The organism is Streptomyces sp. NPDC094147 (assembly GCF_044764265.1).
Taxonomy (GTDB): domain Bacteria; phylum Actinomycetota; class Actinomycetes; order Streptomycetales; family Streptomycetaceae; genus Streptomyces.
Genome location: NZ_JBIWHT010000029.1, coordinates 1 through 57,671, shown reverse-complemented (window position 1 = coordinate 57,671; position 57,671 = coordinate 1). Strand labels below are relative to the sequence as shown.

Annotated in this window: 48 protein-coding genes and 4 pseudogenes (1 of these 52 running past the window's edge); 36 read left to right on the top strand and 16 right to left on the bottom strand. The window is 68.9% G+C overall.

All coding sequences use genetic code 11. The features are described from left to right. The 7 genes from ACIQ8J_RS29790 to ACIQ8J_RS29760 all read left to right on the top strand — a co-directional run. On the top strand, nt 1-1,226 hold the 3' portion of the coding sequence (locus tag ACIQ8J_RS29790) for an NAD(P)/FAD-dependent oxidoreductase (RefSeq protein ID WP_403276843.1). It extends 220 nt beyond the left edge of the window; 1,226 of the gene's 1,446 nt are visible here — the last part of the coding sequence; the start codon falls outside the window, past its left edge; it ends in the stop codon at nt 1,224-1,226. Continuing rightward, nucleotides 1,223-2,392 carry a hypothetical protein gene (locus tag ACIQ8J_RS29785; RefSeq protein ID WP_403276841.1) on the top strand — a complete coding sequence of 390 codons (1,170 nt, stop codon included), beginning with the start codon at nt 1,223-1,225 and terminating at the stop codon, nt 2,390-2,392. Before ACIQ8J_RS29790 ends, ACIQ8J_RS29785 begins: the two co-directional genes overlap by 4 nt. Continuing rightward, nucleotides 2,389-3,129 (top strand): DUF6182 family protein, encoded by a 741-nt coding sequence (locus ACIQ8J_RS29780; protein ID WP_403276840.1) that lies wholly within the window; start codon nt 2,389-2,391, stop codon nt 3,127-3,129. Before ACIQ8J_RS29785 ends, ACIQ8J_RS29780 begins: the two co-directional genes overlap by 4 nt. Then, nucleotides 3,122-3,760 (top strand): LysR substrate-binding domain-containing protein, encoded by a 639-nt coding sequence (locus ACIQ8J_RS29775; RefSeq protein ID WP_403276839.1) that lies wholly within the window; start codon nt 3,122-3,124, stop codon nt 3,758-3,760. Before ACIQ8J_RS29780 ends, ACIQ8J_RS29775 begins: the two co-directional genes overlap by 8 nt. After that, nucleotides 3,757-4,518, top strand: a complete 762-nt coding sequence (locus tag ACIQ8J_RS29770; RefSeq protein WP_403276838.1) for an alpha/beta fold hydrolase — start codon at nt 3,757-3,759, stop codon at nt 4,516-4,518. Before ACIQ8J_RS29775 ends, ACIQ8J_RS29770 begins: the two co-directional genes overlap by 4 nt. Continuing rightward, nucleotides 4,512-5,387, top strand: coding sequence for a class I SAM-dependent methyltransferase (locus ACIQ8J_RS29765; RefSeq protein ID WP_403276836.1), 876 nt, complete (start codon nt 4,512-4,514; stop codon nt 5,385-5,387). Before ACIQ8J_RS29770 ends, ACIQ8J_RS29765 begins: the two co-directional genes overlap by 7 nt. A gap of 652 nt (nt 5,388-6,039) precedes the next feature. After that, nucleotides 6,040-6,429, top strand: coding sequence for a VOC family protein (locus tag ACIQ8J_RS29760; RefSeq protein ID WP_403276885.1), 390 nt, complete (start codon nt 6,040-6,042; stop codon nt 6,427-6,429). Here ACIQ8J_RS29760 and ACIQ8J_RS29755 read toward each other — a convergent pair. Beyond that, nucleotides 6,426-7,922 carry a trypsin-like serine protease gene (locus ACIQ8J_RS29755; protein WP_403276835.1) on the bottom strand — a complete coding sequence of 499 codons (1,497 nt, stop codon included), beginning with the start codon at nt 7,920-7,922 and terminating at the stop codon, nt 6,426-6,428. The genes ACIQ8J_RS29760 and ACIQ8J_RS29755 overlap by 4 nt on opposite strands. Nucleotides 7,923-8,165: 243 nt before the next feature. After that, nucleotides 8,166-8,684, bottom strand: a complete 519-nt coding sequence (locus ACIQ8J_RS29750; RefSeq protein ID WP_403276833.1) for a hypothetical protein — start codon at nt 8,682-8,684, stop codon at nt 8,166-8,168. Between the two features lie 271 nt (nt 8,685-8,955). On the opposite strand from ACIQ8J_RS29750, the gene ACIQ8J_RS29745 reads away from it, so the two are divergent. Then, a complete protein-coding gene (locus ACIQ8J_RS29745; protein ID WP_403276830.1) occupies nt 8,956-12,537 on the top strand; it encodes a hypothetical protein in 3,582 nt (1,193 codons plus the stop codon). A 1,199-nt stretch (nt 12,538-13,736) separates the two neighbouring features. Here ACIQ8J_RS29745 and ACIQ8J_RS29740 read toward each other — a convergent pair. Further along, nucleotides 13,737-14,018: a hypothetical protein gene (locus tag ACIQ8J_RS29740; protein ID WP_403276828.1), complete on the bottom strand. Its 282-nt coding sequence runs from the start codon at nt 14,016-14,018 to the stop codon at nt 13,737-13,739. A 343-nt stretch (nt 14,019-14,361) separates the two neighbouring features. Here ACIQ8J_RS29740 and ACIQ8J_RS29735 point away from each other — a divergent pair. Continuing rightward, nucleotides 14,362-14,736: pseudogene (locus ACIQ8J_RS29735) on the top strand (TROVE domain-containing protein); the annotation flags it as partial. A gap of 82 nt (nt 14,737-14,818) precedes the next feature. Beyond that, nucleotides 14,819-15,415 (top strand): DUF3592 domain-containing protein, encoded by a 597-nt coding sequence (locus ACIQ8J_RS29730; RefSeq protein WP_403276827.1) that lies wholly within the window; start codon nt 14,819-14,821, stop codon nt 15,413-15,415. A 731-nt stretch (nt 15,416-16,146) separates the two neighbouring features. On the opposite strand, the gene ACIQ8J_RS29725 is transcribed toward ACIQ8J_RS29730, so the two are convergent. The 3 genes from ACIQ8J_RS29725 to ACIQ8J_RS29715 all read right to left on the bottom strand — a co-directional run bounded on the left by ACIQ8J_RS29725 (nt 16,147) and on the right by ACIQ8J_RS29715 (nt 18,353). Next, the gene (locus ACIQ8J_RS29725; protein WP_403276825.1) at nt 16,147-16,404 is read right to left on the bottom strand and encodes a hypothetical protein; all 258 of its coding nucleotides are present in this window, start codon (nt 16,402-16,404) and stop codon (nt 16,147-16,149) included. 592 nt (nt 16,405-16,996) lie between these two features. Then, the gene (locus ACIQ8J_RS29720; protein ID WP_403276823.1) at nt 16,997-17,086 is read right to left on the bottom strand and encodes a helicase; all 90 of its coding nucleotides are present in this window, start codon (nt 17,084-17,086) and stop codon (nt 16,997-16,999) included. Nucleotides 17,087-17,516: 430 nt separating this feature from the next. Continuing rightward, nucleotides 17,517-18,353 carry a helicase associated domain-containing protein gene (locus ACIQ8J_RS29715; protein ID WP_403607998.1) on the bottom strand — a complete coding sequence of 279 codons (837 nt, stop codon included), beginning with the start codon at nt 18,351-18,353 and terminating at the stop codon, nt 17,517-17,519. 55 nt (nt 18,354-18,408) lie between these two features. Between ACIQ8J_RS29715 and ACIQ8J_RS29710 the strand changes: the two are divergent. After that, nucleotides 18,409-18,717 (top strand): annotated as a pseudogene (locus ACIQ8J_RS29710) (SDR family oxidoreductase); the annotation flags it as partial. Between the two features lie 251 nt (nt 18,718-18,968). Here the strand turns inward: ACIQ8J_RS29710 and ACIQ8J_RS29705 are convergent. Beyond that, nucleotides 18,969-19,094, bottom strand: coding sequence for a hypothetical protein (locus ACIQ8J_RS29705; RefSeq protein ID WP_403607996.1), 126 nt, complete (start codon nt 19,092-19,094; stop codon nt 18,969-18,971). 118 nt (nt 19,095-19,212) lie between these two features. On the opposite strand from ACIQ8J_RS29705, the pseudogene ACIQ8J_RS29700 reads away from it, so the two are divergent. Beyond that, nucleotides 19,213-19,308: pseudogene (locus ACIQ8J_RS29700) on the top strand (IS5/IS1182 family transposase); the annotation flags it as partial. Here the strand turns inward: ACIQ8J_RS29700 and ACIQ8J_RS29695 are convergent. After that, nucleotides 19,274-20,075 (bottom strand): annotated as a pseudogene (locus ACIQ8J_RS29695) (Helicase associated domain protein); the annotation flags it as partial. The pseudogenes ACIQ8J_RS29700 and ACIQ8J_RS29695 overlap by 35 nt on opposite strands. Nucleotides 20,076-20,136: 61 nt before the next feature. Between ACIQ8J_RS29695 and ACIQ8J_RS29690 the strand changes: the two are divergent. Then, the gene (locus tag ACIQ8J_RS29690) at nt 20,137-20,328 is read left to right on the top strand and encodes a hypothetical protein (protein WP_403278128.1); all 192 of its coding nucleotides are present in this window, start codon (nt 20,137-20,139) and stop codon (nt 20,326-20,328) included. Nucleotides 20,329-20,509: 181 nt separating this feature from the next. Here the strand turns inward: ACIQ8J_RS29690 and ACIQ8J_RS29685 are convergent, their stop codons facing one another. Beyond that, complete coding sequence (locus ACIQ8J_RS29685; protein WP_403278129.1) at nt 20,510-22,348, bottom strand: serine/threonine protein kinase; 1,839 nt, start codon at nt 22,346-22,348, stop codon at nt 20,510-20,512. 199 nt (nt 22,349-22,547) lie between these two features. Between ACIQ8J_RS29685 and ACIQ8J_RS29680 the strand changes: the two genes are divergently transcribed. Continuing rightward, nucleotides 22,548-25,427, top strand: coding sequence for a BTAD domain-containing putative transcriptional regulator (locus tag ACIQ8J_RS29680; protein WP_403278130.1), 2,880 nt, complete (start codon nt 22,548-22,550; stop codon nt 25,425-25,427). A gap of 364 nt (nt 25,428-25,791) precedes the next feature. Here ACIQ8J_RS29680 and ACIQ8J_RS29675 read toward each other — a convergent pair whose 3' ends face one another. Both ACIQ8J_RS29675 and ACIQ8J_RS29670 read right to left on the bottom strand, forming a co-directional pair. After that, nucleotides 25,792-26,154, bottom strand: a complete 363-nt coding sequence (locus ACIQ8J_RS29675; protein WP_403278131.1) for a hypothetical protein — start codon at nt 26,152-26,154, stop codon at nt 25,792-25,794. A gap of 412 nt (nt 26,155-26,566) precedes the next feature. Beyond that, the gene (locus tag ACIQ8J_RS29670) at nt 26,567-26,698 is read right to left on the bottom strand and encodes a hypothetical protein (RefSeq protein WP_403278133.1); all 132 of its coding nucleotides are present in this window, start codon (nt 26,696-26,698) and stop codon (nt 26,567-26,569) included. A gap of 117 nt (nt 26,699-26,815) precedes the next feature. Here ACIQ8J_RS29670 and ACIQ8J_RS29665 point away from each other — a divergent pair, with 117 nt between their 5' ends. From ACIQ8J_RS29665 to ACIQ8J_RS29570, 20 genes are all read left to right on the top strand, one after another. After that, nucleotides 26,816-26,959: a hypothetical protein gene (locus tag ACIQ8J_RS29665; protein WP_403278134.1), complete on the top strand. Its 144-nt coding sequence runs from the start codon at nt 26,816-26,818 to the stop codon at nt 26,957-26,959. Nucleotides 26,960-27,744: 785 nt separating this feature from the next. Then, complete coding sequence (locus tag ACIQ8J_RS29660) at nt 27,745-28,305, top strand: RICIN domain-containing protein (RefSeq protein WP_403278136.1); 561 nt, start codon at nt 27,745-27,747, stop codon at nt 28,303-28,305. 178 nt (nt 28,306-28,483) lie between these two features. After that, complete coding sequence (locus ACIQ8J_RS29655) at nt 28,484-29,968, top strand: hypothetical protein (protein ID WP_403278137.1); 1,485 nt, start codon at nt 28,484-28,486, stop codon at nt 29,966-29,968. A gap of 1,324 nt (nt 29,969-31,292) precedes the next feature. After that, nucleotides 31,293-31,943 carry a helix-turn-helix domain-containing protein gene (locus ACIQ8J_RS29650; protein WP_403276771.1) on the top strand — a complete coding sequence of 217 codons (651 nt, stop codon included), beginning with the start codon at nt 31,293-31,295 and terminating at the stop codon, nt 31,941-31,943. Between the two features lie 414 nt (nt 31,944-32,357). After that, the gene (locus ACIQ8J_RS29645; protein WP_403276820.1) at nt 32,358-33,971 is read left to right on the top strand and encodes a Mu transposase C-terminal domain-containing protein; all 1,614 of its coding nucleotides are present in this window, start codon (nt 32,358-32,360) and stop codon (nt 33,969-33,971) included. Between the two features lie 3 nt (nt 33,972-33,974). Next, nucleotides 33,975-34,613 (top strand): ATP-binding protein, encoded by a 639-nt coding sequence (locus tag ACIQ8J_RS29640; RefSeq protein WP_403276768.1) that lies wholly within the window; start codon nt 33,975-33,977, stop codon nt 34,611-34,613. Beyond that, nucleotides 34,613-35,842, top strand: coding sequence for a hypothetical protein (locus ACIQ8J_RS29635; RefSeq protein ID WP_403607994.1), 1,230 nt, complete (start codon nt 34,613-34,615; stop codon nt 35,840-35,842). Before ACIQ8J_RS29640 ends, ACIQ8J_RS29635 begins: the two co-directional genes overlap by 1 nt. Nucleotides 35,843-36,453: 611 nt before the next feature. Then, complete coding sequence (locus ACIQ8J_RS29630; RefSeq protein ID WP_403276763.1) at nt 36,454-36,846, top strand: hypothetical protein; 393 nt, start codon at nt 36,454-36,456, stop codon at nt 36,844-36,846. A 32-nt stretch (nt 36,847-36,878) separates the two neighbouring features. Next, nucleotides 36,879-37,679: a nucleotidyltransferase domain-containing protein gene (locus ACIQ8J_RS29625; RefSeq protein ID WP_403607992.1), complete on the top strand. Its 801-nt coding sequence runs from the start codon at nt 36,879-36,881 to the stop codon at nt 37,677-37,679. A 235-nt stretch (nt 37,680-37,914) separates the two neighbouring features. After that, complete coding sequence (locus ACIQ8J_RS29620) at nt 37,915-39,501, top strand: Mu transposase C-terminal domain-containing protein (protein WP_403276759.1); 1,587 nt, start codon at nt 37,915-37,917, stop codon at nt 39,499-39,501. 3 nt (nt 39,502-39,504) lie between these two features. Beyond that, nucleotides 39,505-40,287 (top strand): AAA family ATPase, encoded by a 783-nt coding sequence (locus ACIQ8J_RS29615; RefSeq protein WP_403276757.1) that lies wholly within the window; start codon nt 39,505-39,507, stop codon nt 40,285-40,287. 1 nt (nt 40,288) lies between these two features. After that, nucleotides 40,289-41,515 (top strand): hypothetical protein, encoded by a 1,227-nt coding sequence (locus tag ACIQ8J_RS29610; RefSeq protein WP_403276755.1) that lies wholly within the window; start codon nt 40,289-40,291, stop codon nt 41,513-41,515. Nucleotides 41,516-41,979: 464 nt separating this feature from the next. After that, nucleotides 41,980-43,575 carry a Mu transposase C-terminal domain-containing protein gene (locus ACIQ8J_RS29605; protein ID WP_403276753.1) on the top strand — a complete coding sequence of 532 codons (1,596 nt, stop codon included), beginning with the start codon at nt 41,980-41,982 and terminating at the stop codon, nt 43,573-43,575. Continuing rightward, nucleotides 43,568-44,344 carry an AAA family ATPase gene (locus ACIQ8J_RS29600; RefSeq protein ID WP_403276751.1) on the top strand — a complete coding sequence of 259 codons (777 nt, stop codon included), beginning with the start codon at nt 43,568-43,570 and terminating at the stop codon, nt 44,342-44,344. The genes ACIQ8J_RS29605 and ACIQ8J_RS29600 overlap by 8 nt, the downstream gene beginning before the upstream one ends. Beyond that, nucleotides 44,338-45,141, top strand: coding sequence for an AAA family ATPase (locus ACIQ8J_RS29595; RefSeq protein ID WP_403276749.1), 804 nt, complete (start codon nt 44,338-44,340; stop codon nt 45,139-45,141). Before ACIQ8J_RS29600 ends, ACIQ8J_RS29595 begins: the two co-directional genes overlap by 7 nt. A 62-nt stretch (nt 45,142-45,203) precedes the next feature. Continuing rightward, nucleotides 45,204-46,319 carry a hypothetical protein gene (locus tag ACIQ8J_RS29590; RefSeq protein WP_403276747.1) on the top strand — a complete coding sequence of 372 codons (1,116 nt, stop codon included), beginning with the start codon at nt 45,204-45,206 and terminating at the stop codon, nt 46,317-46,319. Between the two features lie 2 nt (nt 46,320-46,321). After that, nucleotides 46,322-47,032 (top strand): hypothetical protein, encoded by a 711-nt coding sequence (locus ACIQ8J_RS29585; RefSeq protein WP_403276745.1) that lies wholly within the window; start codon nt 46,322-46,324, stop codon nt 47,030-47,032. 332 nt (nt 47,033-47,364) lie between these two features. Beyond that, entirely contained in the window at nt 47,365-47,766 is a 402-nt protein-coding gene (locus ACIQ8J_RS29580) for a hypothetical protein (protein ID WP_403276743.1), read from the top strand. A gap of 289 nt (nt 47,767-48,055) precedes the next feature. Next, a complete protein-coding gene (locus ACIQ8J_RS29575) occupies nt 48,056-48,991 on the top strand; it encodes a DUF6192 family protein (protein WP_403276741.1) in 936 nt (311 codons plus the stop codon). Next, the gene (locus tag ACIQ8J_RS29570; protein WP_403276739.1) at nt 48,988-49,431 is read left to right on the top strand and encodes a hypothetical protein; all 444 of its coding nucleotides are present in this window, start codon (nt 48,988-48,990) and stop codon (nt 49,429-49,431) included. Before ACIQ8J_RS29575 ends, ACIQ8J_RS29570 begins: the two co-directional genes overlap by 4 nt. 120 nt (nt 49,432-49,551) lie before the next feature. Here the strand turns inward: ACIQ8J_RS29570 and ACIQ8J_RS29565 are convergent, their stop codons facing one another. From ACIQ8J_RS29565 to ACIQ8J_RS29555, 3 genes are all read right to left on the bottom strand, one after another. Beyond that, entirely contained in the window at nt 49,552-49,707 is a 156-nt protein-coding gene (locus ACIQ8J_RS29565) for a hypothetical protein (protein ID WP_403276737.1), read from the bottom strand. Nucleotides 49,708-49,846: 139 nt separating this feature from the next. Further along, a complete protein-coding gene (locus ACIQ8J_RS29560; protein ID WP_403276734.1) occupies nt 49,847-50,941 on the bottom strand; it encodes a hypothetical protein in 1,095 nt (364 codons plus the stop codon). 68 nt (nt 50,942-51,009) lie between these two features. After that, entirely contained in the window at nt 51,010-51,273 is a 264-nt protein-coding gene (locus ACIQ8J_RS29555) for a hypothetical protein (RefSeq protein ID WP_403276732.1), read from the bottom strand. A 698-nt stretch (nt 51,274-51,971) separates the two neighbouring features. Here ACIQ8J_RS29555 and ACIQ8J_RS29550 point away from each other — a divergent pair. Further along, the gene (locus ACIQ8J_RS29550; RefSeq protein ID WP_403276731.1) at nt 51,972-52,928 is read left to right on the top strand and encodes a helicase associated domain-containing protein; all 957 of its coding nucleotides are present in this window, start codon (nt 51,972-51,974) and stop codon (nt 52,926-52,928) included. A gap of 64 nt (nt 52,929-52,992) precedes the next feature. On the opposite strand, the gene ACIQ8J_RS29545 is transcribed toward ACIQ8J_RS29550, so the two are convergent. Together ACIQ8J_RS29545 and ACIQ8J_RS29540 are read right to left on the bottom strand one after the other, a co-directional pair. Continuing rightward, nucleotides 52,993-55,686, bottom strand: a complete 2,694-nt coding sequence (locus ACIQ8J_RS29545) for a Helicase associated domain protein (RefSeq protein ID WP_403276730.1) — start codon at nt 55,684-55,686, stop codon at nt 52,993-52,995. Next, nucleotides 55,683-56,693: a hypothetical protein gene (locus tag ACIQ8J_RS29540; RefSeq protein ID WP_403276729.1), complete on the bottom strand. Its 1,011-nt coding sequence runs from the start codon at nt 56,691-56,693 to the stop codon at nt 55,683-55,685. The genes ACIQ8J_RS29545 and ACIQ8J_RS29540 overlap by 4 nt, the downstream gene beginning before the upstream one ends. A gap of 260 nt (nt 56,694-56,953) precedes the next feature. Here ACIQ8J_RS29540 and ACIQ8J_RS29535 point away from each other — a divergent pair, with 260 nt between their 5' ends. Continuing rightward, entirely contained in the window at nt 56,954-57,385 is a 432-nt protein-coding gene (locus tag ACIQ8J_RS29535; protein WP_403276728.1) for a hypothetical protein, read from the top strand. The last annotated feature ends 286 nt before the right edge of the window (nt 57,386-57,671 follow it).

The following is a 57,671-nucleotide window of genomic DNA, read 5'->3' as shown; positions in this document are numbered from 1 at the left end:
CACCCGGGCTCCTGGCCGCGGCCCGCGCGGCGGGTGCGCCGGTCCTGGACATGACCGCAGCGCTGCCGGCGGACGCCACCGACAGCGCCCGGGAGCCGGCCGACGACGAGCTCGTCGCCCTGGGCTGCCGCCGAGCCACCCTGGAACTCCTGCTCCACCGCCACCTCCGCGCGCTGCCCGGCGTGACCATCCGGCACGACACCGTCGTCGCGGGCCTCGAACTCGACCCCGACCGACGCCGGGTGCGCGCCGCCGTCACGCACACCGGCGACCGGATCCGCGCCGACCTCGTCATCGACGCCACCGGACGCCGGGCCCTGTCCCGGACCTGGCTGGACGACGCCGGCATCCCCCGCACCCCCGACCGCACCAGCCCCTCGGGACTCGTAAGTCACACCCGTCACTACCGCCTGAAGGCGCGTGAGCTGCCCACGCCGCTCAACCGCGGTAACAGCGTGGGCGGCATCTGGGACCACTACGCGGGCGTGCTGCACCCCGGCGATCACAACACGTTCGCCATCGCCCTGGGCACGCTCCCCGGCGACCGGGCGCTGTCCGCGCTGTGCACCCCGGCCGGCTTCACCGCGGCCGCTGCCGCGACGCCGGGGCTCGCCCCCTGGCTGGCACCGGAGGCCAGCGAGCCGATCACGCCGGTCCACGTGATCACCAGCCCGCCCAACGCCCTGTACGGCACGGCGAGCCCCCGACAGGAGCACCCCGTCGCCGGTCTCTTCCCCGTCGGCGACGCGGCCTGCGTCACCAACCCGCTGTTCGGCCGGGGCATGTCCCTCGCCCTCGAACACGCCTTCCGGCTCGCCGACGTCCTGGCCGAAAACCCCGCCGTCGACCTGACCCAGCGCCATGCCGTGGCCCGTGCGACCCAAGGGCTCCTCCTTCCCTGGTACGAGCAGTCCGTGGCCAGCGACCGGATCCTCATGGCCCGCTGGCGGGCCGCCCGCGACGGAAGGCCGCAGCCGCCGCGCACACCGTCCGACGCGGCCTCGCCCACCGTCGAGCAGATCGCGGCGGCGGCCCAGGGCGACGGAGCCGTATGGCGAGCCCTCACCCGCATGCTCATGACCCTGACCACCCCCGCCGAACTCCTCGACGACGACAAGCTCCGCGCCCGCGTCCACCAGGCCCCCGCCCCGTGCGGGTCGCCCCGGCCACCGGGCCGCGACGCGTTCGTACGCGGCGTCACGGCAGCGAAGGAGAAGCACGCATGACCGCCCCCACCCTGGAGGCCCCCAGCCGGCTCACGCGACCGGCGGTCACCGGCACCGCCCGTCCCCGCGTCCTGCTCGCACCGATCACGGTGACCCCGTCCAAACCCCTGACCCCCAGCCATCTGAAGGGGCTGCTGTGGACCGATGCGATGTACCGCGCCACCCGCCCCCTGGCCGAAGTCACCTACCGCTACAGCCACACCACCTACCACCCCACCGAACAGACCCTGGGATTTTGGGAGTTCCTCGACCGCACTCGAGGCGACACCGACTACGGAGACCTGTCCGAGGACCACATCGGCGAGCTCTACGCCACCTTCCGCACGGCGGCCGAGCGTCCCCCGGCCCAGGCGCTGCGGCCCTACGCCGACGCGGTCGAGACCGGCTGGGTGCACCCGGCCGGCACTCGCATCCTGGAGCTGTGGTCCGAGCACTACGCGCGCCTCGGCCTGCACGAACCGGGCCTGCGCAGCCACCAGCCGCCAGGACTGGGCCTCGAAGAGATGATCGGCAGGCTCACCAGCCTGACCATGTGCCTGGACCAACGGGAGGTCGGCGGCCCCGTCTACCTGGACCTCACCCGGTACGGCATGCCGCTCAGACAACTGGTGACCGCGGACGGCCGCCCCAACTACCTGGCCTGCGCACTGCGCGAACTCATGCATCTCGCACCGGACTTCGACGAGATCGTCCTCCTGTACGACACCGAGCTCGACCCCGACTACCAGCAGCTCGCCCGGGTCCTGGGCGCACTCGGCCCCCTCGTGCGCCGCGTCACCGTGGGCCGCGTGCCGATCGACGGCCGCATCCGTTCGGCACGCCATGGCACCCGGCCCGACCTCGGCGCCGGTGCCCTCCTGGACGCCGCCCTCACCGGCCACGACGCACCCGCCGTACGCCTGGGTATGAGGCTGTACTTCATCGCCGCCCTCGGCCCGGGCCACCAGCAGTCCTTCCGCCCCGACCTGCTGCGCCAGTGCTTCACCCGCGCCGAGCGGCTGCTCGCCGCAGCACCCCGCGGGCCGTCCCCGGACGAGCTGGCGCACCAGCTGGCACGTCACCGCAAGAACCATCTGTACGTCGACCCGTACCGGCTGACAACGAGCCTGCTCGGCAAACGCCGTGCCGCACCCGCCCGCGACCTCCTGACGGCGGTCTCCCCATGACACCGACCGAGCAACGCCTGCACGACGAGGCGGCCCGACGCCTGCGCACGGCCCGCCCCGACCTCGCCACCCGGCACGACCTCGCCACGCTCGACGGCCTGATGGCCGCGCAGTCCGACATCGCGGGCCAGGACCCGATGGACGGCACGCTGGCCGTCGTGATCCTCAAGCGGTTCGACCTCGCCGCATGGGTCCGCGCCACCTGTGAATACGCCCTGAGCCTCGGCGCCGACCGGGCACGCGCCTGGCGGGCGTCCTTCACCCGGACCGTCTTCCTGGCGGGCAACCCGGCCCACCTGACCGGCCGCTTCTGCTTCGCCCACGTCGCCGAAGACCTCTCGGCCGCATGGACCGAACCCGGCCCGGCCGCGGAAACGGCGGCCCTGCGCAGGCTGCTGAAGCTCTTCGACGGCCCCGCCCGCATCCCGGCACACGCGGACATGCCCATCGAGATCCCCGGCGCCCCCTCGTCACCCCGCGCGCACATGCACCGCGACCTGTACCTCGCCACCGCCCAGTGCAGCGTCTCGGACGCTCTCGTGCACCTCAACCACGTACTGGCCGAGGCCGTGCTGGACGGCCTGATCGGTCCCGGTTGCGTCCTCACTCTGCGCCAGGTGCCCCGCCTCCTCGGGGTGCCCGCACCCCTGGAGAGCGTGCGCGTCGTCACCGAACACCGGCCCACCACACGGCTGAAAGCAGCCGCCGCCCTGACCGAGGAGGTCACCGGTGCCTGACACGACCCTGCCCCGCACACCCGCCGGTACGATCCGCGTCGGCTATCACGGCTCCACCGAGGTGACGTCCCACATCGTCGCCATGGCCGGCCACGACACCACCACCACACTCCTGCGCCAGTACGACATCGCCGACCCCTTCCGGGAACTGCGCGCCGGTGAATTCGACCTGATCGTCGTCAAGTTCGGTCTCGACGAACCGGACCTTGCCACCAGTAAGCCCCTTGCCCACGATGCCCGCGCCGCGGTCATGAGCGCCTCCCATCCACTGGCCCACCGTGAATCCGTCTCCATCGAGGAACTCGCCGACCACGACGCCTTCGACCGGCCCGGTGAGATGCCCGCCTACGTCTGGGACGAGGTCGTGCCCGCGCACACTCCCGCGGGCCGTCCCATCCACCGCCGCCACCGGGTGACCACCGTCCCCGACATGATGCGCCTGGTGGCCGGCGGCGACGCCGTCCACATCTCGCTCATCTCCCTGGCCGACATCGCACCCCCCGGTATCCGCGTGGTGCCTATCCACGACCTGCCGACGGCCCCGGTCTCCCTGGCCTGGCTCCACACCGCCGAACAGCCCGCCGTGGTAGGGAACTTCATCAGCACGGCCGAAGCGGCGGCCGCCCCATGACCCGCGGCACGAAAGTCCCCTTCGTGCTCCTGCACGCCCTGTCCCTGAACTCAGCGATGTGGCAAGAACAGGAGCACGCCCTGACCGACTCCGGCCACCCGGTCATCCCCTTCGACCAACGCGGCTTCGGCGGCACACCACTCGGCCGGGCGCACCCCTCGCTCGACGTCGTCGCCGACGACCTCGCCGAGGCCCTCACCGCCCGCGGCACGGACCGCGCCATCCTCGTCGGATCGTCCATGGGCGCGTACGTCGCCATGGCCTTCGTACGCCGTCATCCGGACCGCACCGCAGGCCTGGCACTGCTGTCCGCGCGCGTCACCGCCGACGCCCCCCAGGCCCGCGCACAGCGCCTGAGGTTCGCCGAGCTCGTCCAGGACGACGCCGTGCGCGAGACGGTCCTGAAACAGACCACACCACAGCTCGTGGGCGCGACGACCCGGAACAAGCACCCCCAGGTCCTGGCCCGGGTGCTGGCCGACGCGCACCGGTCCGACCCCGCAGCCCTGGCCTGGGCGCAGCAGGCGATCGCGGACCGCCCCGACTCCACAGCGACTCTGCGCAGCCTCGACGCACCCGCCGTGGTGATCGCCGGAGACGAGGACGAACTGGTCACCGCGGCGGAGTCCCGTCACACGGCGGACACCCTGCCCGACGGGCAACTGATCACCATCGAAGGCGCCGGCCATCTGCAACCGCTGGAAGCACCGCAAGCGGTCACCGACGCCCTGCGCGCACTGGGAGCCCACGCATGCTGACCGAAGCCCGCCAGACCTGGGGCCACGCCTCCTCCACGGGCCAGGGATTCACCCACCACACCATCGTCGACGCCCACTTCAAAGCATGCGAGACGCCCTACCATGACCTGCTCGACCAGGCGGGCATCCGGCCCGGCGCACACGTCCTGGACGCGGGCTGCGGGCCCGGCGACTTCCTGCCCCACATCGCCGCAGGCATCGGCCCCCACGGCAGGATCACCGCCGTCGACCTGGCACCGGACAACGCGGCCCTGGCCGCCCGGCGCGCCCGCGCCTGGCGACTGCCCTGCCCCGTGGACGTCCACCAGGCAGACCTGCGCGACCTGCCGCACCCGGACGACAGCTTCGACGTCGCCTGGTGCGCCAACACCACCCAGTATCTGAACGATGACGAACTCGCCGCCGTACTGGCCGAATTGACCCGAGTAGTACGTCCCGGAGGCATCGTCGCGGTCAAGGACCTGGACGCACACCTGATCACTGCACGTCCCGGCGACCCCTACCTGTTCACCGACTTCTTCCGCACCGCGGCCCAGACCCCCGGCTACGCACGCCAACTCCTGCGCTCCGGCGACCTGTACCGCCATCTCAGGCGGGCCGGGCTGACCCGGGTGCGGCAGCAGACCGTCCTCATCGAACACCACGCCCCACTGAGCCCCGCCGTACGCGACTTCTACACGAAGGCCTGCGCAGACCTCGCCACCCAGGCCCTCGGCCTAGGCCTGAGCACCGGCTGGCACCACTACCTCAACCCCGACTCCCCGGGGCACCCGCTCGACGACCCCGACGGATACATCAGGGAAGGCAACGTCCTGGCGGTGGGCACAGTGCCGCCGCCCCTCAACACCCACGAAAACAAACCCGCTTGAGGCCTGATGATCTTCGGGTTTTTGTCGGTGGTGGTTCGGCATGGTGATGTCAGTGTGGTGGTTACGTACCGTCATACGAACTGTCCACCGGTTCGGGCAGCAGCAGAGCGTGTGGCAATGGCCGAGGTACTGCTCGGCCAGGTCGTACCAGGTGGTGCCGTCCGCTCCGACCTTCACCCGCGTCCTGCCCGCTGACGGGGCGGGGACGGCGGAGGCTGGGACCACGGGAGCGGCGTCCTTCTCCGCCACGGCCGGCCTCGGGACGCCAGCCGATGCCGGGGCCTGTGGGCTGTGCGTGGCGGTTGCGGCCACGGCCGGGGTGGCGGCGCTCGCTGCGGCGGCAGGCGAGGCGAGCAGGAGGCTGCCGAGTAGGAACGTGGCCAGGCGCTGTCCGGTGGCCATGCCGGGTCGGCGCGGCGTCGTACGTCGGGCGATCACGGCGCCGGCCTCCGCGAGGACCGGAATGGTCAGCCACAGCCAGGCAATCCACGCAGCCACGGTGAGGGTGATCATCAGACCGCTGCCGTCGTCCGGCCGTCCCAGCGCTCCCTGAATGCTGTGCCAGGTGGGCTGTTGGGCGGGCAGCTGGCCGACCATGAGCAGCAGGGTGGGAATCGCGGCCACCAAGGCAACCAGAACCGTCAGCGCGAACATGGCGCGCAGCACGGACAGTGTCCATGCCTCGCGGGACCTCGCCGCCGCGGAACGCTTCTACGTGGACGGCCTCGGGCTCGAAGTCCTGTGGCGCACCACCGAGCGCATCCCGGGCGAGCACGGCCTCCTCACGGTCGGCCCGCCCGGCGGGTCCTGGCACTTCGAGTTGACGCACGACCCCGAGCGTCCGCTGGAACCCACCCCGACCGTGGACGACCTGTTCGTGGTCTACCTGGGGACCCCGGTGGACGAGGCCCTGATCACCCGACTGGTCGCCGCCGGCGGCACCCGGGTCCCCGCGCACAACCCGTACCGGGACGAGCACGGCGCGACGATCACCGACCCGGACGGCTACCGCCTCGTCCTGTGCGCCCGTACCTGGGGCTAGGGGGTGCTGGGCCAGGCGTTCTTGCCGGTGGCGATGGAGCCCTTGCCGTTGCCCTTGTAGAAGTTGAAGCGTTGCTGGTTGTTCCAGAGGCCGCCCATGTCGGTGTTGCCGTCGCCGTCGAAGTCGCCGGTCAGGACGACGGGCATGTCCTTCCAGCCGTTGTCCGGCCACATGGGAACGCCGTTCTCGAGGCCGCCCTGGGCGTTGCCGTAGCGGACGAGAGCGCCGGTGTCGGTGAGTGCGACGACGTCGTCGCGGCCGTCGTTGTTGAAGTCGCCGGCCACGATCTTCTGCGCGTACTGCCAGGTGTTGTCGCGCCACATGTTGCGCTTCTGGCCGGTGAGTTTGCCGTCGGTGCCGGTGGAGTAGGCGTACAGGGCGCCCTTGGGGCCGCTCGCCCATACGGCGAGCAGGCCGTCGCGGCCGGAGGCGTCTGGCTTGAAGCGGGTGAGCTGGAGCATGTTGTTCCAGTTGGTGTTCTCGTCCAGCCACATGGGTTTGTTGGCGTTGAGGTTGCCGTTGGCCGTGCCGGTGTACAGGCGCAGGGAGCCGTTGGCCCAGACGGTGGCGATGTCGGTGATGCCGTCGCCGTCGAAGTCTCCGGCGATCATCTTGACGACGGACTTGCCCCAGGTGCCGTCGGCGTTCCACAGCGGGCGGCCGTATTCGAAGGTGCCGTCCTTGCGGCCATAGAAGGCGTGCAGGTTGCCGTCCTTGAGGGTGGCGGCGATGTCGGTGATGCCGTCGCCGTTGAAGTCACCGGACGTCATCACGGAGGTGACGTCCGGGACGATGGCCGCCAGGCGGGTCTGCTGCACCCAGCCGTTGATGTCGTCGACGCGGGCGTCCACCGCACCGGTGCGCGTCTCGGCCGGGTCGGTGCCCAGACATCCGCCCTGCCAGGACAGGCTGTTGACCGCGACGAGTTCGGGAGTGCCGTTGTTGTCACGCAACGCTGGCCCGCCAGCATCACCCTGGCAGATCACCGCGTCGGATGATCCGTTCAGGTCGACTGACTTGCCACCGACCCAGCCGACGGTGAAGGCGGAGGAATGCAGCTTGCTGGGCACCCACTGCGTCTTGGTCCGACCGAACCCAGCCACGATCAGCCTGTCCGACGCCACGGGGGCGGTAGAGGCGACCTTGACCGGGACGACACCCGTGACGGGCTGGGCGAGTTTGACCAGGACGATGTCGCGGTCGGGGTGCGGAACGAGTTGGACCGCGCTGGTCACGGACCCGGTGCTGGTGTCGAGGTCGGTGCGGCCGACCGTGACGGTGGTCTGCACGGCGGGCTTGCCGGTCTGCGCGGGTTTGCCGTCCACCGCGAAGCAGGTGGCGGCGGTGATGACCCACTGGGCGTCGACCAGGGCGCCGGAGCAGGCCTGCTTGTCCCCGATGTTCAGCTTCGCGGTGAACGCGTAATGGCCGGCGTCGGCTTCACTGCCGGTGAGGGCGGAGGCGGGAGAGGTGGTCAGGAGCCCAGCTCCCACCGCAGCGGAAAGGAAGGCAGTTGTCCACGCGGTGCGTGAACTCTTCGCAGACATGATGTCCTCGGGTGTCTCGACGTAGGGGAAAAGCAGCAGCACAGGGACAGGGGGCGGGCAGCAACTGGCGATGAAACCGGCTGCGGTTCGCACCACGGACGGCTGCCTGGATGCAGGGACTTCAGCAGACCGGGCGCATGCGTGGCAGTCCCGATCGGAGGCTTGAGAGGCCGTCGCGGCTGGGCTGGGTCAGCTGGTGACGCGGAGTTCGACGAGGATGGACTTCCTCTTGGTGTCGCCCGATTCGCCGATGGCCTTGAACGGGCCCTGGGGGGCATCGATGACGGTCTCTTTGCCGTCGGTTGTGATCTTGGCTTGCACGGGCTGCGCGTTGGGCCAGATCCCGAAGGAGTCGGGCAGCTCCAGGGTGAGGTAGCCCTGCTTGCCGCTGACCGAGAAGCAGTACTGCTCCTGGCCGGTGCGGGTTTCGACCATGATGTCCTGATTGATCTTGCAATCGGTCAGCATGATGTGACCATCGCCGCGCTTCAGGGCGATCTTCTGGTCCTGGAGGATTTTCGCGGCCCCCGGGTACGTGAAGTCCTCGACGGCCGACGGCATCTCGGCCGGGGCGGCGGCGCGTATCGCCGCAGGTGCCGCCGCCTGCGGGGCGGCCTGCGCCACCGTGAGGGCGGCGACCCCGGCTGAGGCTGCGACCGCACCGATCAGGCTGACGAACAGTGCCCTGCGAGCACGGGATATTTTCACGGCTTCCTTTCAAAAAGGGAGGAACGGGTGCAGATCCCACCCGAAATATCCACGTCAGTAAAGCACATGTAAGATCATGCTCAATTCATCCCCAAGAACCCCACGTGGCTTGGGTTGTTGTGGCAGTCGAGCGTCACGGAAACGCTCGTACCATCTCGGTTTCAGACCTATCATTTCGCCTTCATTCCATCAAAACGGACAAGCTGGTGGGGGCTGGAACTCGAAGGTCCGCCGCAGCTGACAGGTGTCCGACTAGGAGGGAATACACGGCATGAAACGGGGACTGCGCTCTGCACGAGCACCCCAGCCCACAGGAAGAGGGGTAGGCCGCGGGCGGGGGGCCGGGCTGCGCTGGGCATGCGCCGCGCTACTTCCCGCCACGCTGATCACCGGACTTCTGGGCGCCACGCCTGCCAGCGCCGATGCGGATGACGACCTGTACCGGCCGTCAGACCGGGCGTTCGCCGTCGAGCTGTGGAAGACCGGTGGTCCGGGCGTTAAGGAGGCGGCCGAACAGGCGCTGCTGGGCAACGACGAGGACGTCAAGGCGTTCCTCGCCGGCAAGGACCGAATCCAGAACCTGGATGACCGCGTTGATGTTGCCCGCATCTACAACGTGGGCGGGCCCGCGGTGCGCGATGCCGCGCAGCAGGCGCTCAAGGGAACCACCGATGAGCTGCATACTTTCCTGAGGGATGGCTGGCAGGCACCGCTTCGCCAGGACCAGCGGGTCGAGGCTGCGACGATCATCAACTTCGGTGGCAATGGCGTCAAGGACGCCGGCACCGCAGCCCTGAAGGGCACGCCCGAGGACGTCAAGAACTTCCTTGAGGTCGGTCAGTACAAGGCACGTGAGACGGACGACCGGGTCCTGGTCGCGCAGATCATCAACGACGGCGGCCCGAACGTGAAGGCCGCCGGCCAGCTCGCGCTCAAGGGCACCCCGGCTGACATCGCCGAGTTCGTCGAGGTCGGCCAGTTCGTGGCCCGCAACCGAGACCAGGAACATGCCACCATCGCGCAGCTCAACGAGCAGGCGACTAAGGCTGGTCAGCAGGCCGAGGAGGCGACCAAGAAGGCCGAGGACGCCTCCGCCAAGGCGGTCAAGGCCTCGAACCTGGCCAAGGAGGCGGCGCAGACCGCAGCCAAGGAGACCGAAGCAGCCAAGAACGACTCCAAGACGGCCGCAGTCAAGGCCCTGCAGGCCGCCGCCGCCGCTCGGGCCGCCGCCGAGGCCGCCCAGGAGGCGATCGGTTCGGCCAACGCCGCCCAGCGTGCCGCCCGGGTCGCCGCTCTGGCCGCCGCGCAGACTGCCAGCGCCGCGAACGCCGCCGCCGACGCGGCGACGAAGGCCTACAACTCCGCCATAGCGGCCAGCCAGGACGCCAGCAAGGCCGCCGAGGCCCGGGACGCCGCGAAGAACGCCCGGACCGCCGCCGCCCTCGTGCGCACCTCAACCCTTATCGCACAGCGCGCCGGCGACGCCTCCCGCGCCTCTCAGAAGGCAGCGGCTGCAGCGAAGAGCGCGGGAGACAACGCCCTCGACGCCGCCGACGCCGCCGAGGCGGCTAACCGCGCCGCGGATGCGGCCGGTGTGCACTCCGGCGAGGCCCAGGCCGCCGCCGATGAGGCACGCCGTCATGCCCGTGAGGCCAACCGGGCCGCCAACGCCGCGGCCGCACTGGCGGGCAAGGCCGCCGACGCCGCCTACGAGGCCCGCGACGCGGCCAACCGGGCCGCGGACCACGCGGACAAGGCAGCGGCAGCCGCCGAGGAGGCGGCGAAGCATGCGGGCGAGGCCACCGGCGCAGCCGCCGAGGCCACCAAGCAGGCCAACGCGGCCAAGGAGGCCGCCGACCAGGCCACTGCGGCCGTTGCCACCGCCAAGAAGGTCTATGCGGTCGCCCGGGACAGCGAGGCGGAAGACCTCACCACGCGCACCAACGCCGCCATTGAACGCGCCAAGTCACACAAGGCGCAGGCCGACCAGTTCACCTCGACCACGGCGGCCGCCGTGGTCGATGCACGAGGGCTGGACGACACCGCCGCCTCCCTTGCCACCGAGGCCGCCAAACCGAACCCTGATGTGAAAACACTCGCGCCCAAGGGCCGTGACCTGGCCCTGCGGGCAATGAAGTCCCGCGGATCCTGGGAGCAGGAAACCGCCGCACAGGCGCTGTCCGGCACCGACCAAGACGTCCTCGACTACCTGCTCACCGGCTGGAAGAAGGGCACACAGGACGAAGTCCGCCAGCGGGTCGTGGACCTGTCCGCCCAGAGCCCGTTCGAATCGGTACGCACCGCGGCCCAGAACGCGCTTAAGGGAACCAACCAGCAGATCAGCGACTTCTACACCGCTGGCCAGTACACCGTCGGCCGGGTCGACTACCGCGTCCGCGTCGCCCAGATCTACAACGACGGCGGGCCGGGTGTGAAGGAAGCTGCCACCGCCTCCCTCAAGAGCACCGACACCAAGGCTCTGGTCGCCTTCATAAACAACGGCCAGTACAAGGCACGCAACATCGACGAAAGGGTCCTCGCCGCCAGCCTGGTCAACGATGGTGGACCGGAAGTCAAGGCCGCCGCCACTATTGCCCTCGCGGGCTCAGCCGACCAGCTCCATGCGTTCATTCAGGTCGGTCAGTACATGGCGGACCGCAAGGACCAGCTCGCTAGCACCCACATCGCCCAGGTCGAGCGTCTGATCAACGAGGCCGATGGAATCGCGGCCGAGGCCCAGAAGAACCGCTGGCTGGCTGCCAAGGCCGCCGCGCAGGCCAACCACGCCGCCAAGGAAGCCCAAGACGCCGCCAAGGAAGCTCAGGACAGCGCTGGTAGGGCCCAGGGCTACTCCGCTGCGGCGGACAAGTCAGCCTCCCAGGCCGAAAAGTCAGCCAGTCAGGCAACGAAGTCCGCGACCACCGCACGCAACGCCGCGGACCGTGCCGACCAGGCCGCCGACGACGCCGCCGAATCGGCAGCCCAGGCTGAATTCTCTGCCCAGTACGCCCGCGACTCGGCCGCCCAAGCAGCCTTGTATTCCAAGGACGCTGAAAACTCCAAGCTGGCCGCCGGAAAGAGCGCCCAGGAGGCCAAGGAGTTTGCTTCCCAGGCATGGGATGAGTATGTGAAAAAGCGCGAGGCTGAGGAGGCCGAGCTCAGGCGCGAGGCTGAAGAGTGGCGTAAAGAGCAGCAAGAACAGAAACCGAAGAAGCCTTGCTATGTGCCCATCAATCGGGACAGTCTCCCGATCTGCGCATACAACCCGGCCAACATCGAACTGAAGACGTGGGAGCCTGACCAGAGGCTGACGGAGTTCGTCTGGGCCGTTACAGGTCTGAATGACGTAAAGGACTGCATCAAGGACCCCACTCTCGCCCAGTGCTCGATAGCGCTCATGATGGTGCTTCCGCTACCAGGAAGCAAAGCCAAGGGGCTTGCTGAGGGAGTCGAAGTCCTTGCCGAGGGCACACGAATCGGCAAAGCGGCAAAGGCTGGGACAGAAACGGTATGGGACGGGATTAAGGCGACGCAGCCTGTCTATAATGGATCGAAACTTCCCAAGTCGTTTACCCTAACGGCAGGTGAAACCGAAGTCTGGGTCCACGGTAATGCGACGAAGCATATGGCTGAGTATCTTGAGCATTTGGCTCAGGGCGGCGCAACGCGAACTCAGGTTGACCTAGCCACTCAGGTACAGCTCAAGAGTCTGCAATCCGCAGTGCATGGGGCAGGGGTAGGCGGCCTCCCCTTTGATAAGCTGATCCTAGTTGGCAACTGGGAGCTAAAATTCGGGGCGCCGAGAAGTCCGGGGCAGCTTCCTGCCCTTGTCCACGCCCTATATAAGGGATAATGGGAGGCAGGCAATGTCGATCGCCGTAGTCGGTGCAGAGGACTGCATGGGGGCGGTCTTGGAAAGGGATGAATGGATCCCCATGAACGTCACTTGGGAACCTCGGTCAGATAGGAGGCCACTCTATCTCAGAATCTCTGGGGTTAACGGTGGAGAGATCGAGCTGAAGATCGATCCACTCAATGGGATGCTGGTTGAGCTAATCGTCATCATCCCCCCTCCGCAGATCGCGGCGACCCATTCAGCTCCTTCTATCCGTGAAGTGCAAGGTCAGTCCCCAGTTATCGACCGCTCCCTTTGGGGGTGGCTGGAAACCCCAGACGGCGCGGGACCTCGCAAATCCATCGTGGAGACCGTCGAGAATCTGGGATTCCTCCAAGAACCCGATCGAATCGGAGTAGTATTTTCCGACCAAACTCCTACTCGATATGTGTCCTGCGACGGTGTAGTAGCTGGAATTTCGAGCAGTGATACTCTGGTGGCGGTCACGGCCTGTCTTCACCCCCGCGATAGCTCAGTTACGCAATAAAGAGTAATTCGCTGTCGCGAGACCTCGCTTTATTCTGAAGGCCCGTCGGTTTACCTGGCGGGCCTTTCGGTTTATAACAACGGTGCCGAGTGTGCCGGCGCTAGGCGGGGGAGGTTCGGGCTTCTGCCCACTTACCAAGCCCGCTGCGGCAGGGGCTGCGGTACGCGCTGCGCAAGGGGCTGTCATGGAGGCTGCATTACTGCCCGTAGTGCCCCAACGTCGTTACAGGTGAGGCCCCTTGGTAAGCGGTGGCGGGCATGCCGACTTCCCTCCGTGCGCGCTGCCTGGCCCTGATGCCTGGGGTGGTGGGGGTTGTGGTGGGGGCGGGGGTGGTGCGTGTCGGCCCGCGTCTTTTTCACCGCAACGCACCAGGACCGCCTCCTGGAGGTCGTCGACCACGCGCTCCAACTCGCCGGGAGCGGAGCAGTGAGCGCCATCGTCAACCCCTGCTCGCATCCGCTGAGACCACGGACGCGCGGCAACGTCGACACAGGCACTGACGCCGCCGTCCGGTCCCCGCGGCCGGATGGCTGCGAGGACCGGACCTGTGGACCTCACGGGGGTTGAGGCGGCTGGTTCAACGAGTCCAGGGCCGATCCGTTCCGGGAGGCGCCCGGCTGCTGCGGTACGCCCCTGCGGGGCTGTGCGGGGCGGGCGAGGTGGGATCCTTTTACGCCTCGTAGTGGTGCGCGGGTGCTCCCTGCCATGTGATCTCCGGGGAGTCGCCGTCGACCATGGCTTCGGCATCCGTCTCATCGATACCGGCCTGGCGCAGGAACTCGATCAGGTCGCGGTCTTTACCGACCGTCGAATCGACCAGATGGACTGTGAGCTGGGCGGATGCGTCGCGTGGACGTCCGTGACGCGCGTCCAGACGAACCTGCTCCGGTGCCACCGAAGCTAACCCCGCCCGCGCGGAGCGAAGCAGATTCGGGGACACCGGCTCGGCCATCGAGGCGATCCTCAGCTACTGATCCAATTCCCGAGGTAGCCCTGGCGACAGGTGATGATCCATCAGGTATGCCGGTGGTGTGCGATACGCGACTGGGGGCGGGCTGACCGCTGAGCAGCGGAAGAAACGGGAGTCGGTGCCTTTGCAGGCCGCTGCCCGGTTCGCCGAGGGGGCCATGCAAGCCGATGTGGTGCGGGAGTTCAGGGTCATGAGCAAGACGGCGAGCGTGTGGCACCGGGCATGGCGGGAGGGTGGGAAGCAGGCGCTGGTCTCCGAGGGGTCGGTGACGCCGTGCCGGCTGAGTGCGGAGCAAGTGATCCGGCTGGGAGGGGAGTTGGAGTGTCAGTTCGGCACGGACAGCCGGCCGGTGCCGTTCGCTGCCGGCGAGTCGGTGCTCCGGGTCCTGGAGCGGTTCGGTGATCTCGGGGGGACGCAGACGGCGGAGGCGGTGCGGCGCCACTGCGACGGCCGCGACCGCGTGGTGATCGTGACGGACGAGCAGCCTGCGTACTCCCGTTACGGCGACGTGACCGTGCTCGTACCGGATGGGGTCCCGGTCTACACCTGGAATCTGGCCGGCTACCGCACGGGCCGCGGCCCGTTGGGAGCGGCCGGCCGGCACACCTTCGGCGGGCTGAGCGATGCGGCGTTCCGCGCCGTGCCGCTGCTGGAGTGGGGGCGCAGCGTGGCCTGGCTGTGGGAGCGGCAGGGAGTTTGACGTCACATCGGCTGGTCCGGACCATTCTTGATCCTGTTGAATGGCGAAAAACGTCGAAAAACGCACGTTCAACAGGTGATGCATGCTCGAGTACTTGTTTCCGGCCATACCCGTACTGATGGCGCTGGGCGGCATCGGGGGGATCTTATGGGCCGTGGTCCGGCAGCGTCGGCTCAACTCCGCCTGGCGCAGCGGGATCGCGGTCCAGGGCCGCTGTCTGCGGACCTACATGACGACGGTCACCCGTACCAGGAACGGGATGCCGATGTCCGCGTCGAGCTATCTGACGCACGTCTACGAATTCACGACGCCCGAAGGGCAGACGATGCGCTTCGAGGAGCGCGGGCCGGCCACGATCTTCCAGGGCGAGGCGGTGACCATCCGCTATCCGCGGAACCGGCCGGACCGGGCAACTGCCCTGCCGCCGGGTGATCGCAGGGCCCGTGCGGTGATGTGGGCGAAGGTCGGCTTCGGCTCCTTCTTCACGGTCCTTTCCCTGACGGTCGCCGTGATCTTCCATGCCGTCGCGTCCGGCGTCTCGGACGTTGAGGACAAGGTGACGCACGACAGGGAGAGGCCCGCTCCGACGGCGCCCTCGTTCCCCACGTTGCCGGACGGCTGGCCCTCCGGCATGCCCCGGCCGACGGGTTTCCCGGAGCTGCCGAAGGACATGCCGTAGGGTCTGCCCGGCCGAGTCGTGAGACCGCGCGGTTCGGGGTTCCCCACCGGTGACACACATGCAGGTGCGGGCTCTTGCAATCGCCGCATCCCGCGTTCTCCCGAAGGCGCAAGTCACTCAAGTAAAGGCCAGTGAGCCCGCCGATACGCAAGCTGGTGTCCGCCAGCCATGTCACCACCATCGCGTCCCGTGCGGTGTTCACCGCATCCAGCAGACCACTCCGATAGCCGTCAGGAAGCATCTTCGGGTGGCGGCGACGCGAACTCTTCCGTGGCGACAGGGGGTTAGCCGGCGCAGACAACATGACGTGCCCCAACATGCTCCGATGACGATCAGCCTGCGTCGGCAACCGGCTGACTTCCAACGCCTCCCGGAGTTCGTCGTTGACTCCCCGCCGCGAGCATTGATGCAGGTAAAAGCCCTTCAGGCAGGCGGCCAGACAGGAAAGAGCCGACGCGCGATAAGGGCGCTTCGGAGGCATCCGCCAGGGTTGCCCGAACGGCATGTGCACCCTCGCACCCATGGCGCCCATGTACCGGTGCACGTCCAGCAACTTGACCGTCTCGGTCCTCAGCCCCTCCCGGACGCGCCAGCGTAGGTGGTCGACCAGGTAGTAGGAGTAGGTCTTCTGCGTGCCGCTGCCCTCGTACATGCGCAGGTAGCTGTCGGACTCCGCATCCACCGACCCATCCGGCCAGACGATCGTGTACGACCGCCCACCGCCAGCTGCCTCAACGACTGAACTCGAAGGTCTCCCAGCACCATTCCGCTTCGCATGAGCCTCCTCGCCCGTTATGCACCACGCGACGGAGAGAACGGTAAATGAGAACGTAACGGGCCTGTAGATCGCCCCAACGTGTGAGTCGAAAGCCCACAGGGTGATCGGTAAAGCGGTCGGAACGCGCGAGACCGATGTCCTGGCCGTGGACGGAGACGTGGCGGCCGCCGGTTTCCCGGGGCCGCTGCGCGATGATCGTCGCTTCGGTCATGCTCCCAGCGTGATCCGGGCGCCGACCGTCCGCATGCCGAGCCCACTGCGCTCGGTACCGCTCTCACGTGGCTGGCCTGCAGAGTCGGGAACTCCCAGACTCCGGTACTTACAGATTCCGGGGGTGGGGTGGGGACCCTGGCCGGGCGGGTCGGGGTCCCCCGGTGGCGGGGCAGGGCCTGGGGGGCGGTTCCTGCTCGCGTCGCCCGGCTCAACTGGCCGGTCGGACACCACGACACGGTCCCTGCGCCTGTCCTACCCGCACGGTGGAACCCGGGCCGTCCGGATCCGTTGCCCCGTTCATTCCGGCCGGGGTTCGGTGGTCCCGGATGGCCCTGCGCAACCGGGTCAGGGGCGTGGAGGGGGTGGTGGCGTGGTAAGGCAGGTGGTGCGCCTGCGGCGTGGTGACAGGCAGAGCCGCGGGCGTCCACCGCGCTGTGCCGCCCGGTATGCCGGCCGGGTGGCACAGTGAATTCTGTCCGGCCGATGCTCTAACGCGCAGGGTCCCGGGGCTGTGTCGTCAGACCCCCGGGACCCTGCGTGCGTTTCTCCGCCAGGTCAACGACTCTCCGCAGCCCCAGTCACCCGGCTTGCTACGTCCAGTCGATGCCGAGCTCGGCGAGCAGTGCGCGCTGCTCCCCGCTGAACCGGTCGCGGCGGCTCTTCTGGTGGGTGCCCCGCACCCCGGGCTGTACGTGGTGGTCGTGGCTGTCGGTGGTGATCTGTTCGGTGTGGATGCGGGATGGCGGTTGGGGCGTGGATGGGCCCGGGGGGTTCTCGCGACCGCGTGAGTGCGACTGCGATCGGGTTGGGTCGCCGTTCCCTCCGGGCCCGCCCCGATGCTGCCCGGCGTATCCCGGCCACGCGGGCTGGGGCGGGGGTTCACCCCGCCGGGTGAGGCCTCATGCCGGGCGGGCCGGGCAGCGGTTTCTGTCCGGCTGGTCCTTGGACGTGCAAGGGTCCCGGGGCGTCGGCCTGCCCCGGGACCCTGTCACTATCACCTGATCGTCTGGTCAACGACGGAGGCCAAACGGCCGACCGTCGTCCTGGTCGCCATGCCCAGTTATGTCCAGTCCATTCCGAGTTCGGCGAGTTGGGCGAGCTGTTCGTCGTTCAGCTTGTCGCGGCGGGTTTTCTGGTGGGTGACCCATACCCGGAGCCGTACGTCGTGGTTTTGGCCGTCGATGGTGATCTGTCGGTGTGCTGACGCGGCATCACAACACGCTGCTCCCTCTCAACGTCCTGCGCAAGCGCCGCCAGGCCCCGGGTGAACGCCTCCGCACCCGGCACCGCCCCAGCCTTCGCCCCTGCGGACACCGGCGCCTTACGGGCCTGTACGGCCGGTTGCACACCCAGCTTGCCGAGTCGCTTGTGCTGTTCTTCGTTGAGCCGGCTGAAGTCGCGCCGTTGGCGGGTGAGCCAGCGTCCGATGTCGTCACCGCGGTAGGTCACCCCCGGCACGATCTCCCCCAACTGCGCCCCCGCCTTCAGGAGTGCCTGGAGCCTGACGTGGTGGCGCTGCCAGTCGACGGTCCACCCCAACACCGCGGGGTTCCAGTCCTCATCGACCGCCGCGAGCTGGGCGGCCCGCTTCTCGGCGCGTACCGGGTCCTTGCCGAGTCCGCCGGGTCGGCGGATGTTGGTGAGCCACTGCCCCACCGGCTTGTCCAGCGCCGTGGCGTGCCGGGGCGCGGCCAAAGTTCCGGCCTCCGCGAAGTAGGCGCGGGCCGCAGCCAGGTTCTCGGCGAACTGGGCATCGGCGGTGTCCCACACGATCCCCAGCGCTTCCAGCTCATCGGCCCGCTCGCTGCTCATCTGCCCGGCCCGCAGCGCCCGCCGCTGATCGGAGAGCCACCGGCCCAGAGGGTAGGCGCCTTCCAGGTGCTCGTAGGGCACCTCCAGATCACCCACCCGCTCCCAGTACCGCACGGCGGCGCCGTAGCCGCGCACGCCTCCCGCCTGTAATCCGGCAAAGCGAACGGGCAAGCCTCAACTAGCCCAATGGATCGTGATCATCGGCTCGGTCGCCGGCGTCCGCCACACCCCCGGCAACCTCTACTCCGTCACCAAGTGGGCCGCCCACGCCCTCGCCGAGAACACCCGCCTCCTGGTCGGCCAGGACGGAGTCGGCGTCACAGTCGTCGCCCCCGGCATCGTGGACACCCCCTTCTGGCACGCCCGCGGCGGCACCCCCGAGGCAGCCGCCACGATGACCGCCGAGCAGATCGCGGACACCATTGTGTTCGCCATCAACCAGCCCGCGGGCGTGGACATCAACCACATCACGGTGCGGCCGACGGGGCAGGTTGGCTGAGGCAGAGCTCCCAAGGGTCGTACGGGGAGGCGCCTTTGGCTCCGCCAAGCATGGTGTGGCGCGGGCCGGGGGCGCCTTCGGATCTGGGCCGCCACCCCGCGGCGTTCCTGAGCACCGTTACCGCCGTTGCTTTGATCATCTGGCTTTGGACTTGAGGTCATCTCACAACGCAAGGGGACGGTAGGCCAGAGCCTGATCGACCACCTCTGCCGCTGTCGGATTCCGGCTCTTGGACCAGAAGATCAAGTCGCTCACATATCCACTGGGACAGGCAAGGGCCCGGTCAGCGCCTCCAATATGCCGCTGGCCTCGGCATCGTCGGCGTAGTCCCCGTCCGTGATCTTCTGCACCATTGCGACGGCGGTTTCGGGTGCCATCACCGCCTCCTTCGAGAAGAAGTGGCAGCTCAGCGACTTACGTGATCGACCGGACAACCCCTAGGTCCTGTCCGACGGGTCGGTGTGACTGACCTGTCAGCTGATCGTTCCCGTCAGCATGGGGCGGGGTGATTTATCCGATGAGGAATGGGCTCGGTTGGAGCCACACTTGCCCAAGAACGTGGGGCGAGGTGGCCGTTGGAAGAGCCACCGTGGGTGTGCCGGTAGGTGGCGAGCGCCCGGAGTTTGGTCTCCCAGGCTTCGTCGCCCGGCTCCCACACCATGCCTTCGTCGTCGAGCTGTTTCTTGCGGTGGTTTTCGAGCAGGCCCGCGCGCAGGGCTTTGCGCTGCTGGTGGATCCAGAGTTCGAGGGGGTAGGTGGTGGCGGCGCCGGCTCGGGTTTCGGCGGTGTACGGGACGGCGCACAGACCGGTGATGCTGTTCTCCGTACGCCATCGCCGCAGCGCCTGGTAGCCCTCCAACCACACGAGTGATTCCGGCCGGTAGACGCGGGGGCGCAGGAAGGCGGCGATGGTGGCGGGGGCGCGGGGGTGGGAGAAGCGGAGCAGCGTGGACTCGACAGTGGCCTGCGTGTCGCCCTCCTTCTGGTCCTCACCGTCACCGCCGCCCCCATCGGCGTCGCCGTGGCTGCTGGCGGCGCCGATGATGCGGCCGTCCGCGTCACGTCTCACGTGCACCCGTCGTTGCTGCGTGCTGCGGGTCAGGGCGTGGGGGGGCGAGCTGCTCGACGAGGTGTTCGTCACGGCTGCGCAGGCCTTGGAGGATAGCGACGAGGGGCGCGAACAAAACACTGGCGATCATGTCGTGGGGGTCTTCGCCGGGTTCGAGGAAGACGGGCACGATGATCCGGGCGACCCATGTCCTGCCGTCGGGGTTGGGGCGCAGGGCGCAGCTGATGTTCTGGACGATCTCGACCTGCGACCCACGGGTGTCGGCGAAGCACACGGCCTCCACGCCCCGGTGCCACCGTCCTCTTCGAGCGCCTGACCGTCACCGAGCAGACCTTGGCCTGCCGACCGCCGTGGTGAAGCCCACCGACCGCCGCTCCTTCACCGGGAGCTCGACCACCCAAGCCGACCCGGCGACCCTGGCCGTGATCCTGCACGACGCGATCGCCCGCTGCCGAGACGAGGATGTTCCGCGCGCCGTACTGGAGCGGGAACAGGCCGAACGGCAGCTGTTGCTCGAACAACTCGGCGAGGACCCCACATGAGCCGCGAGAGCGCTACAGCAGTCCTCCCAGGGGCAGGACGCGCTGGGCGAGCTGCCCGTGCAGCCCCTCCTTCCCCGTCAGCGTCCTGGTGCAGACCTCAAGGGACCGGTGCTGCTCACAGACAGAGCAGGGATGGCGGGCCGCACCCCCCTTCGCCGGTACTGTCCGCGCCGGTGCGGTGTCACTGTGCGGCGGGGGTGACGTTCCAGATCTGGGCGGGGCTGGAGGTGCATTCTTTGACTGTTGCCTGTGCGGCGGCGCCCTGGGCGCTGAGGCAGCCGTTGGTGGCGGTGTTGATCAGGCGGTAGGAGCTGGGGGTTCCGGGCACGGCGGCGAAGATCCACAGCTGGTTGGCGAACGCGCCGTCGTCGATTCCTTTACCGTCCGCTGTCCATCCGGGGCCCCATACCTGCACGGCACGGGTGCGCATGTCCATGTCCAGCATCTTGCGGGTGGTGGACTGGTTGGTGAGGTAGAACCGTCCGTCCTTGATCCCGTTCAGTTCCCAGACTTGCGAGGGGCTGTTCGGGGTCTGCCAGGTGCCGACGACGTTGCCGTCCTGATTGATGCCCTGGGCGTTGGCGAGGGCGAGGCTGCCGCTGCGCAGGACGGCTCGTTGCGGTAGCCCGGTCGGCGGCGCCGGGGTGGGTGTGGGCGTGGCGGTGGGGCCGACAGGGACAGGAGTCGGTGGAGCGGGCGCGGGGTGAGATGGGTGTTGCCAGGGCTGGCCGGAAGCGGGCATGACGCCGGATGTGGCCGTGCTGGACGGTGCCGTGGTGACGCTTCGTTGGTCCGCGACCGGGACCGCGTCGATTCCGGAGCCGGACCAGATGCCGATGCCATTGCCGGTGGTGGGGGTGGCGGTGGGGGAGGTCTGCGCGGTTCCCGGCGTCGCCGAGGGTGTTCGGGGACCGGGGCTGGTGGGGGAGGGACTGCTGCGCGGGAGTGCGGCCTGCGACGCTACCTCGTTGGTGGAACTGGTGTAGAGCATGCTGGGCAGCAGCGCGGTGATCACCGCTGTTGCGGTGAGGACGACGGCCCTGCGCCAGTGTGTACGGATACGTCGCGGCCATACCCGGATCCCCGTGCGGTTCCCCGATTCCGAGGCAGCAAGAGGGCGGGACGGGGGACGGGCCGGTACGGAGGCGGACCCGTCCGCCGTCGGCTGAGCAGCTCCTTCCGTCTCGGACGCGGCTGGTTGGGGTGTGGTCAGCTGCTCGAGTGCCTGGGCCATGGCGGCGGCATCGGGCCAGCGTTCCTCGGGGGCCTTGGCCAGGGCGCGTCGGATGACGGCTTGGACCGGTTCGGGGATTTCCTGGGGCAGTGGCGGCGGGGCTTCGGTCAGATGCTTGAGTGTGATCTCGAAGGCGGTGTCGCCGCTGAACGGCACGGATCCGCTGAGCATCTCGTACAGTACGACGCCCACCGCGTACATGTCCGCGGCCGGGGTGGCTTTGCCGCGTGCGGCCTGTTCGGGTGCCTGGTAGGGGGCTGTGCCCAGTTGCAGGCCGGAGGCGGTCAGGCGGGGGGAGAAGTCGGGTTTGGCGATGCCGAAGTCGGCGACCAGGATCCGGCCCGAGCGCAGCAGCAGGTTGGCGGGTTTGATGTCGCGGTGCACGATGCCCGCCTCGTGGGCGGCCTGCAAGGCGTCGAGGACCTGGCCGGTGAGGGTCAGGGCCTCGGCGACGTCGAGGGGTCCGGTGTGTGACAGGTGCTGGTCGAGGGTGTCTCCGTCGACGAGTTCCATGACCAGGTAGGCGTTGGCGGTGCCTTCTGTCTGGGCGTGTCCGAAGTCGTAGACGGCGACGATCCCGGCATGGTTCAGGCGGGCCATGGCCCGCGCCTCGTCGCGGAACCGGTCGGCGAAGGTGGCGTCGTCCTCCAGGAACGGACGCAGGACCTTCACCGCGACGTGGCGTTCCAGCACGGTGTCCCAGGCCCGCCAGACATCTCCCATCGAGCCGCCGGCGAGCCGTTCGTCCAGCCGGTACCGGTCACCGAGCGTGCTTCCCTGTCTCACGTGTCCCCCCGCGTCTTCCCCACCCGGGCGCGACGCCGTGTGGTGGTGCGGCCGTCGGGTGTCGATCCCCCCGGATCTCCTTCGGCCGCACGATCTACTCTGATCGCCGACGATATTACGGATTGTGAGGACGGGAATGACGTCCGGGCCCTCTGCACCGCACCCAGCGCCCGATCTGTGTTTCCGTGTGCTGGGTCCGGTGCGCGCCTGGCAGGACGGCAGCGAGCTGCCGCTGGGCCCGCCGCAGCAGCGCGCCCTGCTCGCGGTGCTGCTGCTCAACGACAGCCGGCCGGTCACGCTGGAGCGGATGATCGAGGCGCTGTGGGGGGAGCAGCCGCCCGGCCGCGCGGTGGGCATCCTGCGCACCTATGCCCACCGGCTGCGCCGTGTGGTGGGAGCAGACCGGCTGGAGACCTTGACCGGCGGCTACCGGCTGGTGCGTGGGGCGGCGTCGCTGGACTCCGTGCAGTGCGACACCTTGGCCGCTGCCGCCGCCCGCGACCAGGCCGATGGCCGCCTGCAAGAGGCACGTAATGCCCTCGTACAGGCGGTGGGACTGTGGCACGGTGACGCGTTCGGCGGGCTGCCCGGTCCGTTCGCCGAGCGCCAGCGTGTCCACTTCGCCGAGCGTCGGCTCGACCTGATCTCCCGGCGCGCGACCCTCGACCTCGCGCTGGCCGAGCATCCGGCGGTGCTGCCGGAACTGGCCGCGCTGGCGGCCGAGCACCCCTTGCGCGAGCGGTTCACCGAGCTGTTCATGCTCGCCCTGTACCGGGCGGGCCGTCAGTCGGATGCCCTGGACGCCTACACCGCGGCCCGACGCCGTCTGGCGGGTGAGATCGGCGTGGAGCCCGGCCCCGACCTGCGCCGACTGCACCAGCAGATCCTGAACGCTGACCCCGCCCTCACCGTGCCGCCACCTACCGACACCGCTTCCGGCCCCCGCCCCTCCGCAGACAGCATCCGTGCGATGTCTCCGGGGCAGATGCCGTGGCACCTGATACCCCGGCAGATCCCGTTCGGCGCCACCGATTTCACCGGGCGCCACGACGAGCTCCACCAGATCACCACGGCGCTGCGGCAACCCGGTGTCATGCCCGTCATCGCCCTGTCCGGGCTCGGCGGCACGGGCAAGAGCGAACTCGCCATCCAGGCTGCCCACGCGACCTGCGCCGACTTCCCCGACGGCCAGCTCTACGCCGACCTGATGGGCCACACTCCCAGCCCGACCCCGGCCGAGGAGGTCCTGGAGAGCTTCCTCCACTCCCTGGGCCTGCCCTCCCATGCCATTCCCTCCAGCACGGCCAGCCGCACCGCGCTGCTGCGCACCGTCTTGGCCGACCGGCGCGTCCTGCTCCTGCTCGACAACGCCAAAGACACCGAACAGCTCCTGCCGCTCCTGCCCGGCATCCCCGGCAGCGCCGCCCTGGTCACCAGCCGCTCGCGCCTGTTCTCGCTGCCCGCGATGCACACACTCCACCTCGACCCCCTCACCCCCGACGAGGCCCTTGACCTGTTCACTCAGATCGTCGGCGCCGAACGCACCGGTGCCGAACCGGACGCCACCCGGCTGCTCCTGGAGACCTGCGGCCACCTGCCCCTGGCCGTGCGCATCCTGGCCTCCCGATTCGTCTCCCGCCCCGCCTGGAGCATCGACAGCCTGTACGCCCGTCTCACCGACGAGAACCGGCGCCTGCCCGCCCTGCGCCACGGAACCCTCACCATCGAGGCCACCTTCCGCCTCAGTTACGACCAGCTCACCCCCGACCTGGCCCGGGCCTTCCGCCTCCTGGCCGTCCCCGACCTCACCGACCTCCCCCTCCACACCCTCTCGGCCGTCCTCGACGTGCCGCAGGACCAAGCCGAACACCTCGCCGAAACTCTCGTGGACGCCTCACTCCTGGAGACCCCCGCTCCCGAGCGCTACCGCTACCACGACCTGGTCCGCACGTTCGCCCGCACCCTCACCCACCCTGGCGACCCCAGCCCCGGGCAGATCGTCACCCGCCTCCTGACCGCCTACAGCGAGGCCACCGACACGGCCTGGGCCGACCCCAGCGCCGCCGCCACTCTCATCCGCCAGCACACCCAACACACCGAGCCGGGCCCCACCCACGCACCCGCCGCGCACCTCCTGCTCACCACCACGCTCAGCCACCCCTCCAGCCACGCCGCGCTCGCCCTTGGCCGCGCCGCCAACCAGCTCCTGCCACGCGTCATCGGCCACGACACATCCGCCGAAGCACACGTCCGGCTCGCCCTGGGCCGCCTCCTCATCGAAATCGGCTCACCCACCCCCGCCCTAGCCGAACTCCTCCACACCCTGCGCCTGTGCGCCGCCCACGCCCTGCCCCCCGCCCTCCAGGCCCACACCCACACCGCTCTGGGCATGTGCTTCCTCCACGTCCACCGCTACCCCGACGCCGCCGACCACTTCCGTACCGCAGCCGCCCTCCACCAGGGCCTCGGCGACCGCCCCGCGGCCGTCCCCGAACTCCTGCGCCTGGCCACCGCCCTCGCCCACGCCGGCCGCCACACCGAAGCCCAGAACACCGCCGACACCGCCCAAACCATCAGCACCACCCTCGCCGACCCTGCCCTGAACGCCATGGTCGCCGACACCCTCGGCACCCTCGCCCATGAACAAGGCCACTACGAACAGGCCATCCGCCACTACACCACCGCCCTCACCCACCACCAGCCCACCGACCACCAACGCACCGGCCGCACCCTCCTCGCCCTCGCCCAGACCCAACGCGCCGCACACCACCCTGACGCCACCGACACCGCCCACCGCGCCGTCACCGCCCTCACCCACGACGGCGACCAGTACCGCACCGCCCTCGCCCTCACCGAACTCGGCCATGCCCTGCACTACCGCGGCCACCCACACGACCAGCCCCGCGCCCGCGAATCGTGGCTCCAGGCCCAGCGCACCCTCACCGCCATCGGCGCCCCCGAAGCCGCCACGCTCCACCAGCTCACCGGCACCCGCCCCGCCCCACCCCCCAACCCCTGGCCGTCCTGGACCCCCACCCCACCCCCAGACCCCAACACACCCCACACGCCCTCGGCCTGACGAGGGCACCACGGCAGGCCCGGCCAATCACGCCAGCTGGAAAGGCAAGCCCACGCCCACCCGGGGTGCCCTTTTTGCGCAGGCAGCGGCCGACTCCGCGACAGCCCGCGGTTTGGCTGTGGCGGAGGCCTAGCCGACGATGCGTGTGATGAAGGCGGTGGCATCGGGCGCGGGCAGCGCGCCGGGCTCGATGCGGGCGGTGGCCGCCAGATCGGCGATCGGCCTGCGCGAGGCGATCAGCACGGCAGTCGGTGGTGCCCGGCAACAGCGGATGAACCTGGGCGGCGTCGGCGTCGTTGTTGAGCACGACCAACACGGCTCGGCCCGCGAGGGCGGTGCGGTAGTCAGCGGCGCGGTCCGCGAGCTACAGCGGAAGCTCGCCGGACTGCCCGAGCGGGGCGAGGACAGCAGCCAGAGCCTTGGTGGGCCGGGCCGGCTCCTCACCTCCGCCGCGCAGGTCGACATTGAGCTGGCCGTCGGGGAAGGAGCTGCTGACACGGTGCCCGGCTGCCACGGCCAGTGTGGCCTTGCCGGCGCCGCCCATTCCGCCAATAGTCACCACCGGCACGCCCCACCGGGCGCGGCCGACGTTGGCGAGCGCTGTGGCGACCGCCTCGGTCTCCCATGCGCGTCCGGTGAAATCAGCTGTGATGGACGGGAGCTGGGAGGGGTGCGGGGCGCTCGCCGGTTGGATAGGAGGCGCCGACTCCTGCTGCCCGGGGTTCAACAGCAAGGTGGTGTCGCATGCGAGGATCCGGATGTACGGGTCCCGGAAGTGGCACCCCGGGTCGATGCTGAGACCGCCGACGAGCGTGGCCCGGACATGCCGATGCGCGCTTGGTCGCCGACCACGACGCGAGCGCCCGCGCCAGCGCAGTGCACAACGAGGCGTTGACTTGTGGAGTTGCAGCAGGCAGCTCGACTGGGTCGCCGGTGACGCCGCCGATGACGTCACGGGTGCCGTGACCAAGACCGAACCGGTAGCCACCGGAGACGGTCGCGATCACCCGGGAGCAGGCGCGGCGTTCGCGGTCGGACTCGAAGATGGCGCGCAAGCGCGCGACATAGGTCGCGATCATCGAAGAGACCCGGGCGGGTGGATGCCACGCCGAACAGCCCGTCGATGAGTTCCGCCATCGTCACAGCTCGGCCGGGACGCATCGCAAGGACAGCCTCTGCTGCTGCGTCCCCGCAGGACGGGCCTTCCCCTCCACCACGATCTGGACCGGCCCGAGTAGCTCGACCCGCACGCCGTCCACAGCCCCGCTCATGGCCGTCTCCTGCGTCCCCCTCCCACCCACATGAGCGAGCCTATCCCCGGTCGTGCGTACGCCCTCCGGCGAGCGCAGTGGCCGCTGGACGGACGTTGATCTGCTGGTGATGCGCTGTTGATCACGGGCGGCGAAGGTAGCGGCACGGTCGGCGAACGGCGGCCGCACACGAACAGCGCTATCAAGGAGCTCATCGTGATCGAGATCAACGAGAAGGATCTGTCCACCGCCAGCGGCGGCGGGCGCGCGTGGATTCAGTAACCCGCTGTGCTGCGAGGCCCCGGCCCAAGTCGTCGGCGGCTCCACTGAGTACCCGGTCGTCGTCGGCCAGGTGTTCTTCGGACGGCAGCGCCGAAGGCGACGGCGTCTATCTCAAGTCCCGCGACCGCCAGTCGAGTTACGTCCACGGCTACGGCATACCGGATTTCTCCGACGACGTCGTACTGGCTGACCCTGAGTGGAAGGGCCGCCCCGGCGCCGTCTACTTCGGGCAGGAGGCCTCGGAGTCCGACCTGTCCGGCGACAGCGGAACAGCGGTGCCGGGCACAGGAGCCGCGCCGGACGCCGGCTACGAACCCTTCCCCGGCGCGGACTTCTTCCAGCCCCGGCCAGAACAGCCTGGTCATCACCCACATGGGAGAGCGCCTGGTGGCCGAGGGCTGCTCCGCCTACTCCGAGAGCCCCGGCCCGGATGGAGCGACGCTGACGGCAAGTCGTTCCGCAACTGGCAGCACAAGCTCGGCGATTCGGGAGATGACGAGGACGGCATCCCTGGCCCCAGGCAGTGGGCCGCACTCCAGGTCCCGCGCGGCTGACGATCCGGCCCGCGGGTCCGGCCGTCCGAGGCGTGGACACCACCTGAAGCAAGTGGCAGCCCGGACGGCACATATACCCGCCCGCGCAACCGGAGCCCCGCCAGCCGCGCTCGGCACCCCAAGCCCCGGGCCCGCCCACCCCCAGGCGGGCCCGGTTCCACCCCGGCCTCCCGCAACCGTGCCGAGGCCCCGTACGAACGAACAACGAAAACGAACAGGAGAACTCTTCTCATGCCTTCTCACCGCGCTCCTGCCGCCTTCGCGGCCGCCACTGTCGCCGCACTCGCCCTGCTCGGACAGGCCACCGGCACTGCTGCTGCGGCGGACACCTCCGTGACCGTTCAGCAGAACCAGAGGATCCAGAGCTGGGCCGAGTCGGGCCAGTACAACCAGGACATGCGCCCGGCCACCGTGTTCACGGTCCCCGGCAACCAGGACGCCAACGGCCAGAAGGTCAACGCGTCGTACTGGTTCGGCAACGCCGACCAGAACTTCAACGTCTACGAGCGCGGCGGCCAGGTCGTCATCGCGCACAACGGATACGTCCTCGACCAGGACGTCCCCACCGGCAAGGTCCAGCTCTGGCAGGCCTTCGGCGGAGACCAGGCACTGAACACCCTCCAGATCCCCGACAACCAGCGCTGGCGCGTCCTCTACAAGGACCAGCAGGGATGGAGCCAGCTCCAGAACATCGCGACGGGCAAGTGCCTCAAGACCAATGGGCGCGACCAGGCACTCACCGCCGGGGACTGCAACACGGGGGACGCCACCCAGTGGTGGCAGCAGTTCTAGACGATTTCGTCACGTCCAGGCCGCAGCGGGATACCGGCCAACCACCACGACCCGGCGGACGCACTGCAGGCCGTCCGCCGGGCACCTGCGCCGGCCACTTCTGCACACCGCTGTCAGGGCTGGCCCACGGCCACGACCTCATAACTCTGTGCAATCACCGAAACATAGAAGGCACTTCATGCTGACCAGATCAAGAGCCTCGCTCGCCGTGCTGGTGACGATGGCCGCAGCCGCGCTCAACCTCACCGTAACGGGCACCAGCTACGCCCTCACCGGCCTGCCCTCCAACGGCACCAGCTACAACATCTCCAGCGAGGCCGGCGGCGGGCTGCAGGTGGCAGGACCGGGCAGCGGCTCCTCCGTCAAGGCCGCCGACTGGCACCCCGACTGGGCCAACGAGCAGTGGACGCTCAAGGACGTCGGCAACGGCCATTGGACCATCGGCGTTCCGGGCACGAACAATGTCGCGGACCGTGACAAGTCCGCGAACAGCGTCGGCTCGTGGAACTATGTCGCCGGCGCGGACAACCAGCAGTGGTGGCTGCAGAACGTCGGCGGCGAGTCCTGGCTGGTCCACAGCGCCTACAAGGGCGGCAACGACTGCCTGCACCGCCGCGCCGACCTTGGCGTGGACGTCCAGCCGTGCAACTCCGGCGACGCCGCCCAGCGCTGGCACTTCGACGCCGCACCTGGCGCCACCAGCGGCGGCACCGTCAGCGGCGGGTCGAACGCCGGCCCGTCCGGCAGCCGTGGCGTCCACGCCAACAACCACACGAACGAGATCGGTGTCGGCGACGTCAGCCCCGGCGGACTCAGCGACATCGTCAACGTCATCGACAAGATCTTCACCGCGTTCGGCAACTCGAGCAAGTACGAGGGCTTCGTCAACTCCGTCCTCGACGAGACCGACCAGGCTGCGAACCACAAGTACAACATCGTGGCCATCTACAACGTCCCGGACTTCTACGCGAAGAACATCCTCAGCGGCAATCTGCAGGGTGGTCCCGGGGTGAACAACACCCCGTACTGCAAGGCCAGGCCGATCAACGACTGGAGCTACCAGGTCTGCGTGTTCGACCACGGCAAGGCCGACTTCAACTCGACCATCTACCCCGACGGCAGCGGCAGTCAGAGTAAGGCGCCCACCTTCATCACCGGCCCGGGATTCGTGGATGCATCGTGCGAGTATGGCGGCTTCCTCGGAACAGTCAGCTCCTATGACGCCTACACCGCCACCTTCGCCAGCCGGCAGTCCCAGCCCCTGGGCGGGGACTCGATGCTCGCGGCCGGCCAAACCCTGAACAAGGGACAGCACATCACCTCGCCGAACGGCCACACCCTGGATCTGCAGAACGACGGCAACCTCGTCGAGTACCCGGATGCGTCCATGACGCCGGGCACCGCGATCCACACCACTGGAACCTACGGCAGCACGCAGGGTGACCACCTGACCATGCAGTGGGACGGCAACCTGGTCCTGTACGACGCCAACAACCAGCACGCCCTGTGGGCCACTGCCACCAACGGCAACCAGAACGCCTGGGCACAGATCCAGGACACCGGCGACCTGGCAATCTTCAACTCCGGCAACAACCAGATCTGGTCGATCGGTACCAAGGGCTGGCCCCTGCCCCTCATGCGCGGAGACGGCGCCGCGTTCTGACCATGGGCCTGACCGGCGGCGGGATTGGCTCCGCGTAACCGAAGACTGAGAGCCGCCCCGCACGCAGCGGACGTTGGTTAATTCGGCCCCTCGCGTGACGTCGGTCTCCACGATCCGGTTGTGATCGTGGAGACCGACGTTGTTGTCTGCGATCTCTCGGTTTGCGGACAGTGGTGTGAGAGACAGTGGGTTGGGGTGTGTTGATGCGGGTCGGGGGCTGTTTCGGGGTGTGGGGTCACTGTCGTGGATGTGAGAGATCGGTGGGGGATCGCTGTCCTGGTCGTTTATCGCGGGTGGGGTGACGCTGTGTCAGTTTCGTGAGTTCTGATCCACCGGCTGGCTGGCTGGCCCGTGCTGTGAACCTGCTGGTGTGTGTCACCGCGGTCTGGTTGGGAAGCGTTTGGGTGTCACCGTGGTTGAGCTGTCCTGTGTCCCTTGTTGATGGCCGGGGTGGCAGCTTGGTGCGGTTTTAGCGGTGACGTGTAAATGTCGTTTCCGCTGTCAGTTTGGTGTGGCTCCCTGAGCGGTCCGGGTGTGGGGGCGGTGGGGAATGGGGGAGGCCGGCCCCGTCGTGCGCAGTGGGGCCGGCCTCGTGTGTGGACACGCGTCAACATGTCGCACGGGTCCCTGGATTGCTGTGGTTGGAGCCAGTAGCGGTCAGGGAGCTGCCGCCGACGGCGACGTCTGGATGGTTACAGCCTCGTCCGGTGATGGCAAACCGAAGTGGTCCGGTGATGCACCAATTCGAGTTTCCTCTTTCGCGTTCTGTGACAGCCGTGCGCGTGGTGCCGGGAAAACTGCAGGCCGCGATGGACGTCTATGTGACTGGTAGTTACGGATTATTTCGGCGTGCGTGGTTCCGTACGGGGACGCTGCTGCATCAATTTCCCTGTGCCGGACGGGGGGACGCTGGCTTGCTGCCAAGATGCTCTGCAAGGCCGGACACGTGCACGGGGGCAGCGTCAACTGCCTCTGTGGCCAGCCGAGTTGGAGCCAGTAGCAGCCCGGCATGTTGCCGGGCCCTTCGTTCAGGGAGCCCTCTCGTGTCTCAGTACCCTTCCGCAGCCTGGTGCGGTGCGCTTGTTCCCGTCGGCTCTCCCCGGTTGTACGGGCCTGAAGCCGTCGTCATCGTCGTGATCACCGTCATAGCCGCCTTCCTGGCGTGGTCGGGGTTCTCTTTGTGGCAGGTGTTGCATCTGTTGGCTGGTGCGGGGCTGGTCGCGGTCACTGTCACGACTGCCTGCCACGCCCGGCTTCGCTTGGCGCAACGCGTCCTACGGGGATTGTTTTCTCCCTCGGCAGACCTTTTGTAGGCGAGCGGTTCATGGGACGTCGAGAGAGCCCGACCGTCTCCTGTGCTCCTGCTTTGGCGGAGCTCGTGAAGTGGCTCCGTGAACAGCGCAGCCGTACGGGATTGACCTACCGGGAACTGGGTCGGCGAGCAGGGTGCGCTGCCACGACGCTGCAGCGGGCTGCGTCAGGCCGGACGATTCCACGTCGGTCAGTGGTGGAGGCGTACGCGTGGGCTTGCGGCGGTTCCGTCGATGAGGCCGTGCAGTTGTGGAAGCGCGCTCGGTACGCCGAGCGCCGTTCCCAGCGCATCGGCCCGACGGTGCTCCCTCCTCAACCGGAGCTCATCCACGATGTCGCGGAGCTGAGTGCTGCACTCCTTGAAGCGTGGGAACGAGCCGGTGCTCCATCGTTGCGCACGATGGAAGCGCAGGCCGGGGGGTTTGGTGCGCTGCCGCGGACCACACTGCAGCGCATCATCAGTAAGCAAGCCGTTCCCCGCAGTATGGGGCAGTTCGAGGCCATGTTGCGGGCGTGCGAAATCCCTGAACCGGAACGGCAGACGTGGCTACATGCCTATGCCCGGGTGTGGAAGAGTCACAGAGAGGGCCACGACTTCGGCATTGCCTACACGTGGCATTCCCCGCACGGCCCGTTGGAGTCCCAAGTCCGCACTCAGGTTTGACGAGATCGAGCGCTCAAGGACTTCGTCACTCCAGCCGAGGAACTGCGTTCCAGGGGATTTGATCCCCTGGAACCGTATCCGGGTGCCGCGACGCCCTGGCGGAGTCGCTGCTTAAGGTGTGGAACGGTGTCCGCGCCCAGGCTCGTCTACGCCCGGTACGGTGATCGCTGCGAGACTTGCTGAGGTTCCCCAGCGCCAGACTTATACCACTTCTGTAGATCGGTGGCAGTGGTTTTCGGTGTGTGGTGCCGACGGTGTGCGGTCGGCGGTGTCATGGAAGTGACTGTCTGACCCGGCGCGGTCTTGGCCGTGGCGGCTGGGCGGGGGAGTGGTGGGTGTTGCCCTGTGGCCGATGTGTACGGCGCTGGTGCGCCGAGTGTCCTGGTGCCGCCTGGGTTGGCGCGTGAGCAGGTGGTGGCCCGGCTCCTTGTGCTGGACGGGCGGGGTGAGTTGACCACGGAGCATGCCCGGCTGGCCGCGGCGGGTGCGGGGGTCACGTTGCGGACGGTGTGGCGCTGGTTGCAGGTGGCGCGTGTGGAGGGCCGCGCGGGGCCGAAGCAGCGGGGTCGTTTCACGATCACTCCGGAGTTGCATGCCCGTCTGGCGCTGTGGGGCGGGAACGCGGCGGCTGTTCACCGGGAGCTGCTCGCCGAGACCCGGGCCGTCTCGCCGGACGGCGCCGCGTGTGCCGGTGGTGGGGGAAAGGGCGGCCTGGGCGAGGGAACGGGACCGGGCTCCGCGCTGTGTGTACTGGTGCCGTCGTTGGCGACGTTGCAGCGCGCGGTACGCCGGGATCTGAATGCCGGCCAGCGCGCCGGGCTACGCGGAGGGGAGCGGGCCAGGCGGCTTCACGATGTGCATCTGCGGCGTCCGCGGCAGTGGCGGAATGCCTGCTGGGAGGCGGACCACAAGCATCTTCCTGTCGAGGTCGCCCTGGACGGGCGGCTGGCGTGTCCGTGGGTGACCTGGTTCATCGACTGCGCGACGAATGCGATCACGGGGGCTGCGGTGACCCCGCACCAGCCGTCCAGGGATGCGGTCCTGGCGGCTTTGCGGATCGCTCTCTCCCGCGGCGGTCCGTACGGACCGGTCGGGGGCCTGCCCGATCTGATCCGGGTGGACCAGGGTGCGGACTTCTTGTCGCGGACGGTGGCGGCCGCGTTGGGAGCGTTCGCCGTACCGGTCCAACCGCTCCCGCCGTACCGGCCTGACTTGAAGGGCACGGTGGAGAACCTGAACCGCTGCGTGGTGCGCATGTTCTGCGCCCCGCTGCCCCGCTACACCCATGCTCCGACCGCCACCCCGCGCCGCCGTACTGGGGACATCGGTCCGCCGTGTGAGCCTCTGCCGTTCACCGCTTTCACCGCGCTGCTGCTGGAGTGGGTGGACACGTGGAACACCGGGCATCTCTCCCAGCCGCTGGACGGCCGTACCCCGCTTGAGGCGTGGGAGGCCGACCCCACTCCGGTCGAGGATGTGGACCCCGGTCTGCTGTGGGCCTTCACCCTTGAGGACGACGGACGGATCCGCACGCTGAACGCCAGCGGCATCCGCTGGGGCAACCGGTATTACGTGGCGCCCTGGATGAACGGTATGGACCGGACCCGGGTACGGGTGCGCTGGATCCCCCATCACGACCACGAGATCGAGGTGTTCGACGCGGCGACCCACCGGCATCTGGGTACGGCCCATCTCGCCGACCAAGCCACCAAGGCCCAGCGGGTCGAGCTGCGCCGTGCCAAGGACACCGAACGACGTGTCCTTGCCCGCGCCTTGAGGAAGGCGGACACACTGCGCCGACAGCGTTATGAAGCGGTCACCGAGGCGAAGCAGCCCGAACAACTGGGTGCGTTGACGACCGCCGAGGCCGGGCGGGAGCTGACCCGCAGCTACGGGGCGGACCTGGCCGCGCGGGCGTTGCCGGACCTGGTCCCACCGCGTGAACCGCCACCCGGGTGGGCTCGCCCGGTCACGCGCCCTGCCGGCGGTGCGCCTGCGCCGACGGGCGCGGCGGACGAGGAGGGCTGACCGATGACGGCCGCGCGGCGCCGGGGCCTGCTGCCGCGGGAGCGTGACGACCACTATGTGCGTCTCAAAGACGCGCAGGTCGTGGCCACCCGGGCTCTGCTGGAAGTGCGGGAGAACATCCGCACGGCCATCGCGGCCCAGGCGATGATCTGTATCTACGGTGCCACCGGTCACGGCAAGTCCCTGGCGGTCAATGCCTCGCTGCGCGAACTGGCCCCCGATGTGACGCGCCGGATCCATTTCCAGGCCCGCCCCACCACCCGCGGACTGCGCCATTACCTGCGCTACTTGTGGGATGACCCCGACACCGGCCTGACGATCGTCTTCACGGGCGGCGACGGGTGCTTCAAGACGTTGCAGAGCGAGCCGATGCTGGAATCGAGGGTCTACACCTGGCAGGAGATCCCCCGTATGCCTCCGACGGAGGTCCTGACGGTCATCCCGGCCTTCCACCCACTGTGGGCCGATGCCGACCCCGGGCTGATCTCCCTGTGCGACCAGGAGGCCGCGCACGGGAACTTCCGAGCCTGGGCCAAGATCACCCACCAGCTCCTAGGCGGGATGGAGACGACCAGCCGGACCGCGGTGGACGAGGAAATCCTGCGCTGGGTCTACAGCAAGCTCCCCCGACAAGGCACATGATGCTGCCCTGCACCGATCCGCCGCCGGTCACCGTGGTCCTGGACCCCGGCGACGACCTGGTGCACACCCGCGTGGCACTCGCGGCCCACGCTCCCGCAGCCGGCCGAATCACGGTCCATCCCACGCCGGGGACCGACTCCACGCTCACGCTGGCGTACGACATCCTCGCCGCGCTGGGCAAGCCCGTGCCCCTGACCGGCTACCGGCAGCTCGATATCCGCCCCGTCTGGACGATCACCGCTGCGTGGATCCTCGCGACACACATCACTCATCTGATGCTGCTACGCGCCCATTTTCTGACCCCCTACCGGCTGCGCGCCCTGCTGGAGCTGCGCCAGCGCACGAGCCTGCGCCTGACCCTGGTCTGCCACCAAGCCCACCTGCCCGCACCCCTTGAACGGGCCCTGGCCACTGTCGGCTACCACCTGGCCGAGGCCACCGTTCTCCTGCCTGCCGCAGACCAGTCCCCTACGCCCCAACTCACTGCCTCATACCGCCCGTTGGCGAACCGCTGGATCAGCCTGCCCGCCCTGACCACCCTGGTCGCCCACGACATCGCGACACCCCCGTGCCACTGCACCCCGCCGACGGCAGCGGATCAGGACTTCTTCCCGCCGGTGATGCGGCCTGTCACCCAGGCGGAGGTCGCTTTCCGGCTCCACCGCGCCACCGCGCACCCTTACCTGGCAGCCCAGCTCGCCACCGCAGCGTTCACTGCGGCCTCTACCACCCAGCTCGCCACCGCACATGTCCGTGACCTGGCCTTGGACGGCTCAACCCTCACCCTCCACGACCACGGGCTGCGCCAGGGCTGTATGACCCACCACGTCCCGGCGTGGGCACGCCCTCTCCTCCTGGCGGCTGCCGTCCTGTGGCGTCTCGAAACAAGCACCGACGGACTGCTGTTCAGCGACCCTCTGGGAAGCAGGGGCCTGCCGTATCTGACGGCCTTCGCGGAGAACTGCAAACTCCGCCCGCCTCAGCCGCCGCGCCCCAAACGGCGCCGCCGCCGCAGCCGGCGTCCGGCATCCCCACGCCCCAAGCCGCCGGAGAGGACCGTCTGGCCCTTGTGTACTGCTCACTACGCGCACCCGGGGAGCATGACCGACCGGGAGCGGATGAACGGCTGCCCGCTACCTCCTCCCCACACCCGCAGGACCATCGCCGCACGGAAGAAAGGATGGCTGCCACCAGATTACGGACCACGCAGCCCCCGGCACCCGTACTGAACACTGCCTGCCAGAGCCCACGCATCAAGATGTCACGGCACACGTCAACGAAGTGACACCACAAAAGCGCCTCCCACAGGGATAAGACCTGGACCTTCTCAACCCAACAGACCCATCCCGGAACAGAATTGACGAGTGACAACTTCGTGAGGCCGTCTTCTCTTGTCGTCGGTCAGTGAAACTGAGCAGTCGTCACGCTTCTGACCTGGTGTTGTGCAGTTTGGTCGAACCAGGTGTGGGCCTGGTGGCTCACTGAATCTGCGCAGAGTCCGGAGCGCGCGAGCGTTTGACCTGGGGAGTTTCCAACTCCGGGCATAGTTGCGCAGGTTGGTTGAGCGCTGAGCAGGTCCACTGTGATGGGCGTCGTGTGTTTTGCATTTGTGGGTGCGTCATCTGTTTTCACTGCTGTGGGGGCGGTTGTGGTGGGTGTTTGGTGTTGATGGTGTCGTCGGGGTGGTGAGGGGTGCTGTCGTTTCCCGGGGTGGGGCGGATGGGGTTTGTGTGGGGGTGAGTTGGGCGGTTCCGGGGCGGGGGAGCAGGCGGTTGGCTGCGCTCGGTGCGTGCCTTTGTTTGCGGGTGACCCGTGTCATGAGTGCCTTGTCGCTGTTCTCGTGCCGTTGCTGCGCCGGTCGTTTCCTTTTGACGGGGGAGGCTTTGGCGGGTCGTACGAGTTGAGGCTGGCTGTTGATGAGGCCGAGGCGCTGGGCGGAGTTGATCTGATTCGGTCGGCGATGCGTAAGGCAGCCCGGTCTCTGGGTTGGTCGCGGCTTCAGACGTTCGGTGGTTCCTATCTGCAGGTTGCTGTGGCGGGGGTGGTGGACCGGCGGGAGGTTCCGGAGGAGTTCGCGGCGGCTGTCGAGGATTTTCGGACGGGCCGGATGAGGGCTTCGGCCGAGGTGGTGTCCCAGACGCTTCAGGACGGTAGGCGCAGGGCGGTGCCGGGTTCTGTCTATGTGACGACGCAGGAGTTCCGCGCAGCCTTCGCTGAAAGCGTGCCGGGATGAAGCGTGAGCGGGCGACTCGGCTGCTGGGAGACATGATCATTCGTCTTGAACAGGGCGGCTGGCCGCTGAGCCTGGTGGACGAGGTGTATGTCTTCGGGTCGTATGTGCGTGGGGCGCTGGAGCCGAACGACGTGGATGTCGTGGTGGAGCACGGTACGGACAAGCGATGGCTGGGTGAGTCGCTGCATGCGTCGATCAACGGGCGTGATGCGTATGTGGGGATGCGGCAGGCGCTGCGTGGCCGCACCAGAGGCATCTCGTTCCAGTTCCGGGGGCGTGATTCTCTGCGCGCCGAGGGCTTCGACCTGTTCCTGCTGTGGCGTAGAGGGGAGCCTCTTTCCGTGGCCCGGGACCGCCTGACTTCTTTGAAGGAGGACCGATCAGCGGGTACGGCTCCGAGAGACCACGTGTTGACGGCGTTCCAAGGCGTAGAAAGCCTTGTTCCGAGGCCAGCAAGAATCGAGCTGTTCAAGCGCCACGTGACAGGGCGAGTTCGGATCACTCAGTTGACGCTTCGCGACGGGTATCCCGCGGACGAGGAGATCGCCTGGCATGTAAGACGCCGTTGGGTGGAAACGAGCCCGCTGCGCCGAGTTGCGGCGTGCGCCCTGGTCACGTTGGAGGCTGAGGGCGTCGACTTGAACAGTGTTGTACTGCACGGAAAGCGGCTTTTCGGACGCGGCCAGCCCGAACGCTGTTTCGTTGGTCTCGGCTGGAGCGGCTTCGGGCACATGGGGCGCCGGCTGGACGTGGGCTGTAGCTGGCTGGAGGTTATGCGTCCTCACACGACCAAGCCCATGGACGCACTCTTCGTCCAGCCGGTCCGGCGCTGACAGCTGCTGAGGTTCTACCGGTCATACGCACCGATGCCGTGGCGACACCTACTGTGCAGTTTCCCTTCGATCGTGTGCCGGAGCCCGGTGTGTCGGGCTGGATTCAGCGTGGCGTGGACATCACCCCAGAAGACAGGACCTTGATGCATCGGGGGTGATGGTGGTGTCCAGGCGGGCCCGTACCTTCGACGACGGATTCTTCGAGCGATGGCTGGGCTCGGGGCGTGGGGGTGCGGTGGCACGGCTGTTGGCACTGGACGCCAAGGGGGAACTCACCACTGCCCATGCTCAGTTGGTCGCTTCGGCGATGGGCGTGTCACTGCGGACGGTGTGGAACTGGGTGGCCGTGGCGCGTAGGGAAGGACGTCTGTTGCCCCACTGTCCTTCAAGGGTTTCGGTGACTCCTGACTTCCGCGCCCGTCTGACGGTGTGGGGCGGGAACGTGGCTGCCGTCCACCGGGAACTGGTTGCCGAGGCAGCCGCCGCTGGAGATGCAAGCGCTGTGCCTTCCCTGCGTACCTTGCAGCGCGCTGTTCGCCAGGACCTTTCCGCGGGGGAGCGTGCCGGGTTGCGGTCTGGTGAGGCGGGTCGGCGACGTCATGACGTGTTCGGGAAGCGTCCGCGTACGCATCGGAACGCCTGCTGGGAGGGGGATCACAAGCGGATTCCGGTGCGGGTGGATGTCGAGGGGCGGGCGGAGTGTCCGTGGGTGACGTGGTTTGTCGATGTGGCGACGAAGGTGATTGTGGGGGTGGCGGTCACTCCGCATGAGCCGGCCCGTGACGCGGTGCTGGCGGCGTTGCGGGCGGGGATCAGCCGGCAGGATCCGTACGGGCCGTGCGGGGGCCTGCCGGGGGTGGTGCGGGTGGATCGGGGCAAGGAGTTCCTGTGCAGGACGGTGGAGCGTGCTCTGGGTGCCTTCGCGGTCCCGGTGGACGACCTGCCGGCTTATAAGCCGTATCGGAAGGGCACGGTCGAGGCGTTGAACGGCGCGTTGGAGGAGATGCTGCTGGTCTCGTTGCCGGGCTATACCCGCCGTGCCCGGCCGGTCGGCGTGTACCGCCCCGATGTGGTGGAGGATCTGCTCTCGTATCCGGACTTCGTGCAGGTGCTGCTGGACTGGGTGCGGTGGTGGAACACCGAGCACCGGCCCGCCGGTCTGGATGCGGGTCTGACGCCGCTGGTGGCGTGGGAGGCGGACCCGACCCCTGTTGAGGAGGTGCCGGAGGAGCGGCTGGCGTTTTTCGGACTGGAGGACGACGGCAGAACGCGGAAGATCTCGACGAGCGGGATCAGGTGGCGGCGCCGCTTCTACGTTGCGCCGTGGATGGTCGGGCACGTTGGGACGAAAGTCCGGCTGCGGTATCTGCCGCACTACGACGGGCAGACCGAGGTGTTCTCCACTGAGGAGCGGGGCCGGCATCTGGGCAGCGCGTATCTGGCGGAGGCGGCGACGGTGGAGCAGCGCCGTGCGCTGAGTTCGGTCAGGGAGAAGAAGGCCCGGCAGCTGAAGGCGGATCTGAAGGCGGCGGAGAAGCTGCGCAAGGCCCGGTACACCGCCACGACCACGGCTGCCGCGCCTCGTCCGCGGCGCACGGTTACTTCCTCTCAGGCCGAGGCGGAGATCGCCCGGGCCAGGGGCGTGGATCTGGCGGCCCGGGCGCTGCCGGACTTGATCCCTCCCCGTGAGCCCCCGGCCTCCTGGGCCCGTCCGGTTGTCCGCCCTCGCCGGGCGGCCGACTCGCAGGTGGACGCCGGACAGGCAGTCGATGGCGAGCCGCCTGCAGGGGCAGATGTACGTGACGACAGCGGGGAGCGTTGATCAATGGCGACTGCCGAACGACAGGGCCGGTTGCCCCGTGAGCGGGAAGACCACTTCATGCGTCTGCCGGGCGCCCAAGTAGTCTCCACGCGTGCCCTGTTGATGGTGCGGGAGAACATCCGTGCCGCGATCGAGGCCAGGGCGATGATCTGTATCTACGGGCAGGCAGGCCGGGGCAAGTCGTTGGCGGTGAACACCTCGCTGCGTGAGCTCGCGCCGAAGCTGACGCGCCGGATCCAGTTCCGGGCCCGTCCCTCGACCCGTGACCTGCGCCACGAGCTGTTCCATGCCCTCGGCTTGCAGGGACGTCCGCCCGCCCACGCGATTGAGTTCGACCGCATGCTGCGCGGCGCCCTGGAGGAGACGCACGTCCTGGTCTGTGACGAGGCGCAGTGGCTGTCGAAGATGTGCTTCGAATACCTGCGCTACTTGTGGGATGACATCAGTTCGGACCTGACGATCGTGTTCACGGGCGGCGACGGCTGTTTCGAGATGCTGCAGAGCGAGCCGATGCTGGAGTCCCGGGTGTATGCGTGGCAGGAGATCGAGCCCATGCCGCTGGAGGAGGTCCTCACCGTCGTCCCGGCGTTTCACCCGGTCTGGGCGGACGCGGACCCAGACCTGATCGCCATGTGCGATGACGAGGCCGCACATGGCAACTTCCGGGCCTGGGCGAAGATCACCCATCACCTGACCGCCGGGATGAAGGAGTCCGGACGGATGCTGGACGAGGACCTGTTGCGCTGGTCCTACAGCAAACTGCGCCAACGCCCGGTGGTGGCCTGACGTGCTGGACTGCCCGAACCCGCCGCCGGTCACGGTGGTCCTGGACCCGTACGACGACGTGGTCCACACCCGTGCGGCCTTGGCATCCCACGCCCCGCATCACGGACGTCTCACCGTGCACCCCACTCCGGGCGTCGATGCAGCTATCGCGCTCGCCCACGACATCCTCGCCGCCCTGGGCAAGCCCGTCCCGCTATCCGGCTGCCGACAGCTCGATCCGGGCCTGACGTGGTCGATCACCGCCGCCTGGATCCTCGCTACCCCCATCACCCACCTCACCCTGCTGCGTGCCCACTTGCTCACTCCGCACCGTTTCAGGGATCTCCTTGCCCTGCGCCGGCGCACCGGGGTCCGCCTGGTTCTCGTCTGCCACCACCGAACCATGCGGGCATTCCTGGAACGCGAACTGCGGCAGGTGGACCACCACATCGCCGAGGCCTCCGCACTGCTGCCCGAGGCCGAACCGACCATCCTGGAGGGACAGGCACCTTATGCGGTGCGGCCGTTGGCGAACCGCTGGATCAGCCTGCCGGCCCTGACCACCTTCGCCGCCTTCGACGACGAGAGTGGCTCGTGCCGGTGTGCTGCGCTGATGGCGGCGGACCGGGATTTCTTCGCACCGGTGATGCCGCCGGTCACTGAGGCTGAGGTGGCTTGGCGGCTTCACCGTGCCACCGCCCACCCGTACTTGGCGGCTCAGCTGGCCACGGCGGTGTTCACCGCGGCTTCTGTCACACAGCTCGATACCGCGCACGTCCACGACCTGGCCCCGGACGCCTCGACCATCACACTGCACGACCGCGGGCTCCGCGGGGGCTGCATGACGCACCACGTTCCCACCTGGGCCCGCTCCCTGCTGAGGGCCGCCGCTTTCGTCTGGCGCATCGAGACCGGGACCAACGGGCCGCTCTTCAGCGATCCACTGGGAAGCGCGGGGCTTCCGTCCCTGACAGCCTTTGCCGAAGGCTGCAAGCTCCGCCCGCCCCAGCCACCTCGTCCCAAAAGACGCCGTAGCCGGGGCGGGACGACCCCGAATCCGAAGCAGCCCGAGAAGACCATCTGGCCTGTGTGCACCGCCCATTACCGGTGCTCATGGGCCATGACTGAACCCGACCTGATGCAGGGCTGCCCGTACCCGCCTCCCCACACTCGAAAAACCATCGCCAGGCGGAAGAAGGGATGGCTGCCACCGGACTACGGACTGCGCGAGCTTCAACCCCCGCGCTGAGCAGGAAGATTGAGGGGGCGAAGTGGCTCGGTGTATGTGAACGGTAGTAAGACATGGTTGCGCACTGACCTCCATGTGCCCGGATCTAAGTGGAGTGCTGCGCAAGTTGGTCGGTGTCGCCGGTCAGTGGAACTGAGCAGTCGTCATGGTTTTGACCTGGGGTTGTGTAGTGTGAGCTGTGGGGTGGGTGTCGCTGGTTGATGCGGGTGGTTGTCACTGTGGTTGAGGGCCTGGTCGGGGGCCCTTTTTTGTTGTCCGGGGTGGTGACAGGTGCCCGTGTTTCCTGGTGTCGGGTGGCCGTGTTGGCCGGTGTCGTTGTGTCCGTGTGTCCTTTGCCGGTCGGGTGGTGTGTAGCAGGCGGGGTGGGGGCGGGGAGTGGTTTTCGGGTGGGTTCATCATCTCGGGGCGGGGAAGCGTTTTTGTGTTTTGGCGGGGTGCTGGGTGGCTCTCTAGCGTCCGTGGTTGTGGAGGGTGAGGACCCCGGCGATGGGCCGGACGTGTCGATGGGCGGGCAGAGAGAGCTGTTGCGTGGCGCTGCGGTGCGGCAGCTTCAACGGCGGCGTGTGGCGGGGGAGTTGTCGACGGGGCATGTGCGGCTGGTGGCCCGGTCGTTGGATGTGAGTGTGCGTACGGTGTGGCGGTGGCTGGCTCGTGCGGAGTCGACGGGTTCGCCGGATCCGGTGCCGCGTGCGTGTCTTGTGGTGACGGACGAGGTTGTTGATGTGCTCGCGGACAGTTTGGGGAATGTGAAGCGGGCGCATGAGGAGTTGGTACGGCGGGCCCGGGTGGCGGGGGTACGGCCGCCGGGTCTGACGACGTTGCATGATGCGATCCGCCGGGATCTCACGCCGGGTTTCATGGCGGGGCTGCGGGAGGGGGTTCCTGCTGCGCGTGGCCACGATCCGGCGTTCAAGCGGCCTGCCGTGTGCCGGAATGAGGTGTGGGAGGGGGACCACAAGCAGGCTCCGCTGCGGGTCGGTATGCCGGACGATTCGCTGGCCAGGGTGTGGGTGACGTGGTTCGAGGACCGGGCCACCTCGGTGGTGATGGGCTGGGCGGTCACCGCGGCGTCGGTGCACCGGGGTTCGGTGCTGGCGGCGTTGCGTTCGGCGGTGCTGCGCGGGGACGTCTACGGTCCGGCCGGCGGGCTGCCGCGCCTGGTGCGGATCGATGGCGGTGCGGACTTCGTCTCCAAGGCGGTGCGGGCGGCGTTCGGCGCGCTGGACGTACCGGTGCAGGTGGTGGGGTCCGCGCGGTTGAAGGGTGGTGTGGAGAGGCTGAACCGCACTGCGGTGACCCGGTTTTTCGCGGATCTGCCCCGTTACTCGAAGGCCCCGCTGCTGGATCACAAGACCCGTCTGGGGCAGGACGATCCGGCGCTCACCTTCGAGGCCTTCGTGACCCTGCTGCGTAACTGGGTTCACGAGCACAACACCGGGCATGTTGTGGCGCGTACGGGGATGACACCGCTGGCCGCGTGGGAGGCCGACCCAGCTCCGGTGCGGGATATCGATCCTGAGGATCTGCGCGCGTACCTGCTGGAGAGTGACGGCAGACCCCGCACGATCACCAGTCATGGCGTGGATTTCCACGGCCGTTCCTACATGCCCCTTGACGGGGTGGGGCGGATCGGGATGCGGGTCCATGTGCGGTGGATGCCGCACCATGCGCATGAGATCGATCTCTACACCGTGCGCGGCAACCGGTACCTGGGGCGTGCCGTGTTGTCGGATGAGGCGAGTGAGGCCGAGCGGGCCAGGGTCTTTGTGGCCCGCGACGAGCGCGACCGGCGGCTGCGCCGTGCTTTGGAGCGTTCAGCGGCTCGCCGCCGTACGCGGTATGACGCTTCGACGCAGCCCGGCCCGCCCGCTCAGGCGAGCCGGGTGACCCGGCGTGAGGCCGCCTCCGAACTGGCCGAAGACTGCGGCACTTTGGGCCGCGCACGCCTCAGGCGCGCCGAGCCCGCCGTCTATCAGCCGCGTAACGCCCCGGCCCCCGGCTGGAAGATGCCCGCCCGTCCCCGTACTCCGGCACGTACCGACAAGGACCCACATGAGTGATCAGGCACCCGAGCCGGGTGAACGCCCGGTGCTGCGGCCGCAGTTCTTCCTCGACGTGCCCGGTTCGTCGTTGGTGACCACGGATGTGTTGCTGCAGGTGCAGGACACGATCGTGGAGACGATCGAGGCGAGGGCGATGTCGCTGATCTACGGGGACGCAGGGCTCGGCAAGACCTTCGCCACCCGTGCCGCTTTGCGGCAGGTGGCCCCGGACCTGCTGCTCTCCCTGGAGTTCGCACGCTCGCGGCCGGGCCCGAAGGACTTGCGCGAGGAGTTGTTCGTACAGATGCGGCTGCCGGGGAAGATGCCGGGCACGGCCACGCCGCTGTACCGGCTGCTGCTGTCCGCGCTGCCTAGGCGCCCGTACGTGATCGTGTGCGACGAGTCCCAGCAGTACAGCCGCCAGTGCTTCGAGTTCATCCGCAACGCGTGGGACAACACCCGCACCAACCGCCCGGCGGTGATCTTCATTGGTGGCCGTGAGGCGAACGACACCCTGCAAAGTGATCCGGCACTGGCCTCGCGGATCTGCACCCGTACCGAGGTCCTTGCCATGTCGGAGGACGAGGCGTTGAGCGTGGTTCCCGACACCCATCCGGTGTGGGCCACCGTGGACACCGCCCTCCTGCAGCACATCGACCGGGTGCACGCCGACGGCTCGATGCGTGAGTGGGCCAAGGTCACTCACCATGTCCTCAAAGGCCTCAAGCACTTCAAGACCGACACGGTCGACCGGAGCGTTGTCGACTGGGCGTTGAAGCAGTGCTGAGCTGCGCGCCCGGTGGCCCGGTAGCCGGGTTTGCTCCGCTGCCGGTAGCCGTCGATGAAGCCCTGCACTTCCTGGCCGTGCCGGGGATGCGGGCGCTGGCCACGCCCGGGCTCGCTGCCACCGCACGTGCTGTCGCCCGCGGTGTCGCCGAGCAGGCCATGGTGTGCGTGACCGGGCCGTCCGGGGTGGGCAAGACGTTCGCTGCCCAGGCCACGCTCACAGCCCATCCGCCCGCGCATTGCTTGCTGTTGCGGCTGCGCTCGCGGCCTGATCCGTGCGATCTGCGCTGCGCGTTCCATGAGGCCCTCGGCCTCGCGGGCCCGCCCCCGACGGATCCGGGGACCGCCGATGAGCTGGTCCTTGAGGCGCTGGGCGGCCGGTCCCGCATCGTGGTGGTGGACGAGGCCCACCAACTGTCGCCCGCCTGCTTCGAATACCTGCGCTATGTGTACGACGCCGTCCCGGGCGGGGTGTGCATGGTGCTCGTCGCAGCACAGGACGGTGGGCAGGTATTAGGTGAGGTGCGCATGCTGGCCTCCCGCTGTATGGCCTGGGTGAGGATCGGCCCGTTGCCCCCGGATCAGGTGCCGTCAGCCGCGCGCGGTCTGCACCCCGTATGGCACCGGGCTCCCGACACGCTGTTGCACCATGCGGACGCCAGGTTCGCCCACGGACGGCTGCGCGCCTGGGCGGCGCTGACCCATCACACCCGCCGCGCCCTGCGCTCCCGACCCGAGCCTGTGACGGGGGAGTTGCTCGAACGTATCGCCTGCCGCGTTGGGCCGGTGCCCCGGTGACGGCTGGGGCCGTGCGGGCTGCCCCGCCCCTGCCGCCTCTGTGGGCCGAGGGCCGCCCCTGGATGCCCACCTGGCTGCCGGACCGCGCCGAGCCCCCACCGCGCCTGCCGGCGCTGACCGTGGTGTACGACGCGGGCGACGACAAGGCGTTCATGGACTGGGCCCTTGCCGTCCACGCCCCGCCGGCCGGCCGTATCACGGTGCATCCGGCGCCGGCGGCCGGTGCCCCGGCTGCCCTGGCCCACGACCTGCTGCGCGCCCTGGGCAAGCATTTGCCCCTGGCGGGGAGCGAGGAGGGCGTCTGCTGGACGCGTGATGCCCGCACCGCCTGGCGCACGGCGGCGGCGTGGATCTGGGCGCTGCGCATCGGCCATGTCCTGCTCACCCGCGCCCATCTCATCACCGTGCGCCATCTCGAGCGGCTCTTCGCGCTGGCTCATCTCACCGGCATCCGCCTGGCCCTGGTGTGCCATGGCCCGCTCGCACCCGAGGCGGCGGCCGCCGTGGACAGCCTCGGCCCGCAGACGGTACATACCCTTGCGGCGGCCCGCCGCAGCGTGCCCACCGCCCCCGCTGCCGTGACGGCGGGCCGGTATCCCTGGTGGGAGAAAGCCCCGTTCCCGCCGCCGAACGACGAGCCCTGCTTCCTGCTGCCGTACGCACCACGCCCCTGTACCACCGGTGAACTCCGGGCAGCACAGTGCCGTCTGGGCCGCTCCGTCCTGCCGCTTGCCGCGCCCGGCCAGCCTGCCGGCGGCCCCGATGCCGCGCCCGATCCGCATCTGGCGGTCCTGGCCCGCCGCATCCATACCCGTGTCGCCCACCCCGTGCACGCCGCGGCGCTGGCTGTACAGGTCCTGACGGGCCGCCCGGTGGATTCGCTGAGGCAGCTGCGTGCCACCGCCTTCGCGCCGTCCGCCCTGGGCGCGGTCCCCGCGGGCACCCATGTGTCTGTCCCGGCGTGGGCGGCGGACCTGGTGGAGGCGGCCCGCTGCTTCAGGGACCTGGACGGCCGCGCGGGCAGCCTCCGCTTCTTCCGCCTGACCGCGTGGGACCGGATCGCGGTGGACGAGGCGGCCCAGGCGTGTGGCCTGGTCACCAGTCGGCCCCTCGCGGCCCACACCGCGCCGGGGACGGGGCGTGCAAGACTCAGCACGCCTACCGCTGTGAGGAGTTGATGATGGCAGAGCCCGGCAGTGAACTGTTCGAAGCGATCCGCCGTGACTACCGCGACGGCGACAAGCTGCCCCGTTCCCTGGCCGCCCGCCACCATGTCTCGCACGAGGAGGTCAGGGACGTGCTCTCCACCGTTTTGCCCCTGCGGCCGCAGCCGGCCGGCGAGGACGAACTGCGCGCGTACGCACAGCGCCTGGACGCGCTGCTTGAGGAGGACGCGGCCAGACCCCCTGCTGAGCGGCGGTCGGTCTTCGAGCTCTATCAGGACTTCGCTCGCCGCACCGACCGTGTCAGGGTGTCCTACCGGTGGGTGTGGGAGTACCTCACGGCCCGCCGGCCCGAGCCCGCCGCGGACAGCCGTCCTTCCGCCCCACCGGCAGGTCCCCAGCCCTCCGTGAGGCCGGTCTCCAGCGGGACATGGGCATCCGGCGTCCCCGTGGACATGCCGTCCTTCATCACCTACCTGATCACCCACGCGGCGCAGCACCTGACGGAACTGAAGATCGAGGGGTCCCTTCCCGCAGCCGAGGGCGTCGAGCTCGGTATGGCGTCTCTGGGCCAGGCCGCGTCTCTGATCAGCCAGGCCCTCAACGAACTGGCCCTCGCCGGAAGAGGAAGCGGCCAGTCCTGGGCGCAGATGAGCCTGTGGGCGGACATGCCCGAAGAGGAACTCACCCAGCAGGTCAGGGACTACCACCACCTCATGACGTCCTGACGGCCACCTCCCGCGCCCTGGGGCGGCAGCTGATCGGCAGCGTGGGCTGCCGCGCGGTGGTATCTGCGCCGACCAGCACACTTCCCCGTACCGCCCTGGGCCGTGTGTGCCGTGCCGGGGCTTGTGCCCTTTCGTCCGCCGGGGCGCGCTGCTGCGCCCCGCTCCCCGGCGGCCTTCCCCTGCGCGCGGTGCGCGCTGCGTGCGCCTGCCGCCTGTGCTGCCGGGGCGGGACGCTTCAGGTAGAGGGAAACAGGCAGCCGGGTTGTGCCGGTACGCGGCATCGTGCCGTCCGGAGCGTGCGGCATGGCCGGGCCCAGGACAGGGAGCCCGGGATGGGCAGGAGCAAGGACTCCGCGGGTGATGCCCGCGAGCGGGGGCGGCGCATCATGCGGTCCCAGACCGCCGTCAGCTTCGAACTGGGCGATCTGCTCGAGGAGTTGCTGGCCACCTGCCCGCGGGGGCAGGGCGAGGCCGGTGTCCTCGCCGGGTTCGCTGCGCAGCTCGGCTGCAGTGCGAGCAGCCTGAGGGCCTACCGGCGGGTGGCCCGGGCCTGGCCGGCCCAGACGCGCCGCGCGGATGTGCCGTGGACTGTCTACCGCGAACTCGCCGGCCGGCCGGACCGGTTCGCACTCATTCGCCCGGAGCATTCCGGCGGCCCCGGCCTTGCCGCCCGCGGGCGTACTGTTGCCGCCCCGCAGGCCGGCAACGGTCTCCCGGATACACCGGCCAACTGACCCGAGCGGACCGCTCGGGCCAAGCGGCGCGGCGGAACCCCGGTGCCGTATCCACCACAGGAGTTCCGCACAAGGAAGCAGCTGCGCCCCTTCGTCCGCCGGGGCGTGTGCTGCTGCGCTCCGCTTTCTGGCGCCCTTCCACTGCTGGTGGCGCGTGTTGCGGTGCGCCTGCCGCTCGTGCTGCCGGGGCGGGATGCTGCGGGCAGGGGAAACTGCCGGGTGTGCCGGCACGCGGCATCATGCCGCCTGGGGCGTGAGGGCAGGACCGGCCTGAGGCACGGAGTTCCAGATGAGTGTCCTTGAAGTGCCCGCGGGCTATACCCGTGAGCAGTGGGGGGAGTACGTCCAGCGCGGGCGCCGCATCATGCGGTCCAAGAGCGCCAGCAACTTCGAACTCGGCGACCTCCTCAACGAGATCATCGACGCCAACCCGCACGGTCATGGCGAGGTCACCGCCACCCTCACCATCTACGCCAGGCAGATCCGCGCTGCCTTCGACACCCTGCAGAAGTACCGGTACGTGGCGAAGGCCTGGCCCGTCGAGATGCGGCGCGAGGATGTCCCCTGGAGCGTCCACGAGGCACTTGCAGGAAAGCCGAACCGGTTCGCCTTGATCCGAGAGGATCCCGGCGACGAACTCGACCCTGCTGGCCACGGCCACTGGACCAGGGACGCAGCGCGGCGCGCCCGTGACTCCCGCCCTGATACACCGAGCACTCCCACCGAGCGGATCGGCCATGCCAAGCGGCTGCTGCGCGTCACAGACGAGGCAGCCGAAGCAGTGAAACAGCTCGCCGAACGCACTGAAGTGATCAACAAGGCCATGGAGAGCCCTGCCTTCCGGCAGACGGTCCGAGATGCACAGCGAGATCTAGCTCTCCGGGTCGAAGAGGAAAACCGCAGGCAGACCCAGCTGCCCACCCCCGCACCCGAACCGCAGATGAGTGCGCCACCGTCGGGCCCGACGGTGGCCCACCAGCAGACGCCCACAGCGGTCCTCAAAATCCTGGGGCAGTGCACGAGTTTCTGCGTGGTGATGCAGAACGCGGTCGTCGCCGCTCAGGAAGAGGTCCTCACCGACGAGCAGGAGGCGGCGGTCCTGGACAGCCTGGCGAAAGTCCGCGCGGTGTGCGACTGGTGCGAGCACGTCGTGACCACCGGCCAGTCCGGCATGGACGAGGCCCTCGCGCGACTGCTGGATGACGGGCGGAGCGGTCTGTCATGAACCATCCGCGCCGCTCACCGGCCGACGTGGGCATGGAGCTGTGGGACCTGGCCAAGGGAACCGCGGACGAGGGCATGGTCCGCAAGATGGCCCTCGACCACATGAGTGCCCACCAGTTCGAGGTCGCCAAGGTCTGGGACCGCGACGAGATGTGCCCGCTGGCCAACGAGTGCTTCCTGTACGCCCTGGGCCGCTACTTCGTCTCCCTCGACCCCAGGCTGTCGGTCCTGGCAGTCAGCCGCGAACTTCACTTCATGCACCACCGGGCGGTGCGCCTGGAATGCAGTGCGGTCGCCCCGCTGATCCGCACCGACCACGTCACCCCCCAACTGCAGGTGGTGCACAAGGCCCTCGCCGACGTGATCAAGGCGACCGCCGCGATGCGCGGCGCCGGCTTCAGCGCCGAGATGGCCGTCCGCCTCCAGGCTCCCACTCCGTAACCGGCCGGCGGGCAGCTGCGCCCCGTTCGCGGCAGAGCCTCGTGTTCACGCCCAGTCGATGCCAAGTTGGGCGAGTTGCTGTTCGTTGAGTTTGTCGCGGCGGTTCTTCTGGTTGGAGGCTCACACGCCGAGGCGTACGTCGTGGTCCTGGCTGTCGACGGTGATCCGTTCGGTGTGCTGCCGCAGAATGACGGTCCGCTGCTCACGCTGGACATACTGCGCAAGCGCCGCAAGCCCCCGGCTGAAGGCCTCCGCGCCCCGCGCCGTCCCTGGCATTCGTACACCTCCCCGCGCCACCGGTCCGTCCGGCAGCCTCTGCTGCCTCCCCCGTCGACCGCGTGCTGAAGGGCTCGATCTTGGTCGCTCTGAACACACCGACGGGGCGCCGGCTCCAGCGCACAGCGCCCTGCCCGGGTCAGGCAGCCTGGCCGCTGCCTTCTTCCAATGTCGGGAGCATGAGCTGGCCGTCCGGTACGAGGGGGGCTGCGATCCAGTGCGTCAGCCCGCGGGCCAGGAAGTTGCTGGAGGCCCGCAGTGCCTGGAAGACCTGACGCCGGAATGGCAGGTCGGCCCATGTGATGGAGTTGACGAGCAGGGCCAGCAGGGGCTCGGGGATTTCGGCGCGGCCCCGCAGGAACGGGGTCAGGGTCTGCGGATCGAGGACGTTCCCGTTGGGGAGGACGTGTTCGGCGCGCAGGACGTCGCGGGAGAGGGCCAGCAGCAGTCGGTGCTGGGCGTTCCGCATCCGCTGGTAGTGCAGCGTCCTCCGGCCGGGGTCTCCCCCTCCCGTCATGAGCTTGACCGATGTATTCAGGGCTGCCACCGAGTGGCGGACCTCCACATGGTTGGTCCGGTCCGACTGTTCCGCGACCATCTGTCGCGTCCGGCCGATGAACTGGAACACGTCGGCGGTCAGGTCGTCCGACCCGGTGCGGCTGAGCGCCATCAGCCAGGCCTCCAGGCTCGCCGTCGAGCGGACTCCGCAGCCCAGCAGCAGCGACCGCAGCAGCTCCGGGGTGAAGGACCGGCGGCCGGACAGAGCGGCGTGATAGCTGCTGTGGGAGTAGCCGGTGCTCTTCGCGGCGACAGCGCGCAGGCTCAGGTCGTAGAACCGCAGCAGCCAGCGGAGCGCTTCACGGAGCTGGTCGGCGGTCTCGACCGGCGGGGGGAACACCTTCCCGGACGTCACCCAGCGCTCGATGCACTCCCGCCGGCTCACCGCGCCGCCGTCCGCGCGCTCAGGTCCCTGGGTGAGCCGTACGGTCTGCCACCGGTCGTGCCACTCGTCCGGATCACCGCCGCAGGCCGTGACATAGCCCCGCACCGCGTTCCAGGTGGGGAAGTACTGGCCGCTCTGCGCCTTGGACAGGGCGGCCGTCGACATTGCGCAGGCGCAGGACATCTCCTGCAGGGTGGGTCCGCCCGCGCGGTCGCGCAGCTGGCGGAGGTCATGAGCCAGGTCCACCAGCGGACTGCTGACGGCCGGCAGGGGGTTGAGGGGGCGGGCCACGGCGGTGTCTCCTTTCCCGGGGCCGAAGCCGGGGTGCCGACAGGAGTCGACACCCCGGAAGGGAAGGGTCAGGGACGGGTGTTGCGCAGGTCTCCCATGATCATGAGACCCGCGCCGATGACACCGGCAGCCTCCTGCAGCGATACGCCGCAGAGGGTGAGCACGGTGAACGTGGCCAGGATGACCGCGAGCTGGACCACGGGGATCCAGCTGCGAGCCGACTGCTCCTCCACCTCCACCGGCTCCGGAGCACTCTCAAGGTGTTCCGGAACGCGCTGGACGCGCGGGCGGGGCTGGACAGCGCGGGATATGTGCGTGCGGCGCTTGCGCAAGTGGGTTCCTCACTTCAGGGAAATGTCGATCCCGGATGGAGCAGGAGCTCCAGCACGGGTCCGGCTGGTCTGGACGGTGAAGCGCTCAACTTCCGTGTGACGTATGGGACTTGACGGACCTGTTGGCAGACAGGTGAGTCATCGCGCCACGCTACCCATGCCGGAGCGGCGACATCCCACAGCCGCGCATATGCGGGACACGCGCGAAATAATGGCCCCGGCCCCGTTTGTGGATGCCCCGCGAACGCTTCCGGCGGTTATTTCGCCGGCGTCCCGCACGGCGGATTAAGAACTCGCCTGTGCTCTGCCGAAAAAACTTGATCTGTGCAGGTCGGAGTGCTGCGTTGTTTCGCAGATGTATAGCGTTGTCCACTGGGCATTGTCACGATCATGGCCGGGGACGACTCTTAAGACCTCACTCCGGGCGCGTACGCCGCGCACGGCTAAGGGTGAATGTCTATTGGTCTGGACAGACGCCAGTGGAATGGTGGTCCCCGTGGCAGCGGGGCACCCCAGATTTCCCTCCGTACCTCTGCGGTACGGCAGGACGACGACGAGGCGGGACCCCGACACGCGGGGTTCCTCCTCAGTCATGTTCAGTTGGGGCCCGCGTCGGCCCTGATTCCCGGACAGCTCGGTCCGCCGTCCGTCAGTCCTTCTTCGGCTTCGGCTTGGGCTGGCGTTGGGAGTGGGCGCCCATGCCGCCCGCCATCGGGTTCGCCGGCCTCTGCGAGCCGGAACTCGTCCGGCCGGGTGTCGCCGCGGCCGGCGTGGGTCTGGATTCCGGACTGGACTCCTGCGGTCGCCGTGCGGTGTGGGAGGCGGGCTTCGCACAGGCCCAGAGCTACCACCGCGAGAGCGGCCACCTCGACGTCCCCAGCCGCCACCTGACCGGCGACCGTTTCTACCTCGGCTGGTGGGTCGGCCAACAGCGCTCCCTGCGCCACAACCGGATGCTTCTGCCCGACCGCATCGAACGCCTCGACGCACTCGGCATGACCTGGCAGCACCCCTCCCACAGCATCGAATACAAACTCGACGTCGCCCGCGACTACACCTCGCGCCACGGGCACCTCGCTCCCCGCACCACCGAACACCACGGCGGCATCCACCTCGGCCGCTGGCTCGCCGACCGCCGTCGCGAAGCACGCGAGCGGACCCTGCCGTTCTGCTACCACCGCGCCCTCAACGAGATCTATCCCTGGTGGAATGCCGACTGGGGGGCCGAGTGGAAACGCACCTACGCCCAGGCCCTCACCGCAGCCCGCCGTGGCGGTCTCGCCTTCCCCGGCCGGCGCCCCGGCAGCGACGACTCCCTCCTCGCCCGCTGGCTCGACCAGCAGATCGCCCGGCTGCCCCTCCTCGCCGACACCCAGCACAACCTCCTCGGCGCTCTCCCGCTCACCCACCCCCTCGCCCTCCTGCTGCGCCGCCCCCGCGGCGCAGCCGAATGGGCCTTCGCCCGCGGGCTGCGCGCCGCCCGTGCCTTCTGGCTCCAGCACCAACACCTCAACGTCCCCCGCACCTACACCTGCGACCTCGACGGCACCGACTTCCACCTGGGCCGATGGATCGCCGAACGGCGCCACCACCCCGCCCGGCTCACCCGCGAGCAACTGGACGCCCTCCAAGCCCTCGACATGCGCTGGCGCTGACCCGCGCCCCACCACGCCCGACCCCGTCACCGCCCGCCGGCTGCCCCCGGATATCGCTGCCTCACTACGCCCATTCCACGCCCAGCTCGGCGAGCGCTGCCCGCTGGGGCGGGATCAGTTTGTCGCGGCGGCTCTTGGTGTTGGACATCCACACGCCGAGCTTCACCACCGCCGGCGCGGTCTCGCCCTCTATCACGATCTCCTCCGCGTGGGCCCTGGGGACGCGGTGGTGGCCTTCGCGGGCAATGTACTGCGCGAGGGCTGCTACGCCCCGCTGGAAGGCCGTTGACGCCTTCCCTGCCTTCTTCCCGACACTCTTGGCAGCCGGTGCCGGGGTGGGGTGTTCGGCGGGTGTGATGCCGAGCTTGGACAGTCGCTTGCGCTGCTCGCCGGTCAGCTGCGCCCAGGTGTCCGCCTGTTGCTGCCGCTTCAGCCATTTCCCGAGGTCGTCGCCTTCGAAGAGCACGCCCGGTTCGATCACGGGCAGGAGGCCGTCGGCCTCGTCGGCGGCGAGGTCGGCCAGGACGCGGTAGTGGCGTTGCCAGTCGAGTGGCCAGGGGCAGTTCCAGTCCTGGTCGATCGCGGTGAGCTGGGAGGCGCGGTCGGTTCGCCGTTCCTTGTCTTTGCCGAGGCCGCCTGTGCGGCGGAGGTTGGCCATGATCTGGCCGATGGGCACGGGCTCGCCGTTTTCACCGTCGGCGGGCCAGACGGCGTCCTGGCGTGGTGCGAGGTGTCCGTGGGCGTGGTGGTAGGTGGCAAGGGCCCGGAGCTTGGTTTCCCAGGCCTCCTCGCCTGGCTCCCACACCATGCCTTCGTCGTCGAGCTGTTTCTTGCGATGGTCTTCGAGCAGGCCCGCGCGCAGGGCTTTGCGCTGCTGGTGGATCCACCGTCCGAGCGGGTAGGTGCTGGTGGCGCCGGCTCGGGTTTCGGCGGTGTAGGGGACGGCGTACAGGCCGGTGATGTGGTGCTCGGTGCGCCACTTGCGCAGCGCCTGGTAGCCCTCCAGCCACACGAGTGATTCCGGCCGGTAGACGCGGGTGCGCAGGAAGGCGGCGATGGCGGCGGGATCGCGCGGGCTGGAGAAGTGCAGCAGCGCCGACTCCACCGCCGCCTCGGTCCTGTCCTCCTCCTGGTCCTCGCCACCACCGCCGTCCTTGTCGCTGTCGCTGCTGGTGGCGGCGATGATGTGGCCGTCCGCGTCGCGTCTCACGTGCACCCGTCGTTGCTGCGCGCTGCGGGTCAGGGCGTGGGAGGCGAGTTGTTCGACGAGGTGTTCGTCGTGGGAGCGCAGGCCTTGGAGGATGGCGACGAGCGGTGCGTAGCTGGCCGAGGCGATCATGTCGTGGGGGTCTTCGCCGGGTTCGAGGAAGACCGGCACGATGATCCGGGCGACCTTCGTTGTCCCGTCGGGGTTGGGGCGCAGGGCGCGGCCGATGTTCTGGACGATCTCGACCTGCGACCCACGGGTGTCGGCGAAACACACGGCCTCGACGCCCCGCTCACCGGTGATGTCGACGCCCTCGCCGAGAACCCGCACGGAGGCGAGAAAAGCGCGGTGCACGCGCCGGTTGTTGGCGTCGATGCCGTTTGCGAACTGGCGGAGTACTTCGCGTCGTTCGGCGACGAGGTGGTCGCCGCACAGCCACGCGGACCAGACCCGGTCCGGGGGTACGTGGCGGCCGGTCTCCAGCTCGTAGAGGCGGGCGTCGATCGAGGATGCGGGGAGCTCCTCCGCCTCGGCCAGAACCGGGGCGGAGGGTTCGGTGGCGTAGAGCTCGGCGGCGGTCTTGGGCAGCTTCGCGGCGAACGCTTCGGCTTCCTCGACCCGGTGATGGAACGTCATGACGGTGCGCAGATTGTGCGCCGCGGCGTGTTCCAGGAGCGCGGTCTGCAGCAGCGCCAGCCGCCGCCCCCGCACCGCCTCCTCCGACCCACCCAGGACCGGGGCCGGGTCGCGGATCTCCAGCACGTCGATCTCGAAGGCGGCGAGGATCTCCCGGGTGATCGCCTCGGACAGCCCGAGCTCGTAAATCCACCTCCCGTACGTCCCGCCCGGGTCATCGGCCATGGAGGCGATCTCCAGCTCGCGCCCGTCCTTGTCGCGCTGTGGCCGGGGGGCGGCCAGGATCCGCGGCGTGGCCGTCAGGTACAGCCGGAAGCCGGCCGGGATCCGGGCGTTGTCGTGGATGGCCGCCCACGCCCGGCCGAGGTCACCTGCGGTGCCGTGGGCCTCGTCCACGACGGCCAGGTCGAAACGGTCCATCTGCTGCCCGTACAACCGCTCCCCGCCCGCCAAGGCCGTCTCCAGCGGCCCGCGCACCTTCCCCATTCCCAGCTCGTCGTCGCGGTCGACGAGCGAGGCGTACGTGGCGAGCACGACGACCGGCCCGGACCCGGCCCACAGGGCCAGCTGGATCGAGTTCGTGGTCGACCGCACCCCCAGCGATGTGAGGACCGCATCGTTGTCCAGCGAACACACCGCCACCATGGAGGAGTTGTGGCCGATGGTGCGCCACGCCTGGGCGGTCTGCACCAGCAGGTCCAGGGTGGGCACCATCACCAGGATCCGGCCTGACGGGAAGTACTCGCGCGCGGCGTCCGCGGCGGTGTACGTCTTCCCCGACCCGGTCGCCGACACCAACGTGGCCCGGGCCCCCTCGGCGGGCACAAAAGATCTTGCAGGGAATCCGACCCATTTCCGGATACGTGCTTTCGCGTCCTCCTGGTGTTCACGGAGAAGAATGGCGGGTTGTTTCACGGGGCGCTCCGCTGCTGTACCGGGCGATTACACATGTGCGTTTCGGGGGTGGGGCGAGGACGCTTCACGCGCTGGTCCGCCAGGCCTGACGCAGGAGTTCGAGACCGGCGTCCCCGCCCTCCCGGGTCCCAGATCCCTTCGAGGCGGAACGGGGCGGCCGTAAGCCGCTCGCAGAACACGATGCCCTCGGGCCGAGCGGCCAGGAGGCAGACCTCGTCGGGGTAGGGGCCCTGCGGCCCGTAAGCCAGGTAGAGCCGCGTGAACCGCCCGCGGTGGGCACGGACGAACCGGGCAAGCCGCTCCGGATACCCGGCCAGCTCACCGGCGCTGACACACCGCAGGACCACAGCGAGCGTCCGCAAGGACACCTCCCTGTCCCACTTGCTGCGCCCGGTCAGCTCGCGGTAGAGCCGCTCCACCACGGCCAGGACCCGCTCGACGTACACGGCCTCCACTGCCGCCAACGGGTCCTCGGCCACAGCGGCCTGCCCGGCCGACACCGCCGCGGCGTCCGCAGGACCACCGTCCGTGAGGCCGTCACCGGCCGCCCCGAGCGCTTCCACCGCCCGGCGGTGCTCCTCGCTGCCGGGAAGGGAGCCGTCCAGGGCCTGGCGGGCGAAGGCCCGCAGCCGCACCAGCTCGCCGGTCTCCTTCTCCCGCGCCTCGGCGAGATGGGCGGTGAACCCGGCGGACCGCACCGCCCGACAGTGCTCCTCCCAGATGCGGTCCGCCCGCTCCACCAGACACCCGGTGAACGTCTCACCGGCATCCAACCAGCCCTGGCCGTACGCGTCGTCGTGCCCGTCGGGGACGAAGTCGACCAGCTCCGACACCCAGCTGTACGCGGCCGCCACCGCCCCGGCCTCCAAAGCGCCCACCAGCTCGTCCGCCTCTGGCGCCGGGACTCCGGCCGTGGCCAGGACCTCGAACAAACGCAGCCGTGCATGGACGCCCGCCGTCCCGAACTGGCCGATCCTGCGCAACGGATCACCGCTCAACTCCCCCAACACAGAAGAGTCTCCGATAACCTCGTTCCGTTCGGTCATCCGCGAATTCCCCTCACGAGCCGTCCAAGCGCTCCTGCACCTACCCCTACAAGATGCCTCCTATTTCTACCAACACTACATTGCATCATCCCGACCGTCCGGACTACGCTGAAACCCACTCCGAACGAGCGACTCCACCCTCAAGCCCGCGCAGCGCCTGCGCCCAGTCTGAAGTCCGAAGTGAAGTCCGAAGCCCCAGAAAAGACAGGTAGACGCTGGTTGTGACCAACGAGTGGTATGTCCTCATCGAGGAGGACAGCTGGATAAACGAACGCGCCGATGGAGTGGCCTTGAGGTTGCATCGGTGGACGCTGGTGGGTGCTCACCGTATTGGCGGGGATCAGGCGGAGGCGGTCGCTGCGGCCGAGGATGCGGCGTTGCGTTATATACCGCGGGGGCTGGCTCGGCGTGCGCGGCCGGGGGATGAGCCGGCGCGGGAGGCGTTCCTGGCTCAGGACGGTGCGTGGGTGGTGCTGGTGAGGCAGCGTCACCGTGAATGCCACTTCCGGGTGAGCACGGCCCGGCTCGTGCATGCGCGGGCAGAGAAGGAAGCACCGAAGAAGAGCCTGAAAGAGAAGTTCCGTGGCGCACTGGATGGCCCGCCGCCCCTGGTGGAGCCGTGGACCCCGCCGGGCAAACGAGAACAAGCCTGACCCCGAGCTCCTCCGCCCCCAGAGCCCGCCTTCTTGTAGCCAGACCGGCCCGCGGAGCGGGCCTGGGGCTTGGAGGCGCAGCCGGAAAGCCAGCGGGGGAGCGCAGCGAGCCCGTTCAGCCGAGCAACGCGAGGCCAAGTCCCAAGCGCAGCGCGGGACTTCACGGACCCGGAGGGTCCGGCCGAGCAAAGCGAGGCAACTGCATTGCGCAGCAATGCAGTTCACCAGGGAGCGCAGCGAGCTGGTCTCTGCTCAGCGCGCAGCGCTGAGGTACCCGCTCCGCGGG

What these genes read in the sequence shown, in the direction of transcription:
- ACIQ8J_RS29745 (WP_403276830.1), top strand. Translation starts at nt 8,956, where the DNA reads ATGAAACGGGGACTGCGCTCTGCACGAGCACCCCAGCCCACAGGAAGA.
- ACIQ8J_RS29650 (WP_403276771.1), top strand. Translation starts at nt 31,293, where the DNA reads ATGGGACGTCGAGAGAGCCCGACCGTCTCCTGTGCTCCTGCTTTGGCG.
- ACIQ8J_RS29570 (WP_403276739.1), top strand. Translation starts at nt 48,988, where the DNA reads ATGAACCATCCGCGCCGCTCACCGGCCGACGTGGGCATGGAGCTGTGG.
- ACIQ8J_RS29580 (WP_403276743.1), top strand. Translation starts at nt 47,365, where the DNA reads ATGGGCAGGAGCAAGGACTCCGCGGGTGATGCCCGCGAGCGGGGGCGG.
- ACIQ8J_RS29615 (WP_403276757.1), top strand. Translation starts at nt 39,505, where the DNA reads ATGGCGACTGCCGAACGACAGGGCCGGTTGCCCCGTGAGCGGGAAGAC.
- ACIQ8J_RS29760 (WP_403276885.1), top strand. Translation starts at nt 6,040, where the DNA reads ATGGCGCGCAGCACGGACAGTGTCCATGCCTCGCGGGACCTCGCCGCC.
- ACIQ8J_RS29585 (WP_403276745.1), top strand. Translation starts at nt 46,322, where the DNA reads ATGGCAGAGCCCGGCAGTGAACTGTTCGAAGCGATCCGCCGTGACTAC.
- ACIQ8J_RS29640 (WP_403276768.1), top strand. Translation starts at nt 33,975, where the DNA reads ATGACGGCCGCGCGGCGCCGGGGCCTGCTGCCGCGGGAGCGTGACGAC.
- ACIQ8J_RS29600 (WP_403276751.1), top strand. Translation starts at nt 43,568, where the DNA reads ATGAGTGATCAGGCACCCGAGCCGGGTGAACGCCCGGTGCTGCGGCCG.
- ACIQ8J_RS29730 (WP_403276827.1), top strand. Translation starts at nt 14,819, where the DNA reads ATGCTCGAGTACTTGTTTCCGGCCATACCCGTACTGATGGCGCTGGGC.
- ACIQ8J_RS29625 (WP_403607992.1), top strand. Translation starts at nt 36,879, where the DNA reads ATGATCATTCGTCTTGAACAGGGCGGCTGGCCGCTGAGCCTGGTGGAC.
- ACIQ8J_RS29725 (WP_403276825.1), bottom strand. Translation starts at nt 16,404, where the DNA reads ATGACCGAAGCGACGATCATCGCGCAGCGGCCCCGGGAAACCGGCGGC.
- ACIQ8J_RS29780 (WP_403276840.1), top strand. Translation starts at nt 2,389, where the DNA reads ATGACACCGACCGAGCAACGCCTGCACGACGAGGCGGCCCGACGCCTG.
- ACIQ8J_RS29590 (WP_403276747.1), top strand. Translation starts at nt 45,204, where the DNA reads ATGCCCACCTGGCTGCCGGACCGCGCCGAGCCCCCACCGCGCCTGCCG.
- ACIQ8J_RS29575 (WP_403276741.1), top strand. Translation starts at nt 48,056, where the DNA reads ATGAGTGTCCTTGAAGTGCCCGCGGGCTATACCCGTGAGCAGTGGGGG.
- ACIQ8J_RS29740 (WP_403276828.1), bottom strand. Translation starts at nt 14,018, where the DNA reads ATGGCCGAGCCGGTGTCCCCGAATCTGCTTCGCTCCGCGCGGGCGGGG.
- ACIQ8J_RS29550 (WP_403276731.1), top strand. Translation starts at nt 51,972, where the DNA reads ATGCCGCCCGCCATCGGGTTCGCCGGCCTCTGCGAGCCGGAACTCGTC.
- ACIQ8J_RS29655 (WP_403278137.1), top strand. Translation starts at nt 28,484, where the DNA reads ATGCTGACCAGATCAAGAGCCTCGCTCGCCGTGCTGGTGACGATGGCC.
- ACIQ8J_RS29770 (WP_403276838.1), top strand. Translation starts at nt 3,757, where the DNA reads ATGACCCGCGGCACGAAAGTCCCCTTCGTGCTCCTGCACGCCCTGTCC.
- ACIQ8J_RS29670 (WP_403278133.1), bottom strand. Translation starts at nt 26,698, where the DNA reads ATGAGCGGGGCTGTGGACGGCGTGCGGGTCGAGCTACTCGGGCCGGTC.
- ACIQ8J_RS29635 (WP_403607994.1), top strand. Translation starts at nt 34,613, where the DNA reads ATGCTGCCCTGCACCGATCCGCCGCCGGTCACCGTGGTCCTGGACCCC.
- ACIQ8J_RS29565 (WP_403276737.1), bottom strand. Translation starts at nt 49,707, where the DNA reads ATGCCAGGGACGGCGCGGGGCGCGGAGGCCTTCAGCCGGGGGCTTGCG.
- ACIQ8J_RS29705 (WP_403607996.1), bottom strand. Translation starts at nt 19,094, where the DNA reads ATGGCACCCGAAACCGCCGTCGCAATGGTGCAGAAGATCACGGACGGG.
- ACIQ8J_RS29785 (WP_403276841.1), top strand. Translation starts at nt 1,223, where the DNA reads ATGACCGCCCCCACCCTGGAGGCCCCCAGCCGGCTCACGCGACCGGCG.
- ACIQ8J_RS29765 (WP_403276836.1), top strand. Translation starts at nt 4,512, where the DNA reads ATGCTGACCGAAGCCCGCCAGACCTGGGGCCACGCCTCCTCCACGGGC.
- ACIQ8J_RS29660 (WP_403278136.1), top strand. Translation starts at nt 27,745, where the DNA reads ATGCCTTCTCACCGCGCTCCTGCCGCCTTCGCGGCCGCCACTGTCGCC.